Origin of the sequence: Janthinobacterium sp., assembly GCF_031995485.1 — a bacterium.
In the GTDB taxonomy this organism is placed as follows: domain Bacteria; phylum Pseudomonadota; class Gammaproteobacteria; order Burkholderiales; family Burkholderiaceae_D; genus Janthinobacterium.
In genome coordinates, this window is record NZ_DAMAGB010000045.1 from 1 (window position 1) to 55,766 (window position 55,766).

Annotated in this window: 58 protein-coding genes (1 of these 58 running past the window's edge); 37 read left to right on the forward strand and 21 right to left on the reverse strand. The window is 65.0% G+C overall.

Annotated features, from left to right (window positions below; genetic code table 11):
- The 7 genes from RTQ46_RS21205 to RTQ46_RS21235 form a co-directional block, all read right to left on the reverse strand.
- On the reverse strand, window positions 1-516 hold a 516-nt coding region (locus RTQ46_RS21205; RefSeq protein WP_312439572.1), incomplete at its 3' end, for an FHIPEP family type III secretion protein.
- On the reverse strand, window positions 513-1,652 hold the full coding sequence (locus RTQ46_RS21210) for a flagellar type III secretion system protein FlhB (RefSeq protein WP_312439573.1): 1,140 nt from the start codon (window positions 1,650-1,652) through the stop codon (window positions 513-515). The genes RTQ46_RS21210 and RTQ46_RS21205, both read right to left, overlap by 4 nt.
- Window positions 1,645-2,442 carry a flagellar biosynthetic protein FliR gene (locus RTQ46_RS21215; protein ID WP_312439574.1) on the reverse strand — a complete coding sequence of 266 codons (798 nt, stop codon included), beginning with the start codon at window positions 2,440-2,442 and terminating at the stop codon, window positions 1,645-1,647. The genes RTQ46_RS21210 and RTQ46_RS21215 overlap by 8 nt, the downstream gene beginning before the upstream one ends.
- Before the next feature lie 19 nt (window positions 2,443-2,461).
- Window positions 2,462-2,734 (reverse strand): flagellar biosynthetic protein FliQ, encoded by a 273-nt coding sequence (locus RTQ46_RS21220; protein ID WP_312439575.1) that lies wholly within the window; start codon window positions 2,732-2,734, stop codon window positions 2,462-2,464.
- Entirely contained in the window at window positions 2,735-3,505 is a 771-nt protein-coding gene (gene fliP / locus RTQ46_RS21225; RefSeq protein ID WP_312439576.1) for a flagellar type III secretion system pore protein FliP, read from the reverse strand.
- Complete coding sequence (locus tag RTQ46_RS21230; protein ID WP_312439577.1) at window positions 3,502-3,867, reverse strand: FliM/FliN family flagellar motor switch protein; 366 nt, start codon at window positions 3,865-3,867, stop codon at window positions 3,502-3,504. The genes fliP and RTQ46_RS21230 overlap by 4 nt, the downstream gene beginning before the upstream one ends.
- Before the next feature lies 1 nt (window position 3,868).
- Window positions 3,869-4,714 carry a FliM/FliN family flagellar motor switch protein gene (locus RTQ46_RS21235; RefSeq protein WP_312439578.1) on the reverse strand — a complete coding sequence of 282 codons (846 nt, stop codon included), beginning with the start codon at window positions 4,712-4,714 and terminating at the stop codon, window positions 3,869-3,871.
- 606 nt (window positions 4,715-5,320) lie between these two features.
- Between RTQ46_RS21235 and RTQ46_RS21240 the strand changes: the two genes are divergently transcribed.
- The 17 genes from RTQ46_RS21240 (at window position 5,321) to RTQ46_RS21320 (ending at window position 19,507) form a co-directional block, all read left to right on the forward strand.
- Entirely contained in the window at window positions 5,321-5,659 is a 339-nt protein-coding gene (locus tag RTQ46_RS21240) for a flagellar hook-basal body complex protein FliE (RefSeq protein ID WP_312439579.1), read from the forward strand.
- Between the two features lie 69 nt (window positions 5,660-5,728).
- Window positions 5,729-7,468 carry a flagellar basal-body MS-ring/collar protein FliF gene (fliF, locus tag RTQ46_RS21245; RefSeq protein WP_312439580.1) on the forward strand — a complete coding sequence of 580 codons (1,740 nt, stop codon included), beginning with the start codon at window positions 5,729-5,731 and terminating at the stop codon, window positions 7,466-7,468.
- A complete protein-coding gene (locus RTQ46_RS21250; RefSeq protein WP_312439581.1) occupies window positions 7,446-8,486 on the forward strand; it encodes a flagellar motor switch protein FliG in 1,041 nt (346 codons plus the stop codon). Before fliF ends, RTQ46_RS21250 begins: the two co-directional genes overlap by 23 nt.
- Window positions 8,483-9,172 carry a flagellar assembly protein FliH gene (fliH, locus tag RTQ46_RS21255; protein WP_065306498.1) on the forward strand — a complete coding sequence of 230 codons (690 nt, stop codon included), beginning with the start codon at window positions 8,483-8,485 and terminating at the stop codon, window positions 9,170-9,172. The genes RTQ46_RS21250 and fliH overlap by 4 nt, the downstream gene beginning before the upstream one ends.
- The gene (fliI, locus tag RTQ46_RS21260) at window positions 9,169-10,479 is read left to right on the forward strand and encodes a flagellar protein export ATPase FliI (protein WP_312439582.1); all 1,311 of its coding nucleotides are present in this window, start codon (window positions 9,169-9,171) and stop codon (window positions 10,477-10,479) included. The genes fliH and fliI overlap by 4 nt, the downstream gene beginning before the upstream one ends.
- A gap of 7 nt (window positions 10,480-10,486) precedes the next feature.
- Complete coding sequence (locus tag RTQ46_RS21265; RefSeq protein ID WP_312439583.1) at window positions 10,487-10,924, forward strand: flagellar export protein FliJ; 438 nt, start codon at window positions 10,487-10,489, stop codon at window positions 10,922-10,924.
- A gap of 86 nt (window positions 10,925-11,010) precedes the next feature.
- Window positions 11,011-12,423 (forward strand): flagellar filament capping protein FliD, encoded by a 1,413-nt coding sequence (gene fliD / locus RTQ46_RS21270; protein WP_312439584.1) that lies wholly within the window; start codon window positions 11,011-11,013, stop codon window positions 12,421-12,423.
- A gap of 58 nt (window positions 12,424-12,481) precedes the next feature.
- The gene (gene fliS / locus RTQ46_RS21275; protein ID WP_312439585.1) at window positions 12,482-12,871 is read left to right on the forward strand and encodes a flagellar export chaperone FliS; all 390 of its coding nucleotides are present in this window, start codon (window positions 12,482-12,484) and stop codon (window positions 12,869-12,871) included.
- A complete protein-coding gene (locus RTQ46_RS21280) occupies window positions 12,864-13,181 on the forward strand; it encodes a hypothetical protein (protein ID WP_312439586.1) in 318 nt (105 codons plus the stop codon). Before fliS ends, RTQ46_RS21280 begins: the two co-directional genes overlap by 8 nt.
- A complete protein-coding gene (locus tag RTQ46_RS21285) occupies window positions 13,178-14,755 on the forward strand; it encodes a flagellar hook-length control protein FliK (protein WP_312439587.1) in 1,578 nt (525 codons plus the stop codon). Before RTQ46_RS21280 ends, RTQ46_RS21285 begins: the two co-directional genes overlap by 4 nt.
- Entirely contained in the window at window positions 14,755-15,231 is a 477-nt protein-coding gene (locus RTQ46_RS21290) for a flagellar basal body-associated FliL family protein (protein ID WP_312439588.1), read from the forward strand. The genes RTQ46_RS21285 and RTQ46_RS21290 overlap by 1 nt, the downstream gene beginning before the upstream one ends.
- A gap of 39 nt (window positions 15,232-15,270) precedes the next feature.
- Window positions 15,271-16,011 carry a FliA/WhiG family RNA polymerase sigma factor gene (locus RTQ46_RS21295; RefSeq protein WP_312439589.1) on the forward strand — a complete coding sequence of 247 codons (741 nt, stop codon included), beginning with the start codon at window positions 15,271-15,273 and terminating at the stop codon, window positions 16,009-16,011.
- 56 nt (window positions 16,012-16,067) lie between these two features.
- A complete protein-coding gene (gene motA / locus RTQ46_RS21300) occupies window positions 16,068-16,982 on the forward strand; it encodes a flagellar motor stator protein MotA (protein WP_312439590.1) in 915 nt (304 codons plus the stop codon).
- Window positions 16,966-17,985: a flagellar motor protein MotB gene (locus RTQ46_RS21305; RefSeq protein ID WP_312439591.1), complete on the forward strand. Its 1,020-nt coding sequence runs from the start codon at window positions 16,966-16,968 to the stop codon at window positions 17,983-17,985. Before motA ends, RTQ46_RS21305 begins: the two co-directional genes overlap by 17 nt.
- 16 nt (window positions 17,986-18,001) lie before the next feature.
- The gene (flgM, locus tag RTQ46_RS21310; RefSeq protein ID WP_312439592.1) at window positions 18,002-18,292 is read left to right on the forward strand and encodes a flagellar biosynthesis anti-sigma factor FlgM; all 291 of its coding nucleotides are present in this window, start codon (window positions 18,002-18,004) and stop codon (window positions 18,290-18,292) included.
- On the forward strand, window positions 18,289-18,729 hold the full coding sequence (locus tag RTQ46_RS21315; RefSeq protein WP_312439593.1) for a flagellar protein FlgN: 441 nt from the start codon (window positions 18,289-18,291) through the stop codon (window positions 18,727-18,729). The genes flgM and RTQ46_RS21315 overlap by 4 nt, the downstream gene beginning before the upstream one ends.
- Before the next feature lie 73 nt (window positions 18,730-18,802).
- Complete coding sequence (locus tag RTQ46_RS21320; RefSeq protein WP_312439594.1) at window positions 18,803-19,507, forward strand: glucosaminidase domain-containing protein; 705 nt, start codon at window positions 18,803-18,805, stop codon at window positions 19,505-19,507.
- On the opposite strand, the gene flgA is transcribed toward RTQ46_RS21320, so the two are convergent.
- A complete protein-coding gene (gene flgA, locus RTQ46_RS21325) occupies window positions 19,508-20,155 on the reverse strand; it encodes a flagellar basal body P-ring formation chaperone FlgA (RefSeq protein WP_312439595.1) in 648 nt (215 codons plus the stop codon). It abuts the gene before it with no gap.
- Window positions 20,156-20,418: 263 nt separating this feature from the next.
- Here flgA and flgB point away from each other — a divergent pair, with 263 nt between their 5' ends.
- From flgB to RTQ46_RS21385, 12 genes are all read left to right on the forward strand, one after another.
- Window positions 20,419-20,784, forward strand: a complete 366-nt coding sequence (flgB, locus tag RTQ46_RS21330; protein ID WP_312439596.1) for a flagellar basal body rod protein FlgB — start codon at window positions 20,419-20,421, stop codon at window positions 20,782-20,784.
- 2 nt (window positions 20,785-20,786) lie between these two features.
- Window positions 20,787-21,203 (forward strand): flagellar basal body rod protein FlgC, encoded by a 417-nt coding sequence (gene flgC / locus RTQ46_RS21335; protein ID WP_312439597.1) that lies wholly within the window; start codon window positions 20,787-20,789, stop codon window positions 21,201-21,203.
- 3 nt (window positions 21,204-21,206) lie between these two features.
- Complete coding sequence (locus tag RTQ46_RS21340) at window positions 21,207-21,860, forward strand: flagellar hook capping FlgD N-terminal domain-containing protein (protein ID WP_312439598.1); 654 nt, start codon at window positions 21,207-21,209, stop codon at window positions 21,858-21,860.
- Window positions 21,861-21,925: 65 nt separating this feature from the next.
- Window positions 21,926-23,194: a flagellar hook-basal body complex protein gene (locus tag RTQ46_RS21345; protein ID WP_312439599.1), complete on the forward strand. Its 1,269-nt coding sequence runs from the start codon at window positions 21,926-21,928 to the stop codon at window positions 23,192-23,194.
- 26 nt (window positions 23,195-23,220) lie between these two features.
- Window positions 23,221-23,949 carry a flagellar basal-body rod protein FlgF gene (gene flgF, locus RTQ46_RS21350; protein WP_312439600.1) on the forward strand — a complete coding sequence of 243 codons (729 nt, stop codon included), beginning with the start codon at window positions 23,221-23,223 and terminating at the stop codon, window positions 23,947-23,949.
- Between the two features lie 34 nt (window positions 23,950-23,983).
- On the forward strand, window positions 23,984-24,772 hold the full coding sequence (flgG, locus tag RTQ46_RS21355; RefSeq protein WP_312439601.1) for a flagellar basal-body rod protein FlgG: 789 nt from the start codon (window positions 23,984-23,986) through the stop codon (window positions 24,770-24,772).
- Complete coding sequence (gene flgH / locus RTQ46_RS21360) at window positions 24,772-25,443, forward strand: flagellar basal body L-ring protein FlgH (protein WP_312439602.1); 672 nt, start codon at window positions 24,772-24,774, stop codon at window positions 25,441-25,443. The genes flgG and flgH overlap by 1 nt, the downstream gene beginning before the upstream one ends.
- A gap of 9 nt (window positions 25,444-25,452) precedes the next feature.
- Window positions 25,453-26,562, forward strand: a complete 1,110-nt coding sequence (locus tag RTQ46_RS21365) for a flagellar basal body P-ring protein FlgI (protein ID WP_312439603.1) — start codon at window positions 25,453-25,455, stop codon at window positions 26,560-26,562.
- Window positions 26,562-26,954, forward strand: a complete 393-nt coding sequence (locus tag RTQ46_RS21370) for a flagellar biosynthesis protein FlgJ (protein ID WP_312439604.1) — start codon at window positions 26,562-26,564, stop codon at window positions 26,952-26,954. Before RTQ46_RS21365 ends, RTQ46_RS21370 begins: the two co-directional genes overlap by 1 nt.
- Window positions 26,955-27,008: 54 nt before the next feature.
- The gene (gene flgK / locus RTQ46_RS21375) at window positions 27,009-28,373 is read left to right on the forward strand and encodes a flagellar hook-associated protein FlgK (RefSeq protein ID WP_312439605.1); all 1,365 of its coding nucleotides are present in this window, start codon (window positions 27,009-27,011) and stop codon (window positions 28,371-28,373) included.
- An 11-nt stretch (window positions 28,374-28,384) separates the two neighbouring features.
- Complete coding sequence (gene flgL, locus RTQ46_RS21380; protein WP_312439606.1) at window positions 28,385-29,296, forward strand: flagellar hook-associated protein FlgL; 912 nt, start codon at window positions 28,385-28,387, stop codon at window positions 29,294-29,296.
- A gap of 5 nt (window positions 29,297-29,301) precedes the next feature.
- A complete protein-coding gene (locus RTQ46_RS21385) occupies window positions 29,302-30,345 on the forward strand; it encodes a hypothetical protein (protein ID WP_312439607.1) in 1,044 nt (347 codons plus the stop codon).
- A 20-nt stretch (window positions 30,346-30,365) separates the two neighbouring features.
- On the opposite strand, the gene RTQ46_RS21390 is transcribed toward RTQ46_RS21385, so the two are convergent.
- Window positions 30,366-30,788: a hypothetical protein gene (locus RTQ46_RS21390; RefSeq protein ID WP_312439608.1), complete on the reverse strand. Its 423-nt coding sequence runs from the start codon at window positions 30,786-30,788 to the stop codon at window positions 30,366-30,368.
- Between the two features lie 209 nt (window positions 30,789-30,997).
- Between RTQ46_RS21390 and RTQ46_RS21395 the strand changes: the two genes are divergently transcribed.
- The gene (locus RTQ46_RS21395; protein ID WP_312439609.1) at window positions 30,998-31,465 is read left to right on the forward strand and encodes a PACE efflux transporter; all 468 of its coding nucleotides are present in this window, start codon (window positions 30,998-31,000) and stop codon (window positions 31,463-31,465) included.
- Here the strand turns inward: RTQ46_RS21395 and RTQ46_RS21400 are convergent.
- From RTQ46_RS21400 to RTQ46_RS21410, 3 genes are all read right to left on the reverse strand, one after another.
- Complete coding sequence (locus RTQ46_RS21400) at window positions 31,441-32,322, reverse strand: LysR family transcriptional regulator (RefSeq protein WP_312439610.1); 882 nt, start codon at window positions 32,320-32,322, stop codon at window positions 31,441-31,443. The genes RTQ46_RS21395 and RTQ46_RS21400 overlap by 25 nt on opposite strands.
- 25 nt (window positions 32,323-32,347) lie before the next feature.
- Entirely contained in the window at window positions 32,348-33,097 is a 750-nt protein-coding gene (locus RTQ46_RS21405; RefSeq protein WP_409518360.1) for a DUF882 domain-containing protein, read from the reverse strand.
- A 111-nt stretch (window positions 33,098-33,208) separates the two neighbouring features.
- The gene (locus tag RTQ46_RS21410; protein ID WP_312439611.1) at window positions 33,209-34,036 is read right to left on the reverse strand and encodes an EAL domain-containing protein; all 828 of its coding nucleotides are present in this window, start codon (window positions 34,034-34,036) and stop codon (window positions 33,209-33,211) included.
- A 238-nt stretch (window positions 34,037-34,274) separates the two neighbouring features.
- Between RTQ46_RS21410 and RTQ46_RS21415 the strand changes: the two genes are divergently transcribed.
- Window positions 34,275-35,084, forward strand: a complete 810-nt coding sequence (locus RTQ46_RS21415) for a class II glutamine amidotransferase (protein WP_312439612.1) — start codon at window positions 34,275-34,277, stop codon at window positions 35,082-35,084.
- Window positions 35,085-35,234: 150 nt separating this feature from the next.
- Here RTQ46_RS21415 and RTQ46_RS21420 read toward each other — a convergent pair whose 3' ends face one another.
- A complete protein-coding gene (locus RTQ46_RS21420; RefSeq protein ID WP_312439613.1) occupies window positions 35,235-35,777 on the reverse strand; it encodes a GNAT family N-acetyltransferase in 543 nt (180 codons plus the stop codon).
- A 301-nt stretch (window positions 35,778-36,078) separates the two neighbouring features.
- On the opposite strand from RTQ46_RS21420, the gene RTQ46_RS21425 reads away from it, so the two are divergent.
- A complete protein-coding gene (locus RTQ46_RS21425) occupies window positions 36,079-37,137 on the forward strand; it encodes a sulfate ABC transporter substrate-binding protein (protein ID WP_312439614.1) in 1,059 nt (352 codons plus the stop codon).
- A 330-nt stretch (window positions 37,138-37,467) separates the two neighbouring features.
- On the forward strand, window positions 37,468-37,686 hold the full coding sequence (locus RTQ46_RS21430; protein ID WP_308920344.1) for a TOBE domain-containing protein: 219 nt from the start codon (window positions 37,468-37,470) through the stop codon (window positions 37,684-37,686).
- 51 nt (window positions 37,687-37,737) lie between these two features.
- Here RTQ46_RS21430 and RTQ46_RS21435 read toward each other — a convergent pair whose 3' ends face one another.
- Together RTQ46_RS21435 and RTQ46_RS21440 are read right to left on the reverse strand one after the other, a co-directional pair.
- On the reverse strand, window positions 37,738-38,499 hold the full coding sequence (locus RTQ46_RS21435) for a LytTR family DNA-binding domain-containing protein (protein WP_312439615.1): 762 nt from the start codon (window positions 38,497-38,499) through the stop codon (window positions 37,738-37,740).
- A complete protein-coding gene (locus RTQ46_RS21440; RefSeq protein WP_312439616.1) occupies window positions 38,496-39,764 on the reverse strand; it encodes a histidine kinase in 1,269 nt (422 codons plus the stop codon). The genes RTQ46_RS21435 and RTQ46_RS21440 overlap by 4 nt, the downstream gene beginning before the upstream one ends.
- Window positions 39,765-40,164: 400 nt before the next feature.
- Between RTQ46_RS21440 and RTQ46_RS21445 the strand changes: the two genes are divergently transcribed.
- The gene (locus tag RTQ46_RS21445; protein ID WP_312439617.1) at window positions 40,165-41,091 is read left to right on the forward strand and encodes a serine hydrolase; all 927 of its coding nucleotides are present in this window, start codon (window positions 40,165-40,167) and stop codon (window positions 41,089-41,091) included.
- On the opposite strand, the gene RTQ46_RS21450 is transcribed toward RTQ46_RS21445, so the two are convergent.
- Window positions 41,092-42,015: a DMT family transporter gene (locus RTQ46_RS21450; RefSeq protein WP_312439618.1), complete on the reverse strand. Its 924-nt coding sequence runs from the start codon at window positions 42,013-42,015 to the stop codon at window positions 41,092-41,094.
- Between the two features lie 109 nt (window positions 42,016-42,124).
- Here RTQ46_RS21450 and RTQ46_RS21455 point away from each other — a divergent pair, with 109 nt between their 5' ends.
- Complete coding sequence (locus tag RTQ46_RS21455; protein WP_312439619.1) at window positions 42,125-43,027, forward strand: LysR substrate-binding domain-containing protein; 903 nt, start codon at window positions 42,125-42,127, stop codon at window positions 43,025-43,027.
- Here the strand turns inward: RTQ46_RS21455 and RTQ46_RS21460 are convergent.
- The gene (locus tag RTQ46_RS21460; protein WP_312439620.1) at window positions 43,024-43,809 is read right to left on the reverse strand and encodes a helix-turn-helix transcriptional regulator; all 786 of its coding nucleotides are present in this window, start codon (window positions 43,807-43,809) and stop codon (window positions 43,024-43,026) included. The genes RTQ46_RS21455 and RTQ46_RS21460 overlap by 4 nt on opposite strands.
- Before the next feature lie 99 nt (window positions 43,810-43,908).
- Between RTQ46_RS21460 and RTQ46_RS21465 the strand changes: the two genes are divergently transcribed.
- Complete coding sequence (locus RTQ46_RS21465) at window positions 43,909-44,838, forward strand: NADP-dependent oxidoreductase (RefSeq protein ID WP_312439621.1); 930 nt, start codon at window positions 43,909-43,911, stop codon at window positions 44,836-44,838.
- Between the two features lie 151 nt (window positions 44,839-44,989).
- Window positions 44,990-45,850, forward strand: coding sequence for an oxygenase MpaB family protein (locus RTQ46_RS21470; RefSeq protein ID WP_312439622.1), 861 nt, complete (start codon window positions 44,990-44,992; stop codon window positions 45,848-45,850).
- On the opposite strand, the gene recD is transcribed toward RTQ46_RS21470, so the two are convergent.
- The 4 genes in view from recD to RTQ46_RS21490 are tightly spaced (at most 55 nt apart) and all read right to left on the reverse strand, a layout consistent with a single transcriptional unit that may run on beyond the window.
- Window positions 45,851-47,815 (reverse strand): exodeoxyribonuclease V subunit alpha, encoded by a 1,965-nt coding sequence (gene recD, locus RTQ46_RS21475; RefSeq protein WP_312439623.1) that lies wholly within the window; start codon window positions 47,813-47,815, stop codon window positions 45,851-45,853.
- On the reverse strand, window positions 47,808-51,464 hold the full coding sequence (gene recB / locus RTQ46_RS21480; protein WP_312439624.1) for an exodeoxyribonuclease V subunit beta: 3,657 nt from the start codon (window positions 51,462-51,464) through the stop codon (window positions 47,808-47,810). The genes recD and recB overlap by 8 nt, the downstream gene beginning before the upstream one ends.
- A complete protein-coding gene (gene recC, locus RTQ46_RS21485) occupies window positions 51,461-54,892 on the reverse strand; it encodes an exodeoxyribonuclease V subunit gamma (protein ID WP_312439625.1) in 3,432 nt (1,143 codons plus the stop codon). Before recC ends, recB begins: the two co-directional genes overlap by 4 nt.
- A gap of 55 nt (window positions 54,893-54,947) precedes the next feature.
- Window positions 54,948-55,766: the 3' portion of a CHASE domain-containing protein gene (locus tag RTQ46_RS21490; RefSeq protein ID WP_312439626.1), read on the reverse strand. Its footprint extends 2,187 nt past the window's final position; only the last 819 of its 3,006 coding nucleotides appear in the window; the start codon falls outside the window, past its right edge — the gene reads right to left on this strand; the stop codon is at window positions 54,948-54,950.

Here is a 55,766-nt window from a genome sequence, read left to right on the forward strand (position 1 = left end):
CTGGTTGATCAGGCCGGCGTTCAGGTCGGCGTCGATCGCCATCTGCTTGCCCGGCAAGGCGTCCAGCGTAAAGCGCGCCGACACTTCCGAGATCCGCTCGGCGCCCTTGGTCACCACCGCGAAGTTGATGATCATCAGGATCACGAACACCACGATACCGACCACGAAATTGCCGCCGATGACCACGTTACCGAAGGCCTCGATGACTTTACCGGCCGCGTCCGCGCCCGTATGGCCGTGCAGCAGCACCACCCGTGTCGAGGCCACGTTCAGCGTCAGCCGCAGCATGGTGGTGGCCAGGATCACGGTCGGGAAGACGGAGAAATCGAGCGGCCGCCTGGCCGAGACGCTGACCAGGATGACGATCAGGGCCAGCACGATATTGAAGGTAAACAGGATATCGAGCAGCACCGGCGGCAGCGGCAGGATGATCATGGCCAGTATCACCAACAGGAACATTGGCGTGGCGAACTTGTGGCGGCGCATCTCGGCAACCAGTCGGTTCAGGAAATTCATGGCGGTACAACCTCGCTCAGATTCGATGGCACGGCCATCTCGGTGGGTAACAGGGGCTGGGCAGCGCGCTGCCCGGACCGGAATGCTTTCAGTTGCAGGATGTAATTCAAGACCTGCGAGACGGCCTGGTACAGCTGCACGGGTATCTGCTGCTGCACCTGGCTGGTGTTGTAGATGGCGCGCGCCAGCGGCGGCAGCTCCAGCGTTTCAATATTGTGTTCTTTTGCCACCTGGCGGATATACAGCGCCATTTCATCGACCCCCTTGGCGACCACGAACGGCGCTTCGGCGCGGTCCTGGTCATACTTGAGCGCCACCGCATAGTGTTCCGGGTTGACGATCACCACGTCGGCGTCCGGCACCGTCTTGCGCACGCTGCGCCGGCCCAGCTGCTGCTGCAGCTGGCGGATGCGCTGGCGCACTTCGGGCCGCCCTTCGCTGCTCTTGTGCTCTTCCTTCACGTCCTGCTTGCTCATGCGCTGATTCTTGGCAAAGAAGAACGCCTGCGCCGGCACGTCGATGATGGCAAACAGGATGAACACGGAAACGAGCGCCATCAGGCCGTCGAGCATCAGGGCCGAGCCATCGATCATGGCCTGCTGCAGCGGCCGGTGCTGCAGGTCCACGTACTGCGACAGGCTGGAGCGGCTGACATGCACCAGCACCATGCCCAGCACCACCGCCTTGGCGATCGAGATGCCGAACTCGAAACCATGCTTCGGGCTGACCAGCCGGCCCAGGTTTTTTGCGGGACTGAGGCGTTCCATCTTCGGCGCCCAGTTCTTGGTGCTGATCACCCAGCCGCCGGGAATCAGCGAGCCCAGCACGACAAAGAACGGCACGCAGAACAGCGGCACGATCATCTTGATCAACAGCCCCATCGAGGTGGCAAACGCGCTCGACATGGCGTTGTCGAGCGCGCCAGTACTGTCGAGCGGCATGAACGACAGCGCGAACAGTTCGCGGAACGACTCCAGATAGCCGGGCAGCAGATACACGAACAGCTTCAGGCTGATCAGGATGCCGAGCGCGGTCGACAGGTCGCGCGAGCGCACCACCTGCCCTTCCTGGCGCGATTTCTTCAGCTTCTGCTGTGACGCCTTTTCTGTCTTGTCGCCCGAGCTATTGTCAGCCATGGGCCACCCGCATCTGTTCGGCGATCATGTCGAGCACGCGGTTGGTCATGGCGACATAGTGTTCCGGAATGAATTTCACGATCTGCACCAGCATCAGCAGGCCGAACACGGTAATCATGGAAAAGCCCAGCGAAAACAGGTTCAGCGACGGCGCCACGCGGTTCAGGAAACCAAAGCCCAGCTGCACCACCATGGTCGAAAACACGATCGGCAAGGCCAGCAGCATGGCGGCGGCAAAAATCCACGACACGTTGTACGCCACCGTCTGCAGCAGCAGCGGGCCGTAGCCCTGCCCCACCGGCCAGGCCTTGAAGCTGGCGCCGACCACGCCGGTCAGCACCAGGTGGCCGTCAATCGCAAAGAACACGATCATGCACAGGATGGTCAGCAAACCCGAAATCACGTCCGACGAGGTGCCGTTCAACGGATCGTTCATCACGGCCATCGAAAAGCCCACCTGGCTCGATACCAGGAAACCGAGCACCGACATGACCGACATGGCAAAGTGAAACGCCAGCCCGAGGATAAAGCCGATCACGGCCTGCTCCAGCGTGGCGACGATGGCGTACAGCGAAAACGGATCGATCGTCAACAGCTCGCGCGACGCGCCCGAGGCCTGCATCACCGGCAGCATCAGGATCGCCAGGATCAGCGACAGCAGGATACGCACGGTAACCGGCACGGTAGCGTCGCCGATCACGGGCGAGGCGCTCAGCATGGCCAGGATGCGGCAGAATGGCCACCACACGGCCAGCAGGAACGGCAGCACCTGGTTGAGGATCTGATCCATGGCTACACCCTGCTTTCCGCTAGCCGACCAGGGTGGCGGCGCGCTGAAAAATCGACACGCAATAATCCATCAGGTAGCCCGACATCCAGCGCCCGGCCAGGATCAGGGCCAGCAGCGTGACCAGCAGCCTGGGCAGGAAGCTCAGCGTCTGCTCATTGATCTGCGTGGCGGCCTGCACCAGCGCCACGACCAGCCCCATCAGCAAACCGGGCACGACCAGGATCACCACCAGCAGCATGACGATATGCAGCGCTTCGATGACCAGGTCGACGGCAACTTCCGGCGTCAACATTCAATACGCCTGTATGCTGGTGACCAGCGTGTTGACGGTCAGGGTCCAGCCATCGACCAGCACGAACAGCAGCAGCTTGAACGGCAGCGAGATGACCAGCGGCGAGAGCATCATCATGCCCATCGCCATCAGCACCGACGCCACCACCAGGTCGATGATCAGGAACGGAATGAACAGCATGCAGCCGATCTGGAACGCGGTTTTCAGTTCCGACAGCACGAAGGCGGCCAGCTTGACGGTAAAGCTGTGATCCTGCGGCCGCATGGTGGACGGCTCGCCGGCCAGGTGCGCAATCTGCGCCAGCGCCGCCTTGCTGGTCTGCGCCAGCATGAAGCGCGTGACCGGCACTTCGGCCACCTTCAACGCCTGCTGCAGGCCGATCTGGTCGCGGTCATAAGGCAGGAAGGCTTCCTTCCATACCTGCTCGCCGATCGGCCGCATCACCAGCAAGGTGAGGATCAGGGCGATGCCGGTGACGATACGGTTGGGCAAGCCCTGCTGCAGGCCCAGGGCCTGGCGCAGCAGGGACAGCACGATCACGAAGCGGGTAAAGCTGGTCATCATCATGACCATCACGGGCAGCAGGCCCAGCAGGGTCATGATGACCAGGATCTGCATCTTGACCGACAGGTCGGTCTTGGCGCCCGGTACCACGCCGGCCAGCAGATCCTGTGCGCCGGCGCTGCCGCACAGCAGCATCAGCACAGGGGCGGCGCATGCCGCGGCCAGCCAGCCGCGGTGGCGGCCGGGGCCGGTTACCGCCAGCTTCATGCTGTCATCAGGTCGAGATTGAGGCCATCGAGATCGATTACCTTGAGGCCGTAGTTTTCACCGGCCACCACCACTTCGGCGCGGCCGATCGGCGTGCCATTGACCTTGATCACCAGCGGCTCGCCGGCCAGCATGTCGAGTTCGAGCACGCTGTCCGGACCGATCGCCATCAGCTCTTCGAGCGAAATGCGGGCCGAACCGACTTCCAGGGTCAGGGTGACGGGAATCTTGCGCATCATCTGCGGAATGTCGCGCCGCGTGCGCGTGCTGGTGACATCGCTGACGTCGCCCTGGTCGATGATCATCTCGTCGCCCAGGTCTTCCAGCAAGGTGTCGCTCTGGTTGGTATCGGTCATATTCATATTATTCAACATCTTCAAATGAGGTTAAGCAGAGCTTGCCCTTGTGCTCGGACACGGCAGCGGTAAACAGGCGCGAATCGTCGAGCATCACATCGGTACGGCTGAGGCTGACGGGAATCACGTCGCCCACGCGCAGGTCGAACAGGGCGCCCAGCTGCACCTGCTTGCTGACCAGCCGCCCTTCCAGCGTGACTTGCAAGCGCGACGCCAGCGGCCGCACGCTGCGCAGCGCCTTCTTGGCCTGCGCGCGTTCGGGCAGCAGGCCGCGCAGCACGTCGGCCATCAGCGCCTTGTCGAGCGAAAACCAGACCTGCCCATTGATGCCGGCCTCGACATCGCTGAGCGTGACGGTGACGATCCAGCTGCCGCGCGCCGGACGCACGCCCGGCTGCACCGCCAGCGCGGCGGCCGGATCGATGCTGCTCGATTTGCCGACGGCCTGCAGGTTGTTGTGGATGCGCGAGAACAGGCTGGCGATCAGTTGTTGTCCCAGAACCACAGCCAGGCGCTCTTCCGTGGCCGTCACGCGCACCTGGGCCGGATCGACCGGAACGGCCTTGGCGTTGGCGCTGCCGTAGCGATAGTTCAGTACCGACAGCAGGATCTGGCGCTGCAGCGAAAAGCCGGCCTGGCCGGCAGGCGAGGCAAAACCGAGCCAGCGGTTGCTGCTGTCTTCGTTGTCCACGCGCGACAGCGTGACGTCATCGATCTGGAAATTGCCCCAGTAGCGGCGGGCCATGGGCAGGCGCAGCCCGGTCGCCAGATCCTCGCGCAACTGGGCGCCGAACACGTGCAGCAAGTGGACAGGACGCCCAAGCAGACAGGAATCGAGGACTTGATGGCGCAAAGTTTGATCTGTCTTGGTAGTTATCATGTGGGTCATGTCGGTATTGCGAAGGCAGAGCAGATTATACGGGATCGCCTGAACTTGCATACAGCCGATATTTTGTCGCTGCCTGCGCAACGCAACCATCAAACAGGAAGTGCCGTGCAAGCGCAGGTGGCAAGGCAATGGCAAACGATTGCGCCTTTTTCATTATCTTAGTTCTCCATGGTGCTGCACGATACAGGAAATCACCGAATATTGCCATGTGTCAATATTAGCCGTGGCAATCCGTCCTTTACTTTATAGTTGCCGCGAGGTAAGCTTGCGCCCATAAAATATCGCTTTGCAGTGCGCCATTCCACCTCCCTTATTCCAGTTTTGATGGCAGTGATTTGTTTGTTATTACCGCCGCAAGAAACTTTTATCGGTTGCATATTATCGACATGGCCATGCAGACATATTGCAATTCGACAGTGTGGGTTTGCTTGAAAATCGTTCTCGCATATGCGTGGCGTGGCAACTGATAAAACTGATGGGTCCGAATGGCAGGATGACATGCGGACCAGGCGACATGGCAACACCAGTAATTCTGATTGATACCGCACCGCATTTACATTAGAGGGCAAGATGAGCAACGAACTCGCAGGTTTGATCAAGGCCGACCTGGCTGCATTAAGCAACGATGCGCGCGCCCTGGGCAGCAGCATTGCCCCGGCCGCCAACTTCGGCACGCAGGAAGGCCCCGGCTTTTCGTTTGCGCAGAGCATGCAGGACGCGTTTGGCAAGATCAACGCCAATGACAACCTGGCCGCGCAAAAAATGAGCGATGTCGACAGCGGCAAGAGCGACGACCTGGTCGGCGCCATGCTGGCCAGCCAGGAAGCGAGCCTGTCCTTCTCCATGTTGATGCAGGTGCGAAACAAGGTGATGGGCGCCGTCGATGAACTGATCAAGCTGCCTCTGTAATTTGTCCTCGCCCCACGCTTATCTCCACGTCCAGTCCCGAAGCGAAAGTCATTCCACGTGATTACCCCCATGAAGTCCGCCTTTGCGCGCTGGCGCGCTGGCGCCCAGCCCGCCATTCCACCGGCCCTGCTGAAGAACCTGATACCCATCGTTGTGCTCGCCATCGGCATCACCGCCCTGGTGATGATGTATTTCTGGCGCGACCAGGCCAACTACAAGCCGGTGTTCGGCGCGCGCGAGAAAGTGGCGGTCACCGACATGATGGCCACGCTGGACGCCGAACACATCCCCTACCGCCTGCATCCGGACAGCGGCCAGGTGCTGGTGCCCGATGCGATGCTGGGCAAGGTGCGCATGCTGCTGGCGTCGAAAGGCGTGACGGCGCAGTTGCCGGCCGGCCTGGAGCTGATGGACAAGAACGACCCGCTGGGCGTGTCGCAGTTCGTGCAGGACGTGCGCTTCCGCCGCGGCCTGGAAGGCGAGCTGGCGCAAAGCATCATGACCATGGATGCGATCGCCTCGGCGCGCGTGCATCTGTCGATCGCCAAATCGACCTCGTTCGTGGCCAGCGACGGCGACAAATCGTCGGCCTCGATCGTGGTCGCCGTCAAGCCGGGCCGCACGCTGGCGCCGGAACAGATCGCCGCCGTGATCAACATGGTGGCCGGCAGCGTGGCCAGCCTGGCGCCGACACGCGTGAGCCTGGTCGACCAGAGCGGCAACCTGCTGTCCTCGCACGTCGACCTGGCGGACGGCTTCGACGCCTCGGCGGCCGGCAATGAAGGCGCCAAACGCTTCCAGGACGAGATCCGCCGCAACATCATGGGCCTGTTGGGTCCGGTTATCGGCGAAGACAATTTCAAGCTCAGCGTGACGGCCGCGGTCGACAACGACCGGGTCGAGGAAACGCTGGAAAAATATGGCGAAGCGCCGAAAGTGACCAGCGAAGCGATGCGCGAAGAGCAGGAACGCAACCGCACCGTGGCCGGCATTCCTGGCAGCCTGTCGAACCGTCCGCCAGCGGCGGCGATTCCCGGCGCCAATGGCGAGGCCGCCACGGATGGCGCGCCGAAACCGGCCGACGACGGCACCGCGCGCAAGAACGCCACCACGCGCCAGTACGCGTACGACCGCAGCATCACGCAGATCAAGCGCAGCCGCGGCCGGCTGGAAAAAATCAGCGTGGCCGTGGTGCTCAACAGCGCCGCCGCGCCGGACGCCAAGACGGGCTGGACGCCGGCCGAGATGGCAAACATCGAAAAAATGCTGCGCGGCGGGTTGGGCATCAACGCCCAGCGCGGCGACACCCTGAGCCTGACCGCCCTCGCCTTCCCTGCCAGGCAGCCAGTGGCGCAATGGTGGGAAGAACGCGATACGGTGGTCGACTTCAGCAGCTGGCTGCTGTATGCACTGGGCGCCGTGCTCGGTTATTTCCTGATCCTGCGTCCGCTGCTGCGCCTGCTGACCACGCGCCTGGCGCCACCGGAACTGAAAACCATCGATCTGGCCATGGCGCTGGCCGGCAATGGCGTGGCGGCCGGTGGCGCTGCCACCCCTGCCACCGCCGGTGCGGTCGTGCCGGCCGTGGGCGCGAATGGCCTGCCGGCGCTGGAAGGCGCCGCCGTGGCCGCCCCGGGCGGCAGCATGCCGGTGGTGCCGTTGCTGGAAAACTACAATCTGCCGCCGCCTGGCTCGGCGGTCGACGTGATGGTCGACCACCTGAAAGTACTGGCGGAAAAAGAACCCGAGCGTGTCGCCGAAGTCGTCAAACAATGGATGCAGAAAAATGGCCGAACTCAACAACAATAACTTACCCGACGAGCAAGACTACGAGAGCGCCAGCCTGACTCCCGTGGAACAGGCCGCCATCGTGCTGCTGAGCATCGGCGAGGAACAGGCGGCCAATGTGCTGCGCTGCCTGTCGCGCGAAGAATTGCTGGAAGTGACGCAAGTGATGTCGCGCATGAGCGGCATCAAGGTCGAATCCGTCAAGACGGCGATGCAGACGTTCTTTGACGACTACCGCCAGCAGAGCGGCGTGCACGGCGCCTCGCGCAGCTACCTGAAGCGCTCGCTGGACATGGCGCTGGGCAGCGATATCGCCAACAGCGTGCTGAACAATATTTACGGCGACGCGATCCGGCCGAAAATGGCGCGCCTGCAGTGGGCTTCGCCGAAATGGCTGGCCGAATACATCGTCAACGAGCACGTGCAGATGCAGGCCGTGTTCCTGGCGTTCCTGCCGCCGGCGCTGGCCGGCCAGATCCTCGACGCGCTGCCGGTCGAAGGGCGCGACCTGGTGCTGCTGAACCTGGCGCGCCTGGACGAGATCGACCGCGACCTGCTGGTCGAGCTCGATGAGCTGGTGGGCCGCTGCCTGGGCACGCTCGACACGCAGAGCACCAGCGTGGAAGGCATCCGCCAGGCCGCCGAGATCCTCAACCGCATGCCGGGCAACCGCGCCGCGCTGGTCGAACTGCTGCGCGCGCACGATCCGGACGTGGTATCCGAAATCGAACTGAGCATGTACGACTTCCTGATCCTGGCCACGCAGAGCGACGCCACGCTCACGCGCATCCTGGAAGACGTGCCGATGGAACAGTGGGCGATCGCGCTCAAGGGCGCCGAACCGGCGATCCGCGATGCGGTGCTGAAAACCATGCCGCGCCGCCAGGCGCAGAGCTTCGAAGACCTGATGCGCCGCTCCGGCCCCGTGCCGATGTCGCGCATCGAGCAGACGCGCCAGGAAATCATGGCCACCGTCAAGGGCCTGGCCGACGCCGGCGAAATCGAAGTGCAGCTGTTTGCCGAAGCGGTGGTCGAATGAAGCCGTTCCGCACCTACCGTTTTCCGCCGCTGTCGCAGTTCATCGCCGCCGGCCAGCGCGCCAGCTCCGAAGACACGGACGGCCAGTGGCAGGCGTCCGTCTCGGAAGGCTTCGAGCAGGGCCAGCGCGACGGCTATGAAGTGGGCCTGGTGCGCGGCCAGCAGGACGGCTACGACTCGGGCCGCAACGATGGCGTGGTGCAGGGCCGCGAAGAAGGCCGCAACGAAACCCTGGTGGCGCTCGACAAGCTGGCGCGTCCGGTCGACGCGATTCTGCGCGACCTGAAAAAAGTGCGCGCCGACTACCGCGCCGCCCAGCGCAAGGAAGTGGTCGATCTGGTGGCCAAGGTGGCGCGCCAGGTGATCCGCGCCGAACTGGCGCTGCAGCCGGTGCAGCTGCTGGCGCTGGTCGACGAGACGCTGGCGTCGATGCCGCCGACGCGCGAGGAAATCGACGTCTACCTGAATCCGGAAGAATTGAAACGCATCAGCGAACTCGATCCGAAGCGCGCCAAGCGCTGGAACTTGATCGCCGACGCGCGCCTCGACGCTGGCGAATGCCGCATCAAGGCGGGCGACAATGAGGTCGATGCGGGCTGCCATCAGCGCCTGGCCGCCTGCATGGACCAGGTCAGCAGCCACCTGGCGCTGGCCGCCGAACATGCCGACCAGGGCGCGCCTGCATGATCGCCGACACGCTGCGCAGTTTCGAGATCGGCGATATCCCGGTCGCAACGCCGACCGGGCGCCTGGTGGGGGCCTCCGGCCTGCTGCTGGAAAGTGCCGGCTGCCGCTTGCATACGGGACAGCGTTGCCAGATCGAAACTGTCAGCGGCGAATGGCTGGACGCGCAGGTGGTCGGCTTTCGCGAAAAAATTTCCTACCTGATGCCGTTCAAGAAGGCCGCCGGCCTGACCACCGGCGCGCGCGTGCTGCCGCTGCCGGACAAGGCCAGCCTGCAGATCGGCCCGTCGTGGCTGGGCCGCATGGTCAATGGCCTGGGCGAACCGATCGACGACCTGGGCCGCCTCGGCGGCGAGCATGTGCTCGACGTCACGCCGCCGAAAATCAATCCGCTCAAGAAACAGCCGGTGATCGAGCCGCTCGACGTGGGCGTGCGCGCCATCAACAGCATGCTGACCCTGGGCAAGGGCCAGCGCGTGGGCCTGATGGCCGGTTCCGGCGTCGGCAAGAGTGTGCTGCTGGGCCTGATCACGCGCCAGACCGTGGCCGATGTGGTGGTGGTGGGACTGATCGGCGAGCGCGGCCGCGAGGTGCGCGAATTCGTCGAAAAATCGCTCGGCGCCGAAGGGCTGAAAAAAGCCGTGCTGGTGATCGCGCCGGCCGACGAATCGCCGCTGATGCGCATCATGGCGACCGAACTGTGCCATTCGATCGCGGCGCATTTCCGCGACCAGGGCAAGCACGTGCTGCTGTTGGTCGACTCGCTCACGCGCTATGCGATGGCGCTGCGCGAAGTGGCGCTGGCGCTGGGCGAGCCGCCGGCCACGCGCGGCTATCCGCCGTCGGTATTTTCGAATTTGCCGCAGCTGGTGGAAAGCGCCGGCAACGGCGCCCATCCGGAAGGCAGCATGAGCGCCATCTACACCGTGCTGGCCGAAGGCGACGACCAGCAGGACCCGGTGGTCGATACGGCGCGCGCGATTCTCGACGGCCACATCGTGCTCACGCGCGAACTGGCCGAACGGGGCCACTACCCCGCCATCGACGTGGCCGCCTCGATCAGCCGCTGCATGGCGCAAGTGATCCAGCCGGCCCACATGCTGGCGGCGCGCGGCCTGAAGGCGGCCATGGCGCGCCATGCGCGCGTGCGCGACCTGATCCCGCTGGGCGCCTATGTGCCCGGCGCCGATCCGATCACCGACCGCGCGGTGCAGCTGCATCCGCAGATCGAGGCCTTCCTGTGCCAGGGCACCAAGGAAGAAGCACCGATGGCCCCCTGCATCACCCAACTTGAACAGATCATGGCTTAAGCAATCGATGAGCAACTCGCATACCATCCGCAACCTGACCACTCTGGTCGGCCTGCGCAGCACCGAAGTGGAACGCCTGCAAACGGAAATGGCGGCGCAGACGGCCGTGCGCGAGCGCTACCAGAAGAACCTGGAACGCCTGACCAGCCTGTACACCGACAGCGGCCCGAGCGGCGCGCTGCACCTGGCGCTGTCCGTCAATTGCGGCAACTTCAAGCAGTCGGTGATGGAAATGGCGCAGCAGCACCGTACCGACCTGCACCTGCACGAAGCCAATATGGCGGTGTCGCAGCGCGCGCTCAATACGGCCTGGGCCAAGCGCGAAGTGCTGGACCAGGTGTTGACACAAAAGCAGCGGATCGTTGCAACGGAGCAACAACGAATGGATGCGAAGCGGCAGGATGAGCTGGCGACGCAATTCTGGTTCCGCGGGCAGGTAAAATGATGTTTTACAGAAATAATTTCACAACAGCCGATATTTGGTCGCCTTGTCATTGCGTATATCCTGCATGCTAATTTTAGGAGTCTGACATGGCCATTACCACCAACGCTTCGAATACCTACGACCCGACCGCATCGGCGCAGGCGCTGACCGACAAGTACACGGCAGACCTGCAGACCCGCATCACGGAACAGACCAAGGCGGCCACGGCCACTTCGGCCGCGCTGACGAATCTGAAGATGGCCATGACCTCCTTCACCTCCAGCCTGCTGGCCCTGACGGGGACCAAGCCGCTGCTGGTGCAAGGTGCGACCTTCAGCAGTACCGCCGTCGGCAGCGCCACGGCGACCGCCACGGCCGCGGCCGGCACGTATTCGCTGTTCGTGGAAAAAGTGGCTACCAGCAACCAGGTGTCGCTGGGCGGCATCGGCGGCAGCGCGATTCCTGCCAGCGGCGATGGCAACCTGAAGATCAAGCTGGCGAACAATACCGATTTTACGGTCGACCTGAGCAAAGCCAACAGCGATGCCGATCAGACCTTGTCGGCAACGGAAATCGCCGCCGCCATCAATGCGGAACCGAACAACAATGCACGCGTGACCGCTTCCGTGATCACCATCGGCGGCGTGGCCCAGCTGGTGCTGACATCGACGATCAGCGGCGAGGAAGGCGCCATCTCGGTCGACGCCAGCGCGATGGCCGACGGCGACCTGAAAACCGCGCTGGGCGCGGCGCCCAAGCAGCTGGTGGCGGCGCAGGACGCCATTATCTGGATCGGCGGCAAACCGGCCGACCCGAGCGACACCAGCAACCGCGTCAAGCAGTCGTCGAATACCTTCAGCAATATCGACGGCGTGAAGATGACCTTTACCAAGGCGCAGGCCGACGGCGATACGCCGATCACGCTGACCGTCGCGCTCGACACCTCGGCGACCGCCACCAATGCGCAGAGCTTTGTCGACGCCTATAACAAGCTCAAGACCGTGCTCGACGGCCTGACCGATCCCGGCGATCCATCCTCGGGCAAGGCGGCCGGCACGTTTTCAACAGACAGCGGCGTGCGCGTATTGCGCGACCAGCTGGTGCGCACGCTGCGCGAAACGGCCACCGGCGCGCTGGCCACGTTCGGCATCACGGCGCAGCGCAACGGCAGCCTGGCGCTCGACACCGTCAAGCTGGCAGCGGCCGTCAAGGCCAATCCGACCGGCCTGGATAAAGCCATCGGCAACAACTCGGGTGGTGCGCCCAGCGGCATCGCCGGCAAGCTCGACAAGTATGTCGAACTGTGGACCTCCAGCACCGGCCAGCTGGCGCAGCGCGAAACGTCGGTGGCCAAGCTGCAAAAGACACTGACGGAACGCCAGGCCAAGTTCGAAACCGACTACACCACCATGTACAACCGCTACAAGGCGCAATTTACCGAACTGCAGATTCTGCAGGAACGGATGGCGCAAACCACCGATATGTTCGACGCCCTGTTCGGCAACGACAAATCGACCTGACGCTGAGGGACGGCGGTGCTGCCAGCCGCCAGAGCCAGCATTATTAAAGTGAAAGAAGATGATGAACCACGATGCCTACAGTGACTACCACGCCGTCAACCTGGATGCGCAGACTTCGCGCGCCACGCCAGTCGAACTGGTCTTGCTGCTCACCGACGGCTTGCTGGAAGAACTGGCGCGCGCACGCGGACATATCGTGGGCAAACGCTATGAACAAAAAGCGGTCAGCCTGAACAAATGCACGGAAATCATCAATGGCCTGTCGAGCTCGCTCGATTTCGAGCAGGGCGGCGAAGTCGTGGCCAACCTGGGCCGCCTGTATGAATATTGCACCGGCCGCCTGTACCTGGCCGGCGTCAACCTGGACCCTGCCCTGATCGATGAAGTGTCGACCTTGCTGACCACCATCAAGCAGGGCTGGCTGGGCGTCCAGGCCAAGCATGGATAACAGCGCCGTGCTGCTGCAGTTCGCGCGCGACATCCAGGCCGCTGCCGGCAAGCAGGACTGGGCCACGCTCGACATGCTGGACCGCCGCCTGGCGCGCCAGCTCGCGCTGCTGTCCGCACAAGGCGGCGTCAACCCGAACGAGCAGGCAGCGCTGCGCACGCTGCGCGCGGTGCACGCGCGCGCGTTTCAGCTGTGCTCCGATGAAAAGCACAGGCTCGGCCTGCAACTGGGCGAGATCCACTCCATGCAGGAAGGCTGGGTCGCCTACGCGCTGGAAAGCGATATGTATCAAGACGGAAATCAAGCATGAATATCAACTCCAATTTCAAGGGCGCCGGTTTCAGCGCGGCCGATCTGTTCGGCACCTCGGCGCCGCTCGCCGCTGGCCGCGCGCCCGTGCCTGCCACCGCTATGGCCACCGCCCCTGGCGCTGGCGCCACTGCGGCAGCCCTGCCGGCTGCGCTGCCTGGCGCCAAACCTGCCACAGCCCCGGTCCGCTCCGTGTTTGCCGACGCCATGGTTGCCACAGTCCAGGCAGGCAAGCCGGCCACCCGCGTGCCCGCCGGGGAAGACGAGGCTGCTCCGGCATCATCCATTGATGCCACTGCCCTGCCCGCCATGGCTGCGGCATGGCTGGCAGCGCCGGAGCCGGCAGCCGTACCCGGCGCTGCCGCGCCAGCGGCCGTGACGGGCGCACCGGCTGCGGCCAGCACCGATCCGCTGCTGGCGGCCCAGGCGCCGGCCGATGAGGCAGTTGTGCCCGGCATGAACGTCTTGGTCCTGCCGGCTGCCATCCCATTCAATCCCCAGCTGGGCCGGCCGGTCGCGGCGCCGCAACTGGGCCAGCCGCTGGCGGCGGCAGCGCCGGGCGTGCTGCCGGCAGTCGCAGGCGACACCGGACCGGCAGCGCCCGCCGTACGCGCCAAGAGCACCGCGGCTGCCGTGGAAACACCATCGGACACGCCGCTGCCTGCCGCCGCACACCATGCGTCCGACGCCAGCCAGGCCGTCCCCGTGCCCGCCCCAGGCGTGCCGGGCCTGACCGCGGCGGCACCGGAAGCAGCCAGGCCGGACGCGGCGGTAGCGGCCATGACAACTGCTGCGCCCGCCATCGCACGCGCGGCAGCCATGCCGGCCGCCGCCGTGTTGCCAGGCGCGCCGGCCAGGCTTGCGGCCAGGGACACGGCCGCAACTGCGACCGACCCCGCCACGCAGGCCAGGCCAAGCGCGGTACGCCCGCTGCCAGGGCTGGACGCCGCCATCAGCCTGCCAGCCAAGACAGCAGCTGGCGCCGCCGTGTTTGCCCTGCCGCCAGCCGCCGGCACCGACAGCGAACGCAGCGCCGCACCTGCCGCCACCGCGCAGGCCGTCACTTCCGCCAGTCCGGGCCTGGCGGCCGGCACGCCGGTACCGGGCGCCGATACGATCAAGCTCAGCGGTACCGCCCAGCAATGGCAGGAACCGCTGCGCGAAGCGCTGGGCGAGCGCCTGCAGACGCAGATCGGGCGCAACAGCGAACACGCGGTGATCCGCCTCGATCCGCCCATGCTGGGCCGTATCGATATTTCGATCCGCCATACGGCCGGCATGTTGCAGGTCAATTTGTCCGCCTCGAACACGGACGTGCTGCGCCAGTTGCAGGGCATCGGCGAGAACATGCGCAATGACCTGGCGCAGCGCCAGTACACGGACGTGGCCGTCACCATCAGCGCCACGCCGCGCAGTCCGGCGGCCCAGGCGTTTGCCGAAGGCGACGCGCGCGGCCAGCGCCAACCGGGACGCCAGCAGGATGACGCCGAACCGGGGCGCGCCCTGTCCGACGGCACCACGGCCGGCACGCCATACGGCTCCACCTTCGCCATGCATGAGCGGGAATACAACTGATGAATACCAAAGTAAAACTGATCGGCGGCTTCGTGCTGGTGGCCGTGCTGGCTGCCGGTGCGGCCGGCGGCGCCATGTGGTACCTGGCCAGGCCGGTAGCCGGCCATGCCGACGTGGCCGACAGCAAGCCTCCTCCAGCGCCGGCGACCGGCAAGAAGGCGCGCAAGTTCCTCACGCTCGACAAGGTGATCGTGATGCTGCGCCATGCGCCCGGCGACACCGATACCCATTACCTGTCGGCCGACCTGGTGATCGCCACCACCGAGGAAAAGGAAAAGCTGACCAAGGATCACCTGCCGCTGATGCGCTCGATCGCCGTCAGCACCCTGTCCGGCTTTGCGGTGGACAAGGCGCAGAGCATGACGGTGGAGCAGTACGCCGAGCAGATCAACAAGGCGTTCAACCTCAGCTACGAGCGCGAACAGATGGAAAAGCCGTTCACCGAAGTCATGGTCGGCAAGCTGATCATTGAATAAGCCGATGCCAGCTGGCCAGTTCGACTGATGGGAGACACCGTGGCCTATGCAGAGCAGTACCAGGAAGCTTACGGCGCCGGCGAATATGCCGCCGCCGGCGCGGCCGCGGCCGTGCTCAGCGTGGCCGACGAGCAGCGCCACCTGGTTGCCTATGCGCCGCTGGTCAAGCGCATCGTGCGCCAGCTCAATTCGCAGGTATCGGGCGCCATCGACCGCGACGACATGGAGCAGATCGGCCTGATGGGGCTGCTCGAAGCACTGCGCCGCTATGGCGTGCCGGACCAGTCCTTCGGCAGCTATGCCAGCCTGCGCATCCGCGGCGCAATACTCGATGAATTGCGGCGCCAGGACTGGCGGCCGCGCGCGGTACGCCAGGAAAGCCACCGCCTGCGCGACAGCGTGCGCGCGCTGACCCGGCGCCTGGGACGCGAGCCGCTGGAAGCGGAAATCATGGCGGCCCTGAAGCTGACGCCGGAAGCGTACCAGGAGTACCAGCTGGCGGAAAACGCCGAGCTGATCGCCAGCTTCGACGACATCCTGCACGACAGCCTGGGCCAGGCCGACAGCGCGCCCAGCCCCGAGGAGCAGCTGATGGTGCGGCGCAGCCTGGAGCAGGCGCTGCGCGCGCTCGACGAGCGCGAACAGCGGGTGGTGCAGATGTATTACGAATTTGAACTGAGCTACAAGGAAATCGCCGCCGTGCTGGACCTGAGCGACGCCCGCGTCTGCCAGCTCAACAAGATGGCGCTGGGAAAAATGAAGGCCATGCTGCAGGACTAATGAAGCTGGCGACACCTACATCGATGCAGTAAAAATGACGCAGAAAGGCAGTTGACATGGTAATTATCGGTATCTTAATCGTGATGGGATGTGTATTCGGAGGCTTCGCCCTGATGGGCGGCACCGCTCACGCGATCTGGCAGCCGGTCGAGTTGATCATCATTATCGGCGCCGCCGTTGGCGCCCTGGTGCTGGGCAACCCCAAGCATGTGCTGGGCGAAATGCTGCACCAGATGCGCAAGATCGTCACCCACAAGAAGGCGGGTTCGGAATTCCAGCGCCAGTTGCTGCTGCTGATGTACGAACTGCTGCAAACGGCCGCGGGCGGCCTGAAAGCGCTCGACGCCCACGTCGAGGCGCCGCGCGAAAGCGCCCTGTTTCAGCGCTATCCGCTGGTGCTGGAAGAGCCGAAACTGCTGGCCTTTATTGTCGACAACTTCCGTCTGATGGCGATGGGCAAGATCAACGCGCATGAACTCGAAGGCGTGCTGGAGCAGGAACTCGAGGCCATCCACGACGAACTGCTGCAGCCTTCCAAATCCTTGCACAAGATTGCCGAAGCGATGCCGGGCTTCGGCATTCTGGCCGCCGTGCTCGGCATCGTGATGGCCATGAATTCGGTTGCCGACGGCGCCGACGCGGCTGAAATCTCGGAAAAGGTGGGCGCCGCCATGGTCGGTACCTTTATCGGCATTTTCTTCTGCTACGGCGTGCTCGATCCGATGTGCAACATGATGAAGCAGCTGGTCGGCGAAGAAGGCTCGACCATGGAATGCGTGAAAGTGGTGCTGGTCACGCACGTGGCCGGCAAACCGCCGCTGCTGGCAATCGATGCGGGCCGGCGCCTGGTGCAGCTGAACATCAAGCCGAGTTTCGCCCAGCTGGAGAGCTGGATCACGGCGCTGGAAAGCGGCGGCGAAGAAGCAGAGCAAGGCCAAGGCCGGGGAGGCCGCCGTGCTAAAGCCGCATGAGAAACATGAACAGGCCATCATCAAGCGCGCCGCAAAAAAGCACGATGACGATGGCCATGGCGGCGCCTGGAAAGTAGCGTTTGCCGACTTTTGCCTGGCCTTGCTGTCGCTGTTCCTGGTGCTGTGGCTGATGGCCGCCCGCGAGCAGCAGGCGATGAAGGAAATCATGATGGATGCGCTGGCCGGCAGCCGCCAAGGCGAAGGCCAGGGCGTGATGCCGGAACAGAAAGGCGGCCCGCGCGGCAGCCTGATCGACCGCTTTCCGATGCCGCGCAACGGCATGGGCGACACGCGCACGGAAGGCAAGCACGAGCACGAAGGCAAGGCCGGCGCGGCGCAGGCCAAGGAACAGCCGAAAGTCAGCTACCAGACGCCGGACGACCTGATGATGCTGTCGCGCGCGCTTGACAAGCTCAGCGATGAAGCGGGCCTGAAGAGCAACCTGGAATCGGTGGTCACGCCGTATGGCTTGCGCGTGATGTTGCACGATACTGACAAGCAAGGCATGTTCGTGCGCGGCAGCGCCGTGCCGACCGACCGCTTCCGCAAGCTGCTGCGCGAGATGGGCCCGGTGTTTGCGCAGATGGAAAACCAGATGCTGATCGTCGGCCACACCGACTCGCTGCAATACGCCAACACCGGCTATGAAGGCTATTCGAACTGGACCCTGTCGGCCAACCGCGCCATGTCGGCGCGCGCGCAATTGCTCGCCGGCAGCATGAATCCGGAAAGCGTGCTGCAGGTAGTCGGCATGGCTGACCGCGCGCCGCTCGATGTCAAGAACGCCAGCGCCGGCATCAACCGCCGCATTGAACTGTTAATATTGACGCGTGGCCAGGCCGACAGCATCTCCGCCATGTTCGGCATGACGGGACAGAAACAGGGTCCGGCGCCGCACGGCCAGGAAATCGAGGTGGGCGAGCCGGATTCAGCTACACTGCAACGTTTACGTGACAAGCTGGGCCTGCCAGCGAAGAAAGAACGAGCCGACAATGCAAATTAAAGGCAAGGGGCAACGCATGAAAATCTCCTCCGGCAATACCGGCGCCAGCGTGCGCAGCAGCGCCGTCGCGCCGACCGAAGCGATCGCGGAAAACGCCGGCGCGGCGGCGGCCGCCGGCGGCTCGTCGGCCGGCGCCGAACTGCAGTCGGCCGTGCTGCAGCCGGCCATCGCCGCGCTGCGCGCCATGCCCGATATCGACCACGAGCGGGTGGCGTTCCTGCGCGACGCGCTGGCCAGGGGCGAACTGCCGTTCGATCCGTCAAAAATTGCTGGCCTGATCCAGCGCTTTCACGGCAACGACGCATGACCGCGCCACGCAAGGGCATCACGCGCCAGGAAGCCGTGCAACGGGTACTGCAAGGCATCGCCGACGACCGCCAGGGCTATGACGCGCTGCTGGCATTATTGGAAGAGCAGTTCCAGGCGGCCCTGCGCCACCAGACCGGGCAATTGAGCGTGCTGGCCGGACAGATTGTCGCCGCCGTCGAGCTGCTTGACGGACGGCGCCGCCAGCGCGTCAGCCTGGTCACCGCCCTGCTCGGGCCGAAGGCGGACATGAGCCAACTGTTCGCGCTGCTGCAGCCTGACGCCCGCGCCACGGCGAGCGCCAGCTGGGACACGCTGGAACAGATGGTGCTCGAATGCAAGCGCCTGAACACGCGCAACAGCCAATTATTGACAGAACAATTTACGACCATGCAGCGCGTGCTGCACGGCGAGGAACATATTTATGCGCCAGGCTGATTTTTTTGCCAGCAATGCCCGCGCCATGGCGGCGACGACAGCTACTGCCCCGACGGCAGCGGTGCAAAGCAATATGCGCGCAACCAGTGGCACGGCATCCACCGCCGCTTTCAGCAGCGTGTTCCAGCAGGTGCAGGGCGAAGTGGCGGCGTTTATCGAACAGGGTGGCCGGGGCGGCAGCAACGCCACCACGCTCAGTCCCGAGGCCCGCGCCTGGTCGGCCAGTCAAGCCGCCAGCACCGCGCCCGTGAATGTGCTGGGCGCCGTCAGCCAGGGTGGCGAAGCGGCTGGAGTGGGCGAAGTGCAGCAGCAGTTTTTAGCCTCGATCAAACCGTGGACCGAGGAAACCGGCGCGCGCCTGGGCGTGGCGCCGGAAATCGTCGCCGCCCATGCGGCACTGGAATCGGGCTGGGGCAAGCGTCCGCTGCGCCAAGGCACGACCGACACCAACAATCTGTTCGGCATCAAGGCCGGCGGCAAATGGCAGGGCGAAGTGGCCCATGCGCTGACCACCGAATATGCGGGCGACAGCGGCGCGGCGCTGAAAAAGACGGAACGGTTCCGCAGCTACCCGGACCAGGCCAGCGCCTTCCGCGACTACGCGCAAGTGCTGATCGACAATCCGCGCTACCGCGCCGCCCTCAACACGGGCAGCGACGCGCAGGCCTTTGCACAAGGCCTGGCGCGCGGCGGCTATGCTACCGACCCGAACTACGCGGCCAAGCTGAGCCAGCTGGCGGCGCGCCTGCAGCGCAGCGCCGCCGCGGCCGCGGACTGATCAGCGGCCGGCCAGCTCGGCCGGCTCGACCACGCCCGCCTCCACCACCCTGGCGCGGATGATCGTGCCGCTGCCGGCATTGCGCACGCGGATCACCTCCCCTTGCGCGCCGGCATCCATCGCCACGCCATCCATGCTGACCTGCACCTGTTCCTTGCGCGCCACAATATTCACGGGCGCGCCCCGCTTGACCAGCACCGGCGAAGCCAGCTGGCCCTGGCGCAGCACTTCGCCGGCGCGCAGGCTGCGCCGGCTCGACAGGCCCACCACGGCCGGCAAGGAAGCGATGCTGTCGGCGATCATCGTCACGTCGCGCCGCGCCAGTTCCACTTCGCCGGCCTCGATCGGCGTATTCGCCGTAACGGGCGCCGTGGTGACCGCCACCCTGGCCGTGACAGTGGCGCGCGCCAGCATTTCGTGGCGCCAGCCGCCCGCGCCGGGACAGCTGGCGACAAAGCGCATGCGCTGCGGCGAACGGCTGTCGACCGCTTCGAGCAGCACCCGCGCCGGGCACGGCGGCATCACACGCGTGGTTTTTACAACAGCGACCTGGAACAGCGGTTCCAGCAGTCCCGCAGAGGCAGCCTGCCGTGCCAGCTGCTCCTGGGCCAGTTGTTCCACCTGCAAAAATATATTGTCGGCTGGCAATTCAGCGCGTCCTGCACTACTATAGAGGCTGGTCAGTAAAAACAGGCTGGGGAGCAGCGCGCGAAAAGGTCGTGCCTTGTTGTAAGCCACGACATAGTTGTCTGAGTAAATCATTGCTAACCTTATTTGCGATCCTGATCAAACACATTGAAGCAGCATGACCTTACCATGCGTCAACATGACCAGGCAGGCATTTTACGCCTGCACTCACATTTCCAGCCCGAACCGCACCAGCACGAACGAATTCAACACAAAGGATGACCATGGGGATTAATTTCAAGGACGCACTGGGCGTGCATGCCGATGCCCTGGCGCTGCGCGCCGACCGCACACGCGTGCTGGCCGCCAACATCGCCAATGAAAACACGCCAGGCTTCCAGGCCATGGACATGGACTTCGGCAGCGCGCTGCAGCAGTTGCAGGACAGCGAGGCGGGCATGCTGTCGACCGATGACGACGCCAGCTCGCTGTACCGCGTGCCGTATCAGCCCAGCCGCGATGGCAACACGGTGGAAATCGGCGTCGAGCAGGCCGCCTTTTCGCAGAACGCCAGCGACTTCCAGACCAGCCTCAGTTTCGTCAACATGAAACTCAAGGGACTGGCCAAGGCCATTTCCGGACAAGGATAAGCATGAGCTTCCAGGATATTTCCAAGATCGCCGGTTCGGCCATGGCGGCGCAGACCGTGCGCCTCAATACCATCGCCAGCAACCTGGCCAATGCGGACTCGGCCGCAGGTTCCGAAGCCGAGACCTACCGCGCGCGCAAACCCGTGTTTGCTGCCGTGATGGATGGCAGCGGCGCCTCGGGCGCCGGCGGCCGGGTGCAGGTGCTCGACGTGGTGCAGAGCGACGAGCCGCTGCGCAAGGTGTACGAGCCGGGCCATCCGATGGCCGATGCCGACGGCATGGTGTTCTACCCGAACGTCAACCAGGTGGCCGAGATGACCGACATGATGTCGGCCTCGCGCGCGTTTGAAACAAATGTTGAAGTTTTGGGCCGCATCAAGTCGATGCAGCAATCGCTCCTCAAATTAGGTGAAGTGTAAGCCATGGAAACCACCCTTTTTACCGGCAGTACCGGCACCGGCAGCAGCACCAGCAATGCCGTCGCCTCGCAGAACAATGCCACGCAGGACATGTTCACCAAGCTGCTGGTGGCGCAGATCCGCAACCAGGATCCGCTGGCGCCGACCGACCCGAGCCAGTTCGTCAATCAGCTGACGCAGCAGGCGCAGACCGAAGCGATGCAGAACCTGTCGACGCTGACCAGCGCCAATGCCAGCGTGCTGCAAAGCATGCAAGTGCTGGCGCTGGGTGCACAGGTGGGCTCCGAAGTGCTGGTCAACAGCAGCACGGTGCAGCTCGACGGCGTCAAGGTCAGCGGCAACATCACCCTGGCCGCCAACAGCAGCAAGACCACGCTGACGCTGAAGGATGCGTACGACAAGCAATACACGATCGAACTGGGCGCCAAGGCGGCCGGCAGCGTGCCGTTCACCATCGATCCGGAAAAGCTGGGCCTGCCGGCCGGCACCTACACGATGGCGGTGACCACCAGCAATGACGAAAAACCGACGGTCGATATCGCAGGCAAACTGAGCAGTGTTCGCCTGTCGGCCGCCGGCAGCATGATCCTCAATGTCGCCAACCTGGGTGAAGTCAGCCCCGGCGCGATCACCGGTTTCAACGGAAAAACGTCCTGATCCGCCTGTAGCGCTCCCCGGCTTTTCACACCAATCACCCTGTCCTTCACTAAAGGAAGTTCACCATGAGTTTCGACATCGCGCTGTCCGGCATCCAGGCCATCAACCAGCAACTGACCACCTCCAGCAACAATATCGCCAATGCCGGCACCTACGGCTTTCGCAGCAGCCGCGCCAACTTCTCGTCGATGTACGCCGGTGCGCGCGCAACGGGCGTGGAAATCGGTTCGACCACGCAAAGCATGAGCGTCAACGGCGGCGTGCTGAACACGGGCCGCACCCTCGACGCGGCGATCGACGGCCGTGGCTACTTTGTCAGCCGCGATGCGCAAAATACCCTGAGCTACAGCCGCGTCGGCATTTTCAGTGCCAGCAACAGCGGCTACCTGGTCGACTCGAATGGCAAGATGGTGCAAGGTTACGCCGCCGCGGCGGAAGGCAGCACTACGCTGGGCGCCATGGGCGACCTGAAAATCCCGACCGGCCAGATTCCTGCCAAGGCCACCACCAAACTGAACTACGTCGCCAACATGTCGTCCGAATGGACCGCCAAGCCGGCCACCAGCGTCTTCAACAAGGACGATATCGCCACCTACAACAGCGCCAAGGTTTCCGTTCTGTACGATACGCTGGGCGCCAAGCACACGCTGAACCAGTACTTCGTGAAGACCGGCGAAAACAGCATGACGGTGCACTACACGCTGGACGACAAGCTGACCACCACGCCGGCCTCGGTCAAGCTGACCTTCGGCACCGACGGCCAGCTCGAAACGGTGGACGGCAAGATCGCCAACAATATCCCGACTGCGCCGGCCGTCAAGGGCGCCGACTGGAAACCGGTATTTGCCGGCATCGACATGGCCGACCCGGTCGCCAATTCGGGCGCTGCCGCCCTCGCCTTCAAGCTCGACTACTCCGAGACCACCCAGTACGCCGGCGAAGCAACCACCTCGACCAACAAGTCGGACGGCTACGCCTCGGGTACCTACACCGGCGTGGAACTGGCCAACGACGGCTCGATCGTGGCCAAGTACACCAACGGCGAAACGCAGAACGTCGGCACCATCGCGCTGGCCAACTTCGCCGATGAGGGCGCGCTGACCGCCGTCAACGACACCAGCTGGATCGCCTCGACTACTTCCGGCGCGCCGCTGTACGAGCGTCCGGGCGTGGGCATGGCCGGCAAGCTGGCCACCAGCGCGCTGGAACAGTCGAACGTCGACATCACCACCGAACTGGTGGGCCTGATGACCTCGCAGCGCAACTACCAGGCCAACTCGAAAGTGCTGTCGACCGAAAACGCCATGCTGCAATCGCTGATGCAAGCATTGTAATGACGGCCACGCAAAGGTAAACAAGCATGGATGCCCTGATTTACACCGCCATGAGCGGCGCCGACCGTGCCCTGCGGGCACAGCAGGTACACGCCAACAACCTGGCCAATATCGAGACCAGCGGCTTTCGCGCCAACCTGGAAGTGTCGACCGCGCAAAGCCTGCAGAGCGGCTACGGCTACGACGACCGCCACATGACGCAGACGCAGTCGAGCGCGATCTCGACGCGCACCGGGACCATCAAGGAAACCGGGCGCGAGCTCGACGTGGCGATCACGGGCAACGGCTTTCTGGCGGTGCAGTGGCAGAACGGCGAAGCCTACACGCGCGCCGGCGCCATGGAACTCGATGAAACCGGCGCGCTGACGCTGAACGGCCGGCCGGTGCTGGGCGAAGGCGGTCCGATCACCTTGCCTGAACACACCAGCCTGTCGATCGGCTCGGACGGCACCATTTCGATCCAGGTGCCGGGCGCGGCGCAGATGCAGACGGTGGACAAGCTCAAGTTGGTAAACGCCGAAACGGGCGAGCTGACCAAGAACGAAGCGGGCCTGGTGGTGGCGCGCAGTGGCGCCGACCTGGATGCGGACCCGACAGTGCGCATCCGCGACCGCCATATCGAAGGCAGCAATGTCTCGGCGGTCGAGGAAATGGTCGCCACCATGAGCCTGAACCGCAGCTTCGAAATGCAGATGAAGGTCTTCAAGGCCAGCGACTCGATGACCGAATCGGGCAACCGCCTGCTCGGCGCCTGAACCCGCACGCCAACCAATATCCAAGGAGTAATCAATGAATCCAGCAATGTGGATCAGCAAGACCGGCGTGCAGGCGCAAGACGCCAAGCTGCAAGCCATCGCCAACAACCTGGCCAACGTCAATACGGTCGGCTTCAAGCGCGACCGCGTGGTGTTCGAAGACCTGTTCTACCAGGTCGAGCAGCAGCCGGGCACGCAGCGCGCCGACAATACCCTGTCGCCATCGGGCGTGCAGCTCGGTAACGGCACGCATATGGTCGGCACGCAAAAGGTGTTTACCACCGGCAGCCTGCAAACGACCAGCCGCGAATTCGACGTCGCCATCACCGGCAACGGCTTTCTGCAGGTGCTGCGCCCGAACGGCGAAGCGGCCTACACGCGCGCCGGCCAGCTGGGCATCGACGCCAACGGCGTGATGGTCAACGCCCAGGGCCTGCCGCTGGTGCCGCAGATCACCGTGCCGAACAACGCCAGCGCGATCACCATCGCTGAAAACGGCATGGTCTCGGCCACCATCCCCGGCAACGTGGCGGCGACCGAACTGGGCCAGCTGACGCTGACCAGCTTTGTCAATCCGACCGGTTTGCTGGCACTGGGCGAAAACCTGTTCCAGGAAACCGCATCGAGCGGCACGCCGACCGAAGGCCGTCCGGGCGAAGGCGCACTGGGCAAGCTGAAGCAGTACGCGCTGGAAGGCTCGAACGTGCAGGTGGTCGAAGAGATGGTCGACATGATCGCGGCCCAGCGTACCTATGAAATGAACACCAAGGTACTGTCGGCGGCCGACAACATGCTGCAATACCTGGCACAAGCGGCACGCTGATGCAAGCCGCCAAGCAAGCCATCCTGGCGCTGGCCGCCGTGCTGCTGGCCGGCTGTGCCAGCCATCCGGCCGCGCCGGTGGCGCCGACGTTTTCCGAAGAGCCGCTGGTGGCGCAGCGCGGCAGCGGACGCGGCGGCGTGGCGGGCGGCGTCTTCAATCCCGATGCGGGCATGTCGCTGACCTCGGACAGCCGCGCCTTTCGCGTCGGCGACGTGGTGACGGTGGCGCTGCAGGAAACCACCCAGGCCAGCAAGAAGGCCGGCACCTCGTTCAACAAGGGTTCCTCGGTGGGCGTGCAGGCGGCCAATCTCCTCGGCAAGACCTTCCCCAAGACCGGCATCGACCTGTCGGCCGACCGCAACTTTGCCGGCGACGCCACCAGCACGCAGCAAAATGCGCTGTCCGGCGCGATCACCGTGATCGTGCAGGAAGTGCTGCCGAACGGCCTGCTGCGGGTGCAGGGCGAAAAAACCCTGACGCTGAACCAGGGCGAAGAATTCGTGCGCCTGCGCGGCTACCTGCGTGCGGCCGATATCGATTCGAACAACCAGGTGTCGTCCCTGCGCATTGCCAATGCGCGGATCGCCTATTCCGGCCAGGGCACCCTGGCCGAAGCCAATACCCCGGGCTGGCTGACGCGCTTTTTCGTCGGCCCGTGGATGCCGTTTTAAGGTGACCTCATGAAATTGCGTTCCGTCCTGCCCGTGGCCATGCTGGCTGTCTTCTGCGGCATCGCGCTGCCCGCCTCGGCCGCGCAAGTGCTGCGCAACCTGGTCAGCATCGAAGGCGTGCGCGAGAACCCGCTGGTGGGCTACGGCCTGGTGGTCGGCCTGAACGGCAGCGGCGACACCACCCAGGTGAAGTTCTCCAGCCAGTCGGTGGTCAACATGCTCAAGCAGTTCGGCGTGAAGCTGCCCGACGGCGCCGAGTCGAAAAGCAAGAACGTGGCCACCGTCATGGTCAGCGCCGTATTTCCGCCCGGCTATCGCCGCGGCCAGGCGATCGACGTCACGGTGTCGTCGCTGGGCGACGCGAAAAGCCTGCGCGGCGGCACCCTGCTGCTGACGCAGCTGCGCGCGGCCGACAATGAAACCTATGCCCTGGCGCAAGGCAACGTGGTGGTCGGCGGCCTCAATGCCACCGGCAAGAGCGGCTCGTCCGTCACCGTCAATACGCCGACCTCGGGGCGGATACCGAATGGCGCCAATATCGAGCGCGAAATCCTCAGCGACTTTTCCACCAGGCCGACCGTTACATTGAATCTGCGCCACCCGCATTTCGAAACCGCCATCAATATCGTCGAAGCTGTCAACCGCCGCTTCGGCGCCGTCGCCACCACCAGCGACGCCACCAGCGTGGAAGTGATCGCGCCGGAAAACCCGACCCAGCGCGTGGCCTTCATGGCCAAGCTCGAAGCATTGACGGTCGACGTCGGCGTCGACACGCCGAAAGTCGTGTTCAATTCGCGCACCGGCACGGTGGTGATCGCCGAAGGCCTGCGCGTCAAGGCCGCCGCCGTCACCCACGGTTCGCTCAAGGTGGTGATTTCCGAAAGTTCGGCCGTCAGCCAGCCGGCGCCGTTCGGCCGCGGCCAGACCACCGTCACGCCGCAATCGAAAGTCTCGGTCGACCAGGGCAACGGCAATATGTTCAAGTGGCCGGCCGGCGCCAAGCTGCAGGCCATCATCGACGTGGTCAACAGCCTGGGCGCCTCGCCCGACGACATCATGGCGATCCTGCAGGCATTGGACCAGGCCGGCGCCATCGAAGGCGAACTGGTGGTGATCTGATGACTTTCCCTATCGACAACAGCAACGGCGCCCTGCCCTCGGCGCTGGACGACCGCAGTCCTGGCGCGGTCGCGCCCGCCGATCCGCGCTACGCCGCCAAGGCCACCGAGGCCGCCGTCAAGTTCGAAGCCTTTTTCATTTCGCACATGCTGCGCCAGATGCGCTCGGGCACGCGCGAGATGGCCGGCGAGGACAGCGTGTACAAGGATCCGGTCAACAGCGACATGCTGGAACTGGCGGACAACCTGGTGGCCGACAAGATGGCCGGCCAGCGCGCGTTCGGCATCGCCGACGCGATCTTGCGCCAGCTGCTGCCGGCCGCCGCCGCGCCATCCACAAAAATCGATGTCAAGTCGGACAAAGTTGCCGCCGGACTTAATAAGTCCGCATAAAGTGTCGCCTGTCACTAAGGTAGCGACATCGCCCCTTATCACGAAAGAAATGCCATGAGCATGATCAGCAATGCCCTGTCGGGCAGCATCGCCGCGCAAGCCGCGCTCGGTGCAGCGAGCCAGAATATCGCCAACCTGCAAACCCCGGGCTATACCCGCCAGGGCGTGTTGCTCAGTTCGCTTGGCGCCGGTGCTGGCGTGCGTTCGGCCGGCAATGGCGTGGAAGTGGGCGCCCTGATGCGCTTCAGCGATGCCTACAAGAGCCAGCAGATGTGGCGCGCCGCCTCGGACCAGGGCCTGCGCTCGCAAGCCCAGCCTTACCTGACCCAGCTCGAACGCGTGATGGGCGATGAAAGCTCGAGCATCAGCAAGGGCATCGACGGCTTTTTCACGGCCCTGAACGCGGCCGCCGTCGATCCCACCTCGACCCCGCTGCGCCAGCAGATCATTACCTCGGCCGACGCCATGGCCCAGCATTTCAACAGCATCAACAATGTGATGAGCAACCAGGTGCTGTCGCTGCACCAGCAGCGCGCCGCGATGATGCCGCAGGCCAATACGGCACTGCAGAACATCGCCTCGCTGAACCAGCGCATCTCGACCTCGAACGCGGCCGGCACCAATGTCTCGGCGCTGATCGATGCGCGCGACCAGCTGGTCGACGGCCTGGCGGCGCAGATGGCGATCGAAGTCAACACCCAGCCCGACGGTTCGCTGAACATTTCCCTGAAAAGCGGCCAGCCGCTGGTGATCGGCAATATGTCGAGCACGCTGACGAGCAGCGAAAACGCCGCTGGCGAGCAGAGCATCACCCTGAAATTTGCCAATTCGACGTTCAAGCTGGACAACGTCGCCATCGGCGGCCAGATCGGCGGCCTGGGCGAATTCGAACAGAACACGCTGCAGCCGCTGCAGCAGTCGCTGCGCGACCTGGGCAAGAGCCTGACGGACAATGTCAACAAGCAGCTGAACCTGGGGCAGACCATGGCCGGCGCGGCCGGTCCCGACCTGTTCGTCTATACTGACGGCGTGATGTCGATCAAGAAAGATTTCACGGCAGCCGACCTGGCGCTGGCCAGCGCCGGCGGCGCCGCCGGCGACAGCAAGAACCTGCAAAGCCTGATCGACATCAAGAACAAGCCGATCACCGTGACCTGGGTGGGCGAAGTGCTCATCAGCGACGCCGATACGCAGCTGGTGGGCAAGCTGGGCATCCAGAGCCAGCAGAACCAGGCCCTGCTGGCAACCGCCGATACCGTGCGCACGCAGGCGGTCAACGACTGGAAAGCCACCAGCGCCGTCAACAAGGACGAAGAAGCGATGAACCTGGTGGAATTCCAGAATATGTACCAGGCGAACATGAAAGTCATTTCGGTCGCCAATACGCTGTTTGACGCCACTTTGGCAATGATGGGTTAAGGAGCAAGATCATGCGTGTAGCCAGCAGCCAGTACCAGACGCTGATCAATGTATCGATCCAGCAGAACCAGGAACGCATCAATTACCTGACGCAGCAGATGTCGTCGGGCCTGCGCATCCAGCTGCCATCGGACGATCCGATCGGCAACGTGCGCATTTCGCGCCTGACGCGCGAACAGGCGATGGTCACCCAGTACAAGGACAATATCTCCTCGGTCCAGACGCGCCTGCTGAAAAACGAGAATTACCTGTCGAGCATGGTGACCGACATGGGCCAGGCGCGCGACCTGCTGGTGTGGGCCGCCGATGGCAGCAATGCGCCGTCCGACCTGAAGGCGATGACCGAATCGCTGCGCGCCATGCGCGACAGCGTGGTCTACACGTCCAACCTGAAGGACCAGGAAGGCCGCTACATGTTTTCCGGCACCGCCACCGACACGCCGGCGATCGCCTATGACCCCACCGCCGCGGCCGGTTCGCGCTACACCTATACGGGCAATACGGAAACGCAGACCGTGGTGGTCGGCAATGGCATCACGCAGGCGGCCAACGTCGACGTCAAAAATCTCGAAGCCTGGCTCAACAAGATCGACCAGACCATCGAAACGCTGAACGCGCCCGGTCTCGATCCGGCCGATCCGGCGGTGCGCGCGGTTGTCACCACCGCGCTGGACGGCACCGATGAAGGCATGGAACTGTTATCCGGCAAGATCGCCATCTTCGGCGGCGCGCAGAACATCCTGGCCACGCTGAACAACAATCTGGACAATGTGTCGCTGTCGAACAATACCGCCCTGCTGGAATTGAAGAAGGCCGACATCGGCGCGGCGGCGATCGAGCTGACCGGCTACCAGACGGCGCTGGAAGCGACCTATAAAGCCTACAGCAAAGTGGGTTCACTCTCCCTGTTCGACCTTCTCTGATCCCCATGCAAATCGTTCAGCTCCCTACTTCTTCAGGCGTTGCCGGCAAAGGCAGCGGCACGGCACGCGGCGTCGATGGCGCCACGGGCAGCGTTGACGGCGCCGGCACGCGCGCCGACGGCGCCGCGCCCAGGGGGGCGACATCGACGCTGAAACGCGGGCTGAGCAACTGGGATCACCAGCTGCAGGGCGAGATTTCGAATGCACAACAAACGCTCGATTACCTCGAGCGCAGCAGCAGCCAGCTGCAGGCGCTGAAAAGCGAACTGGCCGCCAAGCTGGCGGCGCGCGCCGGCCGCGATGGCCAGGTCGAAGCGCGCGTGCGCCAGTTCAGCAGCACCTGGCGCGAGCGCAGCAGTGCTTCGGGCGGCTCGCTCGACGCCCAGCTGGGCTACAGCAGTCCGCAAACGGCGCAGCAAAGCTTTACCATCCGTGGCCTGACCATGGCCAGCCTGCAGGAAGGCTCGCAGGAAGTGCTGGCGTTTTCCGTCGGCGGCGCCAGCCAGGCGCTGCGTTCGGTGAATATCGAACCGGGCCTGTCGGACGACGAGATCATCGCCCGCTTCGACCGCGCCCTGATGCCGTCGAATATCCGCGTGCGCCAGGGAGAAGATGGCCAGGTCGTGTTCAGCACGCCCGAGTCGTCGTGGGCCAATGTGCGCGACAGCCTGGCCGTGCGCGGCGGCGGCATCCGCTTCCCGACCGGCCAGATGAACCGCGTCAGGACCGATCCGGAACCGGCCGCCATCGCGCCGGAACAATGGGACACAGGCGACATCGAAGCGCTGCGCGCCACCCTGCATGAAGTGGTGCAGGCGCTGGCGCATATCGAGCAGTCGCGCGCCGCGGTCAGCCTGGCGCTGGCGCAGGCCACGGCCCGCGTCGAGAACGCCCAGGCAGCGCCCGCCGATACCGGCATGGATACGGTGGCGCAAAGCTTCACCGAAAAGGCAAGCAAGCCGGGCTACGAATCGCTGATGGCGATCAGTTCGGCCCTGGTCGGCATCAGCCGCGAACGCGTGATCGCGCTGCTTGGCCTGCAGCGCTAAGCCGTCTTCAGCTACGGCTTTCAGCGCCCCATGCGGCGCCGGCGCAGCCCGAAATCATGTCCCACCACCAGCAAGGTGGACGCCACCAGGCTGGACAGGCCCACGATCAGCTGGATCAGCTTGTCGTCGGGCAAAATCCACAATGACGAATCCGGCGTTTCGCAGCCGGTTGCCGCGCTGATCAGAGGCGCAATCCAGGCCGCGTCCGGCGTGACGTCGAGCACGACGGCGCCGTCGGCGCTGGTCTGCATATAGATGTCGCCGCCTTCGGCCAGCGTAAAGCAGATGCCGACCCCGGTTTCATGCGCGGCGATATTGTCCTGCATGCTGCGGTTGTGCTCCTCGATCCAGACTTCCACGTCGTACGGTGTTTCCAGGTGCTCCCATGGGCGGGGACGGAATCGCGGCCGTGCCAGGATCTCCTCCGCTGCCGTGGTGTCCACGCTGCCTGCTGTACTGCCTGTGCTGTCTTCTGCTGCGCCTTGCATATATGCCTTCTCTGCGGTGATGCGGCGGAACCCCTGCCCTCCAGCCACCATTATCCTCTGTTCATGGCGGCAAGGAAAACCATCAATAAAACTGACAGCTTTCAACTTTTAATATCAGGTCTATTGATCTATCATGCCTGCCAGTTCATTTTGACGGGCACCTTATGCAAGGCATCAAACGCAAGATCGTCTACGTCACCGCCTTTGAAATCATCGGCATGACCATCTCCACGCTGTGGCTGACCCTGCTGTCGGGCGAATCGCCGACCAGCACCGGCCCGCTGGCCATCATGATCACGAGTATTGCCGTGATCTGGAACCTGCTCTACAACACTGCTTTCGAATACTGGGAAATCCGGCAAGTGTCGCGCACGCGCACCGTGTGGCGCCGCATTGTGCATGCGATCGGCTTCCAGATCACGCTGGTGGTCTACCTGATCCCGCTGATCGCCTGGTGGCTCCATATCAGCCTGTGGGATGCGTTCGTGCTCGACTTTGCGCTGATGCTGATCATTCCGTGCTACAGCTTTGTCTTCAACTATGTGTTTGACGGCCTGTTCGGCGTGCCGCTGTCGGCGCAGCAGCCGAAGGAAGAGGCCGGCTCGATTCAGGGCGCTTCGGCCAGCAACTGAAGAAAGGTCCGCGCCGCCATGCCGAGCGGCCGGTCCTTCATCCACACCAGGTGGATCGGCAGCGCCAGGCCATTGCCGGTGTTCTTGAACGCCAGCCGGCGCACGCGGCCGGCCGCCAGCGAGCCGGCAATCGCCGACTGGGCGAAGTTGCCCCAGCCCAGGCCCGCCTCCACCATCGCCAGCGCCATTGGCAGGCTGTCGGTGCGCCAGTGCGACAGGCCCACCACCGGGCGCGCATCGGCCAGGTCCAGTTCGCGGCTGGCAACGATAATCTGGCGCAAATTCACCAGTTCCTCGATATACACGGCGCGCCCCGTCTCGCCGGGCGGATGTTGCGTGGAGATAATCGCCAGCAAGGCGTCGCTGCCGACCAGCTGGAACTGCTCCGCATGATTGATGCGCCCGCCGCCAAACGCCATGCAGGCGCTGACGCGGCCCCGGTGCAGCAGGTCCAGCACATCGTCCTGCGGCGCGGTCAGCACTTCAATATCGAGCAGCGGATGGCGCTGCGACAGCGCCTGTACGGCGCGCAGGAAAGGCGCGTGGTCGAGTTCGGCCGCGATACCGAGCGAGATGCGGCTTTCCAGCCCCTGCGACAGTTGCTGGACATGCAGGTGCAGCTGCTTGAGCTGTTCGGCGATCAGGCGCGCATGCGGGATCAGGGCGATGGCGGCCGGGGTTGGCACGGCTTCGCGCGCGCCGCGGTCGAACAGGGCAATGCCCAGTTCGGCCTCCAGCTGGGCGACCGCCATGCTGACCGCCGACGGCGCCCGCTTCAGGGCGCGCGCGGCGCCGGAAAACGAGCGGCCATCGACCACGGCGAGAAACAGTTCGATATTATGGCTGGACAGTTTCATTGCCTGCCAGCCGGCAAAGCGGACATCAGCCCTTCCAGGTGCGCTGCAGGCCCGTATCGGCATGGATCCAGCCGCCGCGCGGACCGGCGCGGTAGTAGAACCCCACGCCGCCCTGCTTGAAGCTGCGCACCAGCGAACCGAGCACTTCGGCGTTCAGGTTGGCCACGCGGATATCGGCCGCCTTGCCCGAGATATGCAGCGACTGGCGCGCGGCGGGCACCCCCGCTTCGCGCAGCTTGCTGTTCGATTCGGCCGTGCGGTAGCCCGACAGGATCTCGAGCGGCTGCTCGATGCCGTAGCGGGCGATAAAGGCCTGCGTGCCCCACAGCGTCTCGAACAGCTTCGGATCGATCGCCGTCGTCTTCTTGCCGTTGACGTCACGCAGCAAATGGCACAGCTCCTGGTACGCCGAATCGATGATTTCGCCATCTTTCCAGTACAGCAGCCGGGCTTTTTCATTGCTGGCCGGGCGCACCACTTCCAGCGTGCGCGGCTTGAGCCAGAAATCCAGGTCGAGTATCTGCGCGTCGAAAATATCGGGCGGTGGTTCCATTTCGGTAATCGGCGCGCCATTGCGTGTCGTCGCCGAGCGGTCGATGCTGGCCAGCTGCTGTGGCTGCGCCGGCACGCCGGTCTTGGGCGGGCGCGGCTTGGCGCCGGCCGAGGCCATGGCCGGTTTCTCCGTGCGCGAAGCGCAGCCGATCAGCGGCGTGGCCACCAGGCCGATGGCGGCCAGGCCCATGCCGTGTTGTAGAAAGTTTCTGCGCGATGCCATAGTCCACCCCAAATAACGATGGGGAATACTATAGCGTATTGTGTCGCGAAGAAAAACCCTGCACGCTATCGTGCCGGACTGATTTCAAGGTATTTTCCATTCTGTCAGGCGTCAGGCCGCCGCAGCGATGCGCGCTTCGTCAAACGCCAGCGAACTCAGCGGCTTGTCGAGCAGATAACCCTGGGCCACGATCGGCAAGCCGGTGGCAGCGGCGATGCGCTGCAGCGCCTGCAAGGCGGCTGGCGTGTCGAGGCGCTTGAAGACCACGCGGATGTTCGCCGCATGGCACAGCGTGACGAAATTGGCGGCCGCGTCTTCATCGCCGAGGTTGCCGGCGTCCAGCTTGAAGCTGTGCGGATGCAGCCGCTCCAGCAGGCCGATCGCCTCGTTGACGCTGTTGACATTGATGGCCAGGCGAAAGCCGTTGCGGCGGTAATTGTCGGCCACGTAATTCAGCAGCCAGCTCTGGTTGGCGGTCACGGTCGGCAGCTGCAGCACGATGCGCTCGATCGGCAGGCCCAGCGCGTCGAGAATGCGCTGGAACGCATGGCCGTGGTTGCTGCTGACGGCGCTCAGCAGCCGGTCGTGCACGTTCAGGTACAGGTCGGACTGTTCCGCTTCGGGCTGGCGGAAGAAATTGATCGCGTGCAGCATGCGGCACAAGCGGTCCAGCTCCACCGACTCGTCGTCGCTGGCCGCGTGGTCAAGCAGGCGCCACAGCGACAGCCCTTCGTCGGCCTTCGACACGCTGCGCGCCAGGCCTTCATGGGCCAGCACCTTGCCGCTGCCGAGTTCGCGCAGCGGCTGGAAGGCGCTGGTCATGGTGCAGTTGAAAAAGCGCCCCAGCGCCCTGCCCTCGTCGTCCAGCCAGACACTGGTACTGGCCTGCGTCTGGTGCGACAGGCGGGCCAGGTAATTTTTGAGGACGGGAAACGGCATGCTGACTCCTTGGGGTGAGGTTGCGCCATGGCCGCCTCGCAGGGAGGGCTGGCGCCAAAACGTGCAGATTAAGCGAGCCTGCCTGAAATCAGAACGAATGCTTTCGCCATTTGATATACGGATAGCAAATAAGCGTCGCAGAGCTGCAACGGCATATGCATATGCTGAAAAAATCGTTTTCGCCGGGCGGCGATGGCCTTACTGTGATCCTGTACCGACATCATCAGGAAGGGCCAGCATGTGCCAGCTACTCGCAATGAACAGCAGCAAACCCGCCGCACTGGGTTTTTCGTTTGCCGGTTTTACGGAACGGGGCGGACGCACCGGCGAGCATCGCGACGGCTGGGGCATCGCTTTTCACTCCAGCGAAGGCTGCACCCTGCTGACCGACCACCTGGCCGCCATCGATTCGCCGCTGGCGCAGCAACTGCACGACAATCCCGTCAAGGCAAAAAATATCGTCGCGCATATCCGCAAGGCCACGCATGGCCGCATCGCGCCGGAAAACACGCATCCGTTTGCGCGCGAACTGTGGGGCAAGACCTGGTCATTCGCGCACAATGGCGAACTCAAACCGTGGCATACGCCGGACAGCGCGCATTACGGCGCCGCCGGCGACACCGACAGCGAACAGGCGTTCTGCCATCTGCTCGGTGCGCTGCGCGCCCGCTTTCCCGACGGCGAGCCGGCGCGCGGCGTGCTGCGCGCGGCGATCACCGAGATCGCCGGCGAGATCGCCGCCAACGGCAGCTTCAATTTCATCCTGTCCGATGGCGACATCCTGTTCGCGCACTGCTCGACGCATCTGCACTACGTGATCCGCGAGTACCCGTTTTCCGTGGCGCAACTGATCGACTGCGAACGCAGCATCGACTTTCGCCAGCACAACCACCTCGACGACCGCATCGCCGTCATCGCCACCCATCCGCTGACGGAAAACGAACCGTGGACGGCGTTTGCGCCGGGCGAACTGAAGGTGTTTGCCGGCGGCGCGCTGCTGCACGACACAGCGCCGCAGCGCGGCGTGTATATCCAGATCAGTTACTGAAGAGAATTAAAACACCAGTCGCAAGCAAACGCACATGGGGCCAAGCGGGGCGCGCGTCTCTGGCCCGCCATCTATGCGTTTTTTGCCTTGCGCCTTTCAATATAGCGGATGGCTTGACTTCAGCAAACTGGTCACGGCGAGTGGAAAAACTCAGGCCGAATTGCAGTTGCAAAAGCGTTTGCGCTTGGCATCGCCCTTGGGATCGCCCGTGACCAGGCAGGAGGGATCGAGCGCCTTCCAGCAGAACACCGTTTCCACGCCGTACGGCGAGCGTACATTGCCCGCCTCGCCATATCCCTGCTTGACGAAGAATGCCTGGCCGCTGGCCGTGCTGTGCAGTTGCAGCGCCTTGATGCCCCACTCTTTTGCCTGCGCTTCCAGCTGCTCGACCAGCGCCGTGCCGGCGCCGCGGCGCTGCGCTTCGGGCAGCAGGTAGCACAGGGCCAGCTTGCCGGCGCGCGTCAGCAGCGCCACGCCCACGACCTTGCCGGCGTCGACGGCGACCAGTGCATGGTTGGTGGGCGACGCAAACCAGCACGCCACCATCTGCGGTGTTTTATTGCCCAGCCACGCTTCCAGGATGGCCGGATCGTCCCGGTGATCGAGGGCGCAGCACTCGACGATGGAACGCCGCAATACATTGCACGCGTCGCCAGCGTCGGCCGATGTTGCAATACGAATTTCAAGACTCATGGATGCTCACAAATTATTCCGGTTGCCGATACAGGCGGTTTCACCCTGCAGCGCGCGATTCCGACTATACACCAAGCGGCGCGTTCGGGTTTTTTTGCACCGCGCCGCCAGCCGGTTTTGCCTGTGGCGCGCCCTTGCAGGCTAAGCGCGGATGGCGCCCTTGCCCACGAATGTTTTCAAAAATCCATATCTGTTTTTTGAGCGAAAACGCGATCGCATCTAAGCATATTACGAAATGTTCGTTTCCAATCCGGCCAGAATTCTAGACTATGTCCTTCTGCATCCACCACACGAGAAGAACATGCCCAAACAACACGCCGCATTCCCGCTCACCGCCTCGCCCGTCGCGTCGCGCACACGCCGCTGGTTCCTGGCCGGCGCCATCGCCGCCAGCGCCTTTGCCGCAGGCCTGCCGATGGCCGCCAGCGCCGCCGAACCGGTGGTGCTGCTGAATGTGTCGTATGACGTGATGCGCGAATTGTTCAAGGACGTCAATCCGGCGTTTATCGCCGACTGGCAGAAGAAAACCGGCGAAACCATCACCATCAAGCAGTCGCACGGCGGTTCGAGCAAACAGGCGCGCTCGGTGGCCGACGGCCTGGAAGCGTCGGTCGTGACGATGAACCAGGCCAATGACATCGACCTGCTGGTCGACCGTGGCCTGGTGGCGGCCGACTGGGCCAGGAAATTCCCGAACAACGCCGCGCCGTTCTACTCGACCATGGTGTACCTGGTGCGCAAGGGTAATCCGAAACAGATCAAGGACTGGGACGACCTGGCCAAGCCCGGCATCAAGGTGATCGTGCCGAATCCGAAAACCTCGGGCAACGGCCGCTACACCTATCTGGCGGCCTGGGGCTATGCCGTGAAAAAAGGCGGCACCGAAGCGCAGGCGCGCGACCTGGTCACCCGCCTGTTCAAGAACGTGCCGGTGCTCGACGGCGGCGGGCGCGGCGCCACCACCACCTTCACCCAGCGTGAAATCGGCGACGTGCTGGTGACGTTTGAAAACGAAGTGCAACTGGTGCGCAAGGAATTCGGCGACAACTTCGAAGTGGTCTACCCGAGCAGCTCGATCCTGGCCGAGTCGCCGGTGGCCGTGGTCGACAAGGTGGTCGACCGCCGCGGCATCCGCAAGGAAGCCACCGCCTACCTGCAATACCTGTATTCGGAACCGGGCCAGGAACTGGCAGCCCGGCACTTCCTGCGCCCGCGTTCGGCTGCGGTCGCCAAGAAATATGCGGCCAGCTTCAAGCCGATCAGCCTGTTTACGGTCGACGAGGTATTCGGCGGCTGGAAACAAGCCCAGAAAAAACACTTTGACGATGGCGGCGAGTTTGACAAGATCTACCAGAAGTAATCACGTATCGTCACCGTCAGCGTAGGTCGGATTAGGCGCGCAGCGCCGTAATCCGACACCATTGTTGAGAACGGCCGTGGTGATGTCGGCTTACGCGCAAGCGCCAATCCGACCTGCCCATCCATCAGCGCCCCCGTCCGCCCTGCGCGCACGGGGGCTTTTCCCATCTGCGGCCAGCACCACCCTTTATCTGAAAAATTCATTCGAAATTTATTGGTAACTCATTTTTCGCATATGGGTATGCGCATCGATTCGTTTGCAAACCGCCCGCCAGCCCGTACTCTGTCCCTGTCGCGCCACCCGGCGTACCCACCAGCAAAAGGACAGACCATGGCTATCTCGGAAATCAATGTACGTAACCAGTTTCGCGGCAAGATCAAGGAAATCATCCTCGGTTCCGTGGTCTCGGAAGTGGACGTGGAAACCCCGCACGGCATCGTCACCTCGGTGATCACCACGCGCTCGATCAAGGACCTGGACCTGAAGGTGGGCAGCGAAGTGATCGCGCTGGTCAAGTCGACCGAAGTGTCGATTGCCAAGATTCAGTAAGCGTCGCCGCCTCCACTGCAACGCCCCGTCAACTGCGGGGCGTTGGTGTTTTCAATCCCGGAACAGATAAGTAAACGTCCGGCTCACCGGCAGCTTTTCCGCACTGCCTTTCACCAGTACCTGCATGCGCTCGGCGTCGATGCGTTCGGCCGCCTCGATGGCTTTCACGTTGACCATGGTGCCGCGGTGGATCTGCCAGAACTGGTCCGGGTCCAGCCCCGCCAGCAAATCCTTCAGCGGCGTGCGCACCAGCGCTTCGGAGTCGGCCAGCACCACGCGCGTGTATTTGGTATCGGCCTGGAAGAACAGCACGTCGTCGATATCGATCAGGCGGATCTGCTTGCCCACGCTGGCGCGCAGCCATTTCATTTTTTCGCGCGGCGGGACCGGCAGCGCGGCGCGCAGCGACTGCAGCAGACGGGCCATGTCGGCCGGCTGGGCGACTGGCCGGGCATCGAGTTTTTCGCGCAGGCGCAGCAAGGCGCGCTCGAGCCGCTCGGCCTGCACCGGTTTGAGCAGGTAGTCGACGGCGCCCGCATCGAAGGCGTCGACCGCATACTGGTCATAGGCCGTGACGAACACGATATGGGCGCGCTTGCCGATGCGCTCGGCCACTTCCAGGCCCGACAGGCCCGGCATGCGGATGTCGAGAAACACCACCTCCGGCTCATGCTCGAGAAAACCGTCCCAGGCATCATTGCCATTTTCCGCCACCAGCACGATGCGCGCCTCGGGCCAGGCCTGCGCCAGCATCATCTGCAGGCGTTCGCGCATCAGCGGCTCGTCTTCGGCAATCAGGATACGCGGATTCATGCAGTGCTTTCTTTCGAGCCTGTTTCAGGTTGGTAGGGCAACACGATCTCGGCGACCACGCCGCCTTCTTCATCGTCGCGGATGGACAGGCTGGCCGACGGGTCGCTGGCGAGCCGCAAGCGGCTGCGCACATTGTCCAGGCCCAGCCCGCTTCCTTGCGCCGGCGCCCCGCCCGGCGGCAGGCCGACGCCCGTGTCCTGCACCCGCAGGCGCAGCCTGCCATTGTCCAACAGTGCGGCAGACAGCATCACCTGGCCGCCGCGCAAGGCTGGCTCGATGCCGTGCTTGATGGCGTTTTCCGCCAGGGTCAGCAGGATCATGCTGGGAATTTTCGCCTGCGCCAGCGCGGCCGGCAGGTCGAGGCTGAATGCCAGCCGCGTTCCCAGCCGCGCCTGCATCACGCGCAGGTAGGCTGCCACCATCTCGAATTCGCTGTGCAAGGTTACCTGTTCGCTGCGCATTTCGGCCAGGCTGGCGCGCAAAAAGGCGATCAGGTCGGCCGTCAGCGCGGCCGCCCTCGGCGCGCCCTGGGCGCCCTGCTCGGCCAGCTGCTGCACCGCGCCCAGGGTATTGAACAGGAAGTGCGGCTCGATCTGGGCGCGCAGCAGGCGCAGCTGCGATTCGCTGAGCGCGCGCGCCAGGCGGTCGCGCTCGGCCTCCTGCTGCAGCTGCAAGGCCAGCGCTTCGTACTGGCGGTTGCGCCACACGGCGACAATCGACATCGGCACCAGATAGATCAGCCCTGCGGTGGCGGTGGCATAGCCGCCGATGCGCGCGCCGCGCGCCATGCAGCCGCCCAGGGACATGCCCGGGTTCAGCATGAACGTCAGCAGGCCGATCAAAAGGCCCGCCAGGAACGGCAGCAGCAGCATCAGGGCCATCAGCAGCCGGATCTTCCTGCGCGCCAGCTTGCGATAATTGAACCACACGCCCAGCACCGCCCAGGACATGGCAAAACCGATGCCATTGCTGAGTCCCAGGGCCTGCCCCCAGCTCAGTTCGCCGGGCAGCATCAGGTGCAGCAGCACGCCGATCGCGCTGAACAGCAGCAGCATCCTGGCCGCCGCGATATAAAAGCCGGCGCCCCGGTATTTTTCCATGAAGTCATGGAACTGCTGGCGTTCGATTGGCGTCAGCGTTGCCAGCTTCCTGGCGATGCAGCCGCGCAGGCGGCCGCTGACCTGGCCCGCCATCTCGGGCTGCCTGAGCACCAGCAGGGTTTCATCGTCGATGGCGCGGTACCAGTCCGTATATTTTTTCCACATCTGCGTTCTCCTGTTGCGTTAGTCGGGCATGAACGCAGTCTAGGGCGGCGCCCTGGCGCTGCACAGCGGCAGGCGACGAACGACGACCTGGCGGGCATCAACGACGACGCACCGGTATCACAACAACTATCTTGCTGGAATAGTACGAAGTTTCCGAAGTGAAATCAATAAATCGCCAACAATTTTCACTCCGGCAATAGTAGGTGATTTATTTCGCCTGATTGGTCCAAAATGCCCTTGACGAGTCCGTGTGCCATAGACATTGCAAGGATTTTGATGGTATCGTCTATGCTTGGCAAATATTGCTCCAGAGACACATGTCACGTCTGCTGACATGGTTTCGGTATTGCGCGCAGCGCCCTCCCGTGGCGCCCCAAAACTGCTTTTCCAGACCCATTCCATGCTCAAAAAAATTATCGTCACGATGCTGATGACGCTGTCCACGGCGGCCATCGCCGTGCCCTTCGGTTCCCAGTCCATCCTGGTGGTCGAAGACGGCACGGGCAAAGTCTTGCTTGAAAAAAATGCCAATGTCGTGGTGCCGATCGCCTCGCTGACCAAGCTGATGACAGCCATGGTCGTGCTCGACTCCAAAGCCAATATGCAGGAAGAAATCCTGATCGACCGCGAGGACGTCGACACGCTGAAGCACAGCACCTCGCGCGTGCCGGTCGGCGCCACCTTGACGCGCCACGATGTGCTGCAGCTGGCGCTGATGTCGTCCGACAACCGCGCCGCCGCCTCGCTGGCCCGTACCTATCCGGGCGGTCCGACCGCGTTTGCGGTGGCCGTCAATGCCAAGATCAAGGCGCTGGGCATGCGCCAGACCGTGATCGAAGAGCCGACTGGCCTGTCGCCGAACAACCAGTCGACCGCGGCCGACCTGGTCAAGATGGCCGTGGCTGCTTCGCGCTATCCGGAAATCAGCCGCATCACCACCGATTCGAAGGACATCATCCAGATCAAGGGCCGCGATGTGGAATACCACAACACGAACCGCCTGGTGGGCGCCAAGGGCTGGGATATCGGCCTGTCGAAAACCGGCTTTACCAATGAGGCGGGCCGCTGCCTGATCATGCGCATCAAGTCGGCCGGCAAGTTCGCCACAATGATCCTGCTCAACGCGCGCGCCAATTCCGTGCGCGCCATGGACGCCGTCAATATCCGCCGCATGCTGGCGGCCGAAAACGGCATCGAAGAGCCGAAGGTGGTGCGCGCCTCGGCCAGCCCGGTGATACGTGCTTCGGCCGGCAAAGTGGTCCGTGCGTCGGCCAGCCGCCACAAGAAAGCACCGGCCAAGCCTTCCAAGCGCCGCCGCGCAAAATAATCATTTTGATTGCCGGTTGGTCATGACCACGCCGGCAATCGTCACTGCCCCGCCCACCAGCATCGAGGCCAGCACCGGCTCGCCCAGCAAGGCGGCCGCCAGCACAATGCCGAACACTGGCACCAGGTTGTTGAACACGGCCGTACGCGACGGGCCGATCGCTTTCACGCCCTCGTAATACCAGACAAAACCGATCACCGTGCCGAACACGCCCAGATAGCCGACGGCCGCCCATACCTGCCAGCCGAAGCTGCGCCACGGCACGGTGGGAAACTCGACCGCCGCCCCCATCAGCAGAAACGCCAGGCCCCACATGGCGGCATAGGTGGTGGCGGCCACCGGGCTCAGGCCTTTCAGGGCCACGCGCCCGATCAGGGTGTAGGCAGCCCAGCTGCAGATGCCGCAGAACATGAACACTTCGCCGGCGCCGATGCCGCCGCTCGTGCCGTGCAGCACACCCATCAGGTCGCCGCGCGTGATGACAATGGCGGTGCCGCAAAACGCCAGCATGATGCCGAGCCATTTGAAGGAACCCAGCTGCTCGCGGAACAGCAGGGCCGAGGCCAGTGCCGTAACGATGGGATTGAGCGCCACAAACAGCGCCGTGCGGCCGGCCGGCATGCGCGACAGGGCCGCCAGGAAACACAGGTTATAAAGAAATATACCGGTCAGGCCGAGCGCGGCCGTGGTGAAGATTTGCCTGCGGTCCAGGCGCGGCAATCCCCCTTCGAATTTCCAGGCCAGCAGCACCAGCAACAGCACGGCAACCGAAAAGCGTCCGCTGGCCGCCGTCATCGGCGGCATCTGCTGCGCCAGCACGCGCCCGGCGATAAAAGTGCCGCCCCAGAACAGGGCAACAAAGATCAGTTTGATATACACCAGCGGCGACTGGGCGGCAGGCAAGGGCAAGGCAAAAGTACGCATGGGGGTTCCTGTGATGCCGCTTGCGCGGCGGGATGTGTCCATATATATTAATACTAATACTGGCTCATGAAATAATGAGCAAACACTCATACCTTGACAGCGATCGACCATGACCTTCACGCAACTTGAAATCTTTACCCTGGTGGCCGAACTGCGCGGCTTTTCCGCCGCCGCCATGCAGCTGGGCATCAGCCAGTCGGCCGTCTCGCATGCATTGAAAGCGCTGGAAAAGGAAATGGGCGTGGACCTGATCGTGCGCCACCAGGCTTCGGCCGAGCTGACCGATGTGGGCCGCCAGCTGCTGCTGCGCGCGCGCGAAATCCTGGGCCTGTCCGAAGCGATGCGCCAGGAGGCGGCCGACGTGCTGGGCCAGCGCCAGGGTTCCTTGCGCATCGGCTCGTTCGGTGCGACGTCCTCGCTCAATCTGCTGCCGGCCATCACGGCACGCTTCAAGGAACGCTATCCGGGCATCGAACTGCGCATCGACGAAGGCGCCGACCACGAAGTGGTGCAATGGATACGCGAGCGCCGCGTCGACGTGGGTTTCCTGGTGCTGCCGGACGAACGCTTCGATACCGTGCCGCTGGTGCAGGACCAGATGATGGCGCTGCTGCCGCGCAGCCATGCGCTTGCCGGCGAAACCGCCGTCACGCTGGCGCAGCTGTGTGCCGATCCGTTCATCATGTCCGAAGCGGGCTGCGCGGCCCTGATCGAACCGCTGTTCGCCAACGCCCAGCTCAAACCCGACGTGCCCTACCGTATCAGCCAGATGATCACCATTTTCGACATGGTCAGCCGCGGCACGGGCGTGTCCATCGTGGCCGAAATGGCGCTGCCGCGGCACTTGGCCAGCCAGTTTCCGGAGCTGATCGCGCTGCCTTTGGATCCGCCCGTGATCCGCAAGGTGGGCCTGGCCGTGCGCGACCGGCGCCAGAATACGCCCGCCACCAATGCCTTCCTGGAACTGGCCAGGCAGATGGCGCCCGCCTTGGCGCCGGCGCGCCGCGACTAGGCGGACGCCGCCACGTCCGCCTGCCCCAGGAACTGCGTCGGCGTCATGCCGGTCACTTGCCGGAACGCGCAGGAAAACGAGGCGGTGCTGGAAAAGCCGCATTCCGCCACCACGCGCGCGATCGGCGTGCCCCTGCCCAGCCCGTCCATCGCCTGCACGATGCGGGCCCGCTGGCGCCAGGCCTTGAAGCTCAATCCCGTTTCCTCCGGAAACAGGCGGCTGGCGCTGCGCACCGAGGTGGCGGCGCGCGAGGCCAGTTCGGCCAGGCCCAGGCGCTGCCGGCAATCGCCGAGCGCGGCATCGGCCAGCCGCTGGCCGGCCGGGCTGGTGGGCATCGGCAAAAAAGTCGGCGCATGCGCCGTGCCGGTCAGTTCATGCAGCATCAGCCGCGCCAGCAGCTCGGCCTTTTCAGGCGCGCTGCCAGCCATGCTGTCAGACGCATCGGCGGCGGCAAAGGCCGAGCCGAGCAGCGCGCGCAGCAGCGGCGTGACGCGCAACACAAAGGCGCGGTCCAGCGCCACCGGCGCCCACGCGCGCGCCACCGACGGCTGCCATTGCACCATCCACAGCTCGGCGTCCGACAGCACTTCGAGCCGGTGCGGCGTGCCTTCCGGTATCCAGACGGCCAGTTGCGGCGGCACCAGCCAGCGGCCTTCGGCCGTGTGGATCTGCACCATGCCCGAGGCGGCAAAGGTCAGCTGGGTCTCGTCGTGCACATGCATGGGCAGGCCCATGCCGCGCTGCTTGGTGCCACGGTGTAGCGTGAAAGGCAAAAGTTCCATGACTGTCTGATTGGCGTTTAAGCGATGCACTTTGGCGCCACATCGCTGAATGCCCAGTCTACCATGGCAGCATCGCTTGACAACCATGGAAGGAAAAACATGAGCACGAACATGAAAGCCGTCATCATCAACGAATACGGCGACAACAGCGTGGTGCGCCTGGCCGAGATCGCGCTGCCCGAACCGCAAGCGGGCGAAGTGCGAATCAGAATCCACGCGGCAGGCGTCAATCCGGTGGACTGGAAAATCCGCGATGGCGCGGGACAGCGCATGGGCATGACGCTGCCGATACACCTGGGCAGCGAGATCAGCGGCACCATCGACCGGCTTGGCGACGGCGCCGGCCGCTTCCGGGTGGGCGACGCCGTCTATGGCATCGTTGCGGCGGGCGGCTTTGCCGGCTATGCCATCGCCCGGGCCGCCGATATCGCGCTCAAGCCCGCCAGCCTGGACTTCACCGAAGCGGCGGCGGTGCCGCTGGGCGCCCTCACCTCCTGGCAGGCACTGTTCGACGTGGCCAGGCTCGCCCGTGGCCAGCGCCTGTTCGTCACCAATGCGTCGGGCGGCGTCGGCTCGCTGGCGGTACAGCTTGCCAAGTCCATCGGCGCGCACGTCACGGCGATGGCCTCGGCAGGCAATGAAGCCTGGGTGCGCAGCCTGGGCGCGGATGCCTTTATCGCCCACGACCGGCAGGTGTTCGAGCAGGCGGCGCAGGACATGGACGTGGTGTTCGACACGGTCGGCGGCGAGATCTTCCGGCGAGCCTTCGCCACCCTGAGGAAAGGCGGCTGTCTGGTGACGGCGGTGGCGTTTCCGCAGGACGAGGCGCAGCAATACGGCGTGCATGCGGCGCGCGTCGCGTGCCAGCCCGACGCGGGGCAGCTGGCCGCCATCGGCGAACTGGCCGATGCGGGCAAGCTCAGGGCGAAGGTTGGCAGCGTGCTGCCGCTGGCCGACGTGCGGCAGGCGCTGGAGCTGGTCCAGCGCGGGCGCACAGGCGGCAAGGTGGTGCTGCAGCTGGCCCCATGAACTGACGCGGCGCTTGCATTTTGCTGGTCCGGCCCGATGTGTCATCATGAGTCCATCGTCCCTGGAGAGCTGGCATGACCGATATCCTGGCGCAAGTCCCTTACTGTCCGCACCGTCCGCACCATCGCCGCCGAGCCGCCGGGGTCTGCCGATGCTGACCACGCTGCATGAACTGATGCGCCCGCCGGCGGGCATGGCGTTCGACTTCAGCCAGCCGGCGGGCGAACCGGCGCTGGCGCCGCCCGACGGCGTGTCGTGGCGCGTGTTTGCCAATCCCGTTTCGCTGTTCGTCGGCGGCGTGGCGGCGGTGCTGCTGGAGCTGTCCGAGCCGTCGGTACGCTCCGGCGTCTGGGACCACAGCAACTTCCAGCGCGATCCCGGCCTGCGTCTGCGGCGCACCGGTTTCGCCGCCATGATGACCGTGTATGGCCCGCGTTCGGCCACCGAACAGCTGATCGCGCGCGTGGTGCGCATGCACGGCCATGTGGAAGGCACAACGCCGGACGGCACCGCCTATCGCGCCAACGACCCGCGCCTGCTGGACTGGGTGCAGGCGACGGCCACCTTCGGCTTCAGCGAGGCCTATCACCGCTATGTACGGCCGTTCTCTGCCGCTGAGAAGGACGCGGCGTTTGCCGAAGCCCAGCCCGCCGCGCGCCTGTATGGCGCGGCCGGCGCGCCGCGCTCGCGGGCCGAATGGGAGGCGCTGCTGGCCGCCACCGCGCCACGGCTGCAAGGCTCGCCGATACTGCTTGAATTCATCCGCATCATGTCGGAAGCGGCCATCCTGCCCGCGCCCATGCGCTGGCTGCAGCGGCTGCTGATGCGCGCCGCCGTGGAGATGACGCCGGAACCGGTGCGCTCGCTGCCGCAGCTGCGCGGACGCGGCCTGCGCCGGGGCGAAGCGACGCTGGTGCGCATGCTGGCGCGGGCGGCGGCGCTGCTGCCGCTGCAGGACAGTCCGCCGGCCCAGGCGGCGCGCCGGCTGGCGGCGCGCGGTACCGTCAAGTAGCTAGCTTGCCACCAGCGCACGCAGCCCGCTGGCACGCTGCGTGCGGCGCAAAATCGCGTCGAACAGCACCGCCTGCGTGGGCGACACCAGCGTAAAAAAGTCGCGCGCGCGCGTGATGCCGGTGTAGACCAGTTCGCGCGCCAGCATGGCGCCGCCCTCCTGCGGCAGCACCAGCACCGTGTGGCGAAATTCCGAGCCCTGCGACTTGTGCACCGTCATGGCAAATGCCGTTTCCACCTGGCGCAGGCGCGTGGCCAGCACGCTGCGCACGCTGTCGCCCTCGAGGAAGTACACGCGCAGCGAACCGGGACGGGCCGGGTCGCGCAGGGTCAAGCCGATATCGCCGTTGAACACCCCCGTGCCATAGTCGTTGCGCGTGACCATCACGGGCCGGCCCACATACCATTCGCTGCGGCGGATCAGGCCTTCCCTTTCGAGACGCAGTTCGATCGCCGTATTGAGTCCGGCCACGCCCCACTCGCCTTCGCGCACGGCGCATAAAATGCGAAATGACTCAAAGCTGTGCAGCACCTTGCGCACCCAGTCGTCATGCGCTTCGCCAGCGGCATTGCCTGCATTGACCAGCTCCAGGCAGGGCCGGTAGCCGCCCGGCGCGCCGTCGCGGCCATTTAATGCCAGGCGCAGCACTTCTTCCGGCTGGGCCGGCACGCGCCAGGCCACCTTGCCGTCGCGCTCATTGGCAAAGCAGGCCTTGGCCAGCGCCGTATTGCCGTCATTGACGGCCAGCGCCAGCGCGCCGATCGGCCCGCTGAAGCGATGGCTGTGGCGCAGCATCACCGTCTGCTGCGCCAGCGCGCCGGCGTTGCCGGCGAACTGTGGCGCGATGATCTCGCCGCTGGCCGCCTGCGCATAGGCGATGGTCTGCGCCGTATAGCCGCCCGCCTGCGCGTCGTGGCACAGGTCGCCCAGCACGGCGCCCGCCTCCACCGACGCCAGCTGGTCCTTGTCGCCCAGCAGGATCAGGATGGCGGACGGCGGCAGGGCGTCGAGCACCGAGGCCATCATCTCCAGGTGCACCATCGACGCTTCATCGACGATCAGCACGTCGACGTCGAGCTGGTTGCCCGCGTGGTGCGCAAACGCGCGCGTGCCGGGCCGCGCGCCGAGCAGGCTGTGCAGGGTGCGCGCGGCGCCCATGCGCTGGGCCAGCGTCAACAAGGGCAGCGCATCGCCGACTTTTTGCGCCAGTCCCGTCAGCGCCTGGTCGATCGACTGCTTCAGGCGCGCGGCCGCCTTGCCGGTCGGCGCGGCCAGCGCGATGCGCAGCTGCTCCGGCTGCGGCGAGACGGCAAACAGCAAGGTCAGCAAACTGGCTACCGTATACGTCTTGCCGGTGCCCGGCCCGCCCGTGATGATGGCCACCTTGCCGCGCAGGGCGATGGCGCAGGCGACCTTCTGCCAGTCGGTGCCGCCATTGGCCGGCGGTTTGTCAAACAGCACATCGAGCCAGCGCCGCACCTGGGGCAGCGGCGGCGCAAGCGTCATTTCCGCACGCGCGGCGATGGTGCCGCCAACGGCCGTTTCATCGCGCCAGTAGCGGCGCAGATACAGGCGCGCGCCATCGAGCACCAGCGGCTGCTGGCGGTCGGCCACGCCGGCGCTCCACACCTGCGGCGCGCGCGCCAGCAGCGCGCACCAGTCTTCCATCGCCCCGGGCAGCGGGCCGGAGACGGCCAGCAGCGCATGCCACTGCTCTTCCGTCCAGCCCATCATCTGCGACGGTTCCTGCGCCAGGTCGGCCAGCATCACGCAGCTGTGGCCGCGCCCTTCCAGTTCGGACAGCACCAGGCAGGCGACGGCCAGCGCCGCCGCATCGGCCGGTTCGGCAGCCGCCGACAGGGAGCCGATAAAGCGCGCAAACGCCGCGCCCAGGCGCCGCACCTGGCCCGCGTCGGCGATGGCGTCAAAATGGTTCAACAACGGATCAAGGGTTGCGCTATGCATGCAGTTCTGTCTCTTCCAGTATGTGATCGAGTCCGTCGAGCAGTTCGCGCTGCGGCTCGAGCAGATAGCAGCCATGCGTGTCCGGGTTGGCGATACCGCGCAGGAACAGGAAGATGGCGCCGCCCAGCTGCTGCGCCGGGTCATAGGCGTCGCCAAGGCGGCTTTTCAGCAGCCGGTGCAGCGCCAGCATATAGATGGCGCCCTGGATATCGTAGCGGTGCTGGGCCATGCCGGCCGCCAGCGCATCGGTGTGATAGCTCGCGTCGTTATTGCCCAGTGCATTCGACTTGTAGTCGAGCACCCAGTAGCGGCCCTCGCGTTCGATCACCAGGTCGGCAAAGCCTTTCAGCATGCCATGCAGCTGGCGGCGCGGCAGCACCGGGCGTGGCGCGCCATCCAGCAGCAGGCGCGTGCACAGTTCGTCGAGCGCCTGCGTTGCCAGATGCTCGCTGGGGAACCAGAACTCCATCTCGGACAAGGTGCTGTCCAGTTCCGCCAGCGGCGCGCCCAGCAGCGGCAGCGGCGTGACGGCCACTTCGCGCAGCCAGGCGATCGCCTCGTCCTGGCGGTTGCCCCAGCCGGCCCGTTCGCAGCGCGCGGCCAGGCGCGTGCCGAAATTGGCCTCGTACACGCAATCGAAGCCTTCGCCGCCCATCCATTCGAGCTGCTCGTGCAGGAAGTTACCGGCCAGCGAGCCGCGCGGGAAACGGTGCCATGGCGCGTCGCCCAGATGCTGCGCCGGCGCCACCAATGCCGCACCGGTACCGTCTTCCATCAGCGTTTCTTCCAGCGCCCGCTGCGGTACATGGCTGGCCACGGCGCCGATCTGGCGCGTCAGCGAGGTAAAGCTGCCGACCGACCAGTCGCGCTCGAAGCGCCCCGTGAACTGCGGTGCCTCGCGCAGTTCCGGGCGGTGCTCGATGCGTTTCAACAGCGTCGGCGCGCCCGGCTGCGCCAGGCTGGCAATGGCGATCGCGTCGCAGCCGCCGCACACCTCGTGCCAGCGCTGCTGCAGTTGCTCGCCGGGCAGCTTGTCGCCGCCGGTCAGCAGGTAGCCCAGCGCCGATTCATGCAGCGTGTTCTCGCCGGCCTTGCGCGCCGCCAGCGCCGCCACGCCCAGCCACAGGAAATGGCGCGCGCGCGTCAGCGCCACGTACAGCAGGCGCAGGTCCTCCTCGATGCGCGCCTCTTCCAGCGCCGCCATCGCCTCATCCGACAGCGACAGGTCCAGATGCCGCTCGCCATCCGCATCGGCATAGTCGGCAAAGCTGCGGTTGCGCTTGTCGACCTTGCGCGCCGTGACGGCAAACGGCAGGTAGACCAGCGGATATTCGAGGCCCTTGGACTTGTGCACGGTGATCACTTTTACCAGCTCGGCGTCGCTTTCCAGGCGCAGCACGCGCTCGTCGCTGTTCTCGCCGCCGCCTTCGATCTGCTCGGCCAGCCAGCGTATCAGCGCCTGCTCGCCATCGAGCTGGCGGCTGGCCGACTGCAGCAGCTCGGCCAGATGCAGCAGATTGGTCAGGCGCCGCTCGCCGCCCGTCTGCTGCAGCAGCATGGCCGGCAGCTGCAGCTCGTGGATAAAGCGGCGCAGCATGGCCAGCACGCCCTGGCGCTGCCATACCAGGTGCAGCGCTTTCAGCTGTTCGACGCGGCGCTCCCATTCCAGTTCGTCGCTCGACAGGCGCGCCAGTTCGCCCAGCGACAGGGCGATGGTGCGGGTGGCGAATGCGGCGCGCGCCAGGCCGCCATCGAGCGGATTGGCCAGCGCCGCCAGCCAGCGCAAGACGTCGGCGGCCTCCTCGCTGTCGACCACCGAATCCTTGTCGGACAAATACACGCTGGCCACGCGGCGGCGCGCCAGCGCGCGGCGGATCGCGCCCGCTTCCTTGCGGTCGCGCACCAGCACGGCGATATCGGCCGGCTGCAGCCGCACGAAACCGTCCGGGCCGTCAAAGCCCGCCTGCGCGTCGCCCAGCATGGCGACGATATGCTCGGCACAGTGGTCGGCAAAGTAGTCGCGGTAGCTTTCGCTGCGCAGCGATTCGTCGCTGGCGCACGCGGCCAGCAGCGCCGGCATGGCGCCGTCTTGCGTCACCAGCTGCTCGGCGCGGCCCTTGGCCTCGACCGCCTCGAACGGCAGCGGATTGGCCTGCGCGGTGCGGTAGCGGAAGGCGCCCAGCGGCACTTGCGGACGTTCGGCATGCAGGAACAGCTGGTTGACGGCCGCCACCAGCGGCGCCGTCGAGCGGTAGTTGGTGCCCAGCTGGTAGTGGCGTCCTTCGGTGGCGCGCCGCGCCGCCAGGTAGCTTTGGATGTCGGCACCGCGAAAGCCGTAGATCGACTGCTTCGGGTCGCCGATCAGGAACAGCCCCTGGGCCGGGTCGTTGTCGGCGATGCGGTACAGCAGGTTGAAAATCTGGTACTGCGCGGGCGCCGTATCCTGGAATTCGTCGACCATCGCCAGCGGATACTGCTCGACGATGCGCTGGCGCAGCGCGGAACCATTCTCGCCGGCCAGCGCGTCGTGCAGCCGCTGCAGCATGTCGGCAAAGCCGAACTGGCGCGACTGGCGCTTGAGCTGGTCCATGCGGCGCGCAATCGTTGCTGCCGCATGCAGGTGCAGGGTGTGCGCCAGCGGCGTGATGGCCGCCAGGTCACGCCCCAGCTGCTCGGTATGCCCGAAGCATTCGGGCACGCTGGCGGTAAAGCTCTTGGCAAACGCATCTTCGATGCCGGACGGCGTCAGGCGCTCCCAGGCCTTGGGCGTAATGGCCGGCAGCAGCAACAGCGGATCCTGCGCCCAGTGGCGCAGGCCGTCGAACCATTTCGCCAGGTTGTCGGGCTTCATCTTGACGCCGTTGAAGCATTTGGGATTGGCGGCGCGGTGGCCGTCGATCCACGTTTGCATGGCCGTGGCGCGCTCGGCCCAACCCTGCTTCAGGCGCACCAGCTGCGCGCCCAGCGCCTGCTGCTCGCGCGCGATCAAGCCGCCCAGCGCTTCGTCCTGCGCCATGGCGGCGATGCCGGGCCGGCGCGCCAGGTCGCGCACGCTTTTTTTCAGCGCATCGACGCCGCTCCAGCAAGCGAGCAGCACATCGAGCGACTGCGGCGCCAGCGGATACACCTGCTGGCGCCAGTAGTCGTGGGCGGCGTCCTCGAACAGCGCCTGTTCATCGCTGACCAGTTCCTCGTCGAACAGGCTGCCGCTGTCGAACGCGTGTTCGCGCAGCATGCGCTGGCACCAGGCGTCGATGGTGAAAATGGCCGCCTCGTCCATCGTCTCGGCAGCCAGCATCAGCCGGTGCGCGGCCTTTTGCCGTGCGCTGTCGTCGGGATACGATGCGAGCAGGGCATCGAGAAACGGATCGCTGCCCAGCGACTCATGCCGGAAATACTTGGCCGCCTCGATCAGCCGCTCGCGCACGCGGTTCGACAGTTCGCGCGTGGCGGCGCGCGTAAACGTCATCACCAGGATATCGGCCGGCAGCAGCGGCCGCGCGAAGCGCGTGTCGGCGTCGCCATGGCCCAGCACCAGGCGCACATACAGCGCGGCGATGGTCCAGGTCTTGCCGGTGCCGGCCGACGCTTCGATCAGGCGCGAGCCGTGCAGCGGAAACGCCAGCGGGTTGAGCAGATGGCTGGTCATGGTTCTTCTCCGGCGTCATTGGCGCCTGTAATCGGGTCCAGCGTCACATGCTCGCGCAGCCAGTCGGCCAGCGGGCCATACAGTTCGCGCGTACAGTCTTCCCACGCTTCCTCGGCGGCCAGGGCCGAAAATTCCGGCCACAGACGGGCCAGGCACAGTTCCTCGCGTTCGCCCGACAGCTCGAAGCCGCCGTCATACACGGCGCGCGGATCGCCCTCCTGCACCAGCGCCAGGCCCGTCTTGCAGGCGGTCGGCAGCGGATGGTGCATGCCTTCGCGCCACAGCGCCAGCACGGTGGCCAGCGCTTCGCGCGAGCTGGCCGGGTCGAGCGGCGCCATGCTGACGATGGCGTCGCGCGCCACCAGGTAGCCGGTGACGGGAAAACCGATGGCGGCGGCGGCCAGCTGGCGCAGCCACATCAGCATCAGCTTGTCGCCGCGCGCCAGGCCCGACTTGTCCATCACCTTCGATGAAATCTGCTCCAGCCAGGCTGTCTCGCCGCCATTGCTGCGCAATTTGTCGAGCCAGTCCTCGAGCAGCAGGTCGCCGAACGGCAGCGCGATGGCGCGCTTGTCGGCTGCCTGCGGGAACGACGCGCGCAGCGACAGCCAGGCGCTGCGCACCGGCACCAGCGCATCGACCAGCTGCTCCTGCACCTGGCGGCCGATCAGGCCGATCGGCAGCACGCCCTCGCGCGCCAGCCGTTGCGCGCGCAGCTGCAGGCCCGCGCGCACCTCGTCCATCGCCTCGACCACGCCGCCGTCGTCGAGCATGGTGTCTTCCAGCAGGTAGCGCTCCAGGGCATTCAAGCCGAACGGCTCCTCGTCGTCGCCCAGCATGGCCGCCTCGGCAAAGTGCACGCTGAGGCGGCGGCGGAAAAAGTATTTGACGGGCTGGCGCACGAAACTGGCCAGCTCGCCCAGTTTCAACCGCATGCCGGGATCGAATTCGTACGGTCCCAGCGCCAGTGTTTCCGCTGTCCGTCCCTCTTCCACATGCGCCACGCGCCATTCGCCCGCATAGGTCAGCAGACCGCCATCTTCAAAGTAGCGGCGGCTGAACGGCTGCAGCGCATGTTCGGTGGTCAATGAGGCCAGATGCCTGTCGAGCGACCAGCCGGCTGCCAGGTAGTCGCGCAGCTGCGACACCAGCACCGATGGCGGCTGCTCGGAGTTGTCGCGCACATTGCGCCCGACCCAGCTCACATACAGCTTGTCGCGCGCGGCCAGCAGCGCTTCGAGCATCAGGTAGCGGTCGTCGTCGCGGCGCGAGCGGTCGCCGGGACGCGCCATGCCGGGCAGCGCCAGCAGGTCGAAGTCGGCTTTCGGCGCGCGGCGCGGGAAATCGCCGTCGTTCATGCCCAACAGGCACACCACGCGAAACGGCACCGCGCGCATCGGCATCAGGGTGCAGAAGGTCACGCCGCCCGACACGAACTGGTGGTTCAGGGTCGGCTCGTCGAGCGCGCCCAGCCAGGCCACGCGCAGCACGTCGAGCGGCACGCGGTCGGCAAAGCCGGCATGCTCGCAGGTTTCCAGCCACGACTGCAGCGCGCCTTCGAGCTGCGCCAGGGTCAGGCGGTCGCCTTCGTCGTCGGCGTCAAAGAAGCCGGCCAGCAGCGCACGCGCCTGCACGCCCCATTCGGCCGGGGTGCGCGAGACGGCCAGCAGCGCGCGCCAGTGCAAGAGCGCCTCGACCAGCTGCGCCAGCGACCCAGCCAGCGCGGCATCAAGCCCGCCCACTTCCGCGTAGGGCTCGATGCCGCCAAAGCTGGCATCACCGGCACTGGCGCCGCCGCCGCTGGCGTAGCCGAGCAGCATGCGCCGCACGCCGAAGATCCAGGCATTCTGTTCGCCCGCCGCACCCAGGCCCAGCCCGGCGCGATGTTCGCGATCGAGACCCCAGCGCACGCCCGAGCCTTCGATCCAGGCGCCGAGGGTATCGAGATCGTCGCCGTGCAGGCCGAAACGGGCGGCCAGCGCCGGCACGTCGAGCAGGTCGCGCACCTCGCTCTGGCGGCAGCGCTGCAGCGGCAGCTGCAGCAGCCACTCCAGCGCGACGAGCAGCGGATTGACGCTGCGGTCCTTGACGTCGCCGATCTCGAACGGAATGAAGCGCGCGTCCGTGCGGCGGTGCTGGCCGAACACGGCGTGGATCGCGGCGGTAAACACATCGATATCGGGCACCATCACCACCACGTCGCGCGGACGCAGGCCTGTCTGGCTGCTGCCGGCAAACATGGCCAGCAGCTGGTCGTGCAGGATTTCCACTTCGCGCTGCACGCTGTGCGCCACATGGAATTCGATCGAGCGGTCGCCGGCCTCGGGCGGCAGCTGTTCATGCTCGGCCAGCGGGCGCAGTTCGCGGATCGCCACCTGCACTTGCTGCAGCAGCGTTTCGCCCGGCTCGTCGCCGAACAGGTCGATGCGCAGGCTGTCGTCGCGTCCTTCCGCATGCGCGTGTTCGTCGAATTCGTCGAGCATGCGGATAAAGTCGCGCCCCTGCCGGCCCCAGCTGGCCAGCAGCGGATGGCTGTGCGCATGCAGTTCTTCCAGCGGCAGCTGCGCCAGGTCCTGGCCGTTGCGCTGCTGCTGGCGCTTGTAGGCGGCGCGCAGCAGGTCGCGCCCTTCGATGATGTCGCCCCAGTAGTACTGGCAGGGATTGGGCACGGCCAGCACCACTTGCGTGTGGCGCGCCAATGCGGCCAGCGCCTGCAGCGTCTGGTACGGCAGGGCCGAGACGCCGAACAGCACCACGCGGCGCGGCAGCTTGCCGGCCGGCTCTGCGCCGGAGTCGATGGCGGCCAAAAAGGCGTCGTGGATATCGGCGCGGCCCGTGGCGCGTTCGAGCGCCTCGACGTCGGCCGCCACCGCGCGCCACAGCTGCGCCTGCCAGCGCTGCTCGTCCTTCAAGGCAATCGATTCGCCGCGCGCCGTGCGCAGCACATCGCGCCCCGCCGCCCAGTCGGCCAGCCAGTCAGCACGGTACACCTGGTACTGGTCGAACAGGTCGGCCAGCCGCTCGGCCAGCTGCAGCCGCCGTTCGCAATCGCCATCGGCCAGGAAGTAGCGCAGCGGCGCAAACACGGGGTCTTCCAGCAGCGACGGCAGCAGGCGCATCAAACGCCAGGTCAGCGGCGACTTGTCGAACGGCGACACGCGCGGCACGCGCTCGCGGCCCAGCATGCCCCGGTAGCTTTCCCACAGCAGGCGGGCCGGCAGGGCGATGCGGGTGGCGGCGCAGACGCCCATCTCTTCGGCCAGCGCGATTTTCAGCCATTCGGCCACGCCGTTCGACTGCACCAGGAAGATATCGGTCTCCAGCGGCGCCAGCGGATGGTTGCGCAGCCACTGGAACACGGCTGCGCGCAGGTGTTCCAGCTGGTTGCCGTGCAGAATGATAAGGCCGGGCGTGATGGTCGGTTGCATGCGGTTGAGTCGGGCTTGAGCGTTGTGCAAACCGCTATTATCGCCCTTGCCCGCGTCAGGTGGCGTCGCTGTTGGCAAAATCGAGCGAAATTTCTTCTGCCACCTGCGCCAGCGCAGGCTCCATCTGCGCCAGCAATGCGCGCGCCTGCGGCAGGTCGCCGCCGCGGCGCAGGCTTTCGAGCTGCAGGCACAGCGAGGCGAACGCCGTCGCCCCCACCGCCAGCGCGGACGACTTGGTGCGGTGGCCCAGGTCGGCCAGGCGCTTGAGGTCTTCCAGTGCCATCGCCTGCTCCATCTCCGCCAGGCCGTCGCGCGCCGTATCGAGGAACAGCTGCGCATACTTGCGCATCTTGACCGGGTCGTTGCTGAAGGTGCGCGCCAGCGCGTTCACGTCGAGCACCGCCTGGTTGCGCGTGCCGTGTGCCGCTGGCGCAGACGCGGAAGCTGGCGTGGCCGCTGCAAAACCGCCGCCGCGCCGGCGCAGCCATTTGGCCAGCAGGTGGAACAGCAGGTTCGGCGCGATCGGCTTGGTGACGAATTCATCCATGCCCGCCTCCAGGCAGCGGGCGCGGTCTTCGCTGCCGGCATTGGCCGTCATCGCGATCACCAGCAACCCGGCCAGCTGCGGATCGGCGCGGATGCGGCGCGTGGCTTCGAAGCCGTCCATTTCGGGCATCTGCACGTCCATCAGCACGCAGTCATAGCTTTGCCGGGCCAGCAGGTCGAGTGCCTCGCGGCCATTGTTGGCCACGCGCACGATGGCGCCCGCGTCTTCCAGCAATTCGCTGCCCACCTGCTGGCTGAACAGATTGTCTTCGACCAGCAGGATGGAGGCGCCACGGATCACATCGAGGAGCGGCGGTTCGCCCTCGCC

Coding starts and splice junctions, on each gene's coding strand:
- RTQ46_RS21210 (WP_312439573.1), bottom strand. CDS start 1,652: ATGGCTGACAATAGCTCGGGCGACAAGACAGAAAAGGCGTCACAGCAG.
- RTQ46_RS21215 (WP_312439574.1), bottom strand. CDS start 2,442: ATGGATCAGATCCTCAACCAGGTGCTGCCGTTCCTGCTGGCCGTGTGG.
- RTQ46_RS21220 (WP_312439575.1), bottom strand. CDS start 2,734: ATGTTGACGCCGGAAGTTGCCGTCGACCTGGTCATCGAAGCGCTGCAT.
- fliP (WP_312439576.1), bottom strand. CDS start 3,505: ATGAAGCTGGCGGTAACCGGCCCCGGCCGCCACCGCGGCTGGCTGGCC.
- RTQ46_RS21230 (WP_312439577.1), bottom strand. CDS start 3,867: ATGAATATGACCGATACCAACCAGAGCGACACCTTGCTGGAAGACCTG.
- RTQ46_RS21240 (WP_312439579.1), top strand. CDS start 5,321: ATGAGCAACGAACTCGCAGGTTTGATCAAGGCCGACCTGGCTGCATTA.
- fliF (WP_312439580.1), top strand. CDS start 5,729: ATGAAGTCCGCCTTTGCGCGCTGGCGCGCTGGCGCCCAGCCCGCCATT.
- RTQ46_RS21250 (WP_312439581.1), top strand. CDS start 7,446: ATGGCCGAACTCAACAACAATAACTTACCCGACGAGCAAGACTACGAG.
- fliH (WP_065306498.1), top strand. CDS start 8,483: ATGAAGCCGTTCCGCACCTACCGTTTTCCGCCGCTGTCGCAGTTCATC.
- fliI (WP_312439582.1), top strand. CDS start 9,169: ATGATCGCCGACACGCTGCGCAGTTTCGAGATCGGCGATATCCCGGTC.
- RTQ46_RS21265 (WP_312439583.1), top strand. CDS start 10,487: ATGAGCAACTCGCATACCATCCGCAACCTGACCACTCTGGTCGGCCTG.
- fliD (WP_312439584.1), top strand. CDS start 11,011: ATGGCCATTACCACCAACGCTTCGAATACCTACGACCCGACCGCATCG.
- fliS (WP_312439585.1), top strand. CDS start 12,482: ATGATGAACCACGATGCCTACAGTGACTACCACGCCGTCAACCTGGAT.
- RTQ46_RS21280 (WP_312439586.1), top strand. CDS start 12,864: ATGGATAACAGCGCCGTGCTGCTGCAGTTCGCGCGCGACATCCAGGCC.
- RTQ46_RS21285 (WP_312439587.1), top strand. CDS start 13,178: ATGAATATCAACTCCAATTTCAAGGGCGCCGGTTTCAGCGCGGCCGAT.
- RTQ46_RS21290 (WP_312439588.1), top strand. CDS start 14,755: ATGAATACCAAAGTAAAACTGATCGGCGGCTTCGTGCTGGTGGCCGTG.
- motA (WP_312439590.1), top strand. CDS start 16,068: ATGGTAATTATCGGTATCTTAATCGTGATGGGATGTGTATTCGGAGGC.
- flgM (WP_312439592.1), top strand. CDS start 18,002: ATGAAAATCTCCTCCGGCAATACCGGCGCCAGCGTGCGCAGCAGCGCC.
- RTQ46_RS21315 (WP_312439593.1), top strand. CDS start 18,289: ATGACCGCGCCACGCAAGGGCATCACGCGCCAGGAAGCCGTGCAACGG.
- RTQ46_RS21320 (WP_312439594.1), top strand. CDS start 18,803: ATGCGCGCAACCAGTGGCACGGCATCCACCGCCGCTTTCAGCAGCGTG.
- flgB (WP_312439596.1), top strand. CDS start 20,419: ATGGGGATTAATTTCAAGGACGCACTGGGCGTGCATGCCGATGCCCTG.
- flgC (WP_312439597.1), top strand. CDS start 20,787: ATGAGCTTCCAGGATATTTCCAAGATCGCCGGTTCGGCCATGGCGGCG.
- RTQ46_RS21340 (WP_312439598.1), top strand. CDS start 21,207: ATGGAAACCACCCTTTTTACCGGCAGTACCGGCACCGGCAGCAGCACC.
- RTQ46_RS21345 (WP_312439599.1), top strand. CDS start 21,926: ATGAGTTTCGACATCGCGCTGTCCGGCATCCAGGCCATCAACCAGCAA.
- flgF (WP_312439600.1), top strand. CDS start 23,221: ATGGATGCCCTGATTTACACCGCCATGAGCGGCGCCGACCGTGCCCTG.
- flgG (WP_312439601.1), top strand. CDS start 23,984: ATGAATCCAGCAATGTGGATCAGCAAGACCGGCGTGCAGGCGCAAGAC.
- flgH (WP_312439602.1), top strand. CDS start 24,772: ATGCAAGCCGCCAAGCAAGCCATCCTGGCGCTGGCCGCCGTGCTGCTG.
- RTQ46_RS21365 (WP_312439603.1), top strand. CDS start 25,453: ATGAAATTGCGTTCCGTCCTGCCCGTGGCCATGCTGGCTGTCTTCTGC.
- RTQ46_RS21370 (WP_312439604.1), top strand. CDS start 26,562: ATGACTTTCCCTATCGACAACAGCAACGGCGCCCTGCCCTCGGCGCTG.
- flgK (WP_312439605.1), top strand. CDS start 27,009: ATGAGCATGATCAGCAATGCCCTGTCGGGCAGCATCGCCGCGCAAGCC.
- flgL (WP_312439606.1), top strand. CDS start 28,385: ATGCGTGTAGCCAGCAGCCAGTACCAGACGCTGATCAATGTATCGATC.
- RTQ46_RS21385 (WP_312439607.1), top strand. CDS start 29,302: ATGCAAATCGTTCAGCTCCCTACTTCTTCAGGCGTTGCCGGCAAAGGC.
- RTQ46_RS21395 (WP_312439609.1), top strand. CDS start 30,998: ATGCAAGGCATCAAACGCAAGATCGTCTACGTCACCGCCTTTGAAATC.
- RTQ46_RS21400 (WP_312439610.1), bottom strand. CDS start 32,322: ATGAAACTGTCCAGCCATAATATCGAACTGTTTCTCGCCGTGGTCGAT.
- RTQ46_RS21405 (WP_409518360.1), bottom strand. CDS start 33,097: ATGGCATCGCGCAGAAACTTTCTACAACACGGCATGGGCCTGGCCGCC.
- RTQ46_RS21410 (WP_312439611.1), bottom strand. CDS start 34,036: ATGCCGTTTCCCGTCCTCAAAAATTACCTGGCCCGCCTGTCGCACCAG.
- RTQ46_RS21415 (WP_312439612.1), top strand. CDS start 34,275: ATGTGCCAGCTACTCGCAATGAACAGCAGCAAACCCGCCGCACTGGGT.
- RTQ46_RS21420 (WP_312439613.1), bottom strand. CDS start 35,777: ATGAGTCTTGAAATTCGTATTGCAACATCGGCCGACGCTGGCGACGCG.
- RTQ46_RS21425 (WP_312439614.1), top strand. CDS start 36,079: ATGCCCAAACAACACGCCGCATTCCCGCTCACCGCCTCGCCCGTCGCG.
- RTQ46_RS21430 (WP_308920344.1), top strand. CDS start 37,468: ATGGCTATCTCGGAAATCAATGTACGTAACCAGTTTCGCGGCAAGATC.
- RTQ46_RS21435 (WP_312439615.1), bottom strand. CDS start 38,499: ATGAATCCGCGTATCCTGATTGCCGAAGACGAGCCGCTGATGCGCGAA.
- RTQ46_RS21440 (WP_312439616.1), bottom strand. CDS start 39,764: ATGTGGAAAAAATATACGGACTGGTACCGCGCCATCGACGATGAAACC.
- RTQ46_RS21445 (WP_312439617.1), top strand. CDS start 40,165: ATGCTCAAAAAAATTATCGTCACGATGCTGATGACGCTGTCCACGGCG.
- RTQ46_RS21450 (WP_312439618.1), bottom strand. CDS start 42,015: ATGCGTACTTTTGCCTTGCCCTTGCCTGCCGCCCAGTCGCCGCTGGTG.
- RTQ46_RS21455 (WP_312439619.1), top strand. CDS start 42,125: ATGACCTTCACGCAACTTGAAATCTTTACCCTGGTGGCCGAACTGCGC.
- RTQ46_RS21460 (WP_312439620.1), bottom strand. CDS start 43,809: ATGGAACTTTTGCCTTTCACGCTACACCGTGGCACCAAGCAGCGCGGC.
- RTQ46_RS21465 (WP_312439621.1), top strand. CDS start 43,909: ATGAGCACGAACATGAAAGCCGTCATCATCAACGAATACGGCGACAAC.
- RTQ46_RS21470 (WP_312439622.1), top strand. CDS start 44,990: ATGCTGACCACGCTGCATGAACTGATGCGCCCGCCGGCGGGCATGGCG.
- recD (WP_312439623.1), bottom strand. CDS start 47,815: ATGCATAGCGCAACCCTTGATCCGTTGTTGAACCATTTTGACGCCATC.
- recB (WP_312439624.1), bottom strand. CDS start 51,464: ATGACCAGCCATCTGCTCAACCCGCTGGCGTTTCCGCTGCACGGCTCG.
- recC (WP_312439625.1), bottom strand. CDS start 54,892: ATGCAACCGACCATCACGCCCGGCCTTATCATTCTGCACGGCAACCAG.